Raw genomic sequence first — 57,671 nt, 5'->3', positions numbered from 1 at the left:
TTTGAGACAAGTTCACGAGTGCGTTTTCGGAGTTTTAGCGATGGAGAGCGAACCTGTAGATCCGAGGCTGTAATCGGAAGGTAGAAAGCAGGCGAAAATCTCGACTTGACAGTAATCTGGCAGGGGTTTAAACCCCTGCCTCAAAGCTAAATTTGTCTGAAGACAATTTAACAAATTATTAGGAAAACAACCAATTACCAATTACCAATTATTACTGTATCTTACTAACTCAGAACTTAGGTAATTGGCACCGATTGGGCGACTGCGGCAAATAAGGTGCGCCATGTACACCCTACTTTAATTCCGCGAATCGGCGGCTTAACATCCAATAAGGTTCAGTTAAAACTATTTAGTCCTCGGAGATCCCCCTAAATCCCCCTTAAGAAGGGGGACGCAAGAGTAATTTCTTGTCCCCCCCTTTTTAAGGGGGGCTAGGGGGGATCGAGCTTAACTGAGCCGTATTGGCTTAACATCAGGTTTTTAACCCTAATTGCCTCCTATTTGTAACCTCTATTTTTCTCCGACCAAATGCGGGTTGGTAGTCCCCAAACATAGACAAATCCTTCGGCAGCTTTGTGATCGAATTCGTCCTCTGCGCCGTAGGTTGCTAAGTCGAAACTGTACAGAGAATTGTCAGATTTGCGGCCGACAATCGTGGCATTTCCTTTGAATAGTTTGAGCCGCACGGTTCCAGTTACTCGCTTTTGCGTGTCCTGAATAAATGCGTCTAAAGCTGTTTTCAAAGGATTGTACCACAGGCCGTTGTAAATCATTTGGCTGTAGGTTTCTTCGATGCCTCGCTTGTACCGCGTCACATCTGCTGTCAGCGTCAAACTTTCTAAGTCTCGGTGCGCGTGCATCAAAACTAAAATCGCTGGTGTTTCGTAAATTTCCCGCGATTTAATCCCGACGAGGCGGTTTTCAATCATGTCAATCCGGCCGACTCCGTGGTTTCCAACTATTTCGTTGAGTTGGGAAATTAAGGCGACTGGTGATAACTCTTTGCCGTTCAAAGTGACAGGATTTCCGAACTCGAAACCGATTTCTATGTATTCGGGTGTGTCGGGAGTTTGTTCGATCGCCTTTGTCATCAAATACACCTCTTCCGGCGGTTCCGCCCAAGGATCTTCGAGGATTCCGGCTTCGATTGCCATTCCCAATAAGTTGCGATCGATACTGTAAGGCGAAGACTTTTTCACGGGCGACGGAATGCCGCATCTTTCGCCGTATGCGATCGTTTCCTCGCGGCTCATTTTCCACTCCCGCGCTGGTGCTAAGATTTTAATCTTGGGGTTGAGCGCGCCGATCGACACATCGAACCGCACCTGATCGTTTCCCTTACCTGTACAACCGTGGGCGATCGCATCTGCACCGTATTTTTGGGCAGCTTCTACTAACAATTTAGCAATCAGCGGGCGAGCCAGGGCAGTCGAAAGGGGATAACGGTTTTCATACAGTGCGTTAGCTTGAATCGCTGGAAACGCATAGTCTTTGACAAATTCTTCCGTAGCATCAATAACTAAAGATTCCGAAGCACCGGATGCTAAAGCTTTTTTGCGGATCGGTTCTAATTCGTCTCCCTGTCCCAAATCTGCGGCCAGAGTAATTACTTCTTCAACACCCCACTCGTTTTTGAGGTAAGGAATGCAGACGGAGGTATCGACTCCGCCGGAATATGCTAGGACAACTTTTTTAGCGCGACTCATTGGTATTTACATCCTGAATTTAACTGACATCTTGCACCCGCTGTGAATCAGCCTTTTAGGGGCGGGCTTTTCGGCCCAACCCCTACTCCCCACAATAAAATTAAATTTTTGTGGCACAGGCATCTTGCCTGTTCGGGAGAATAGTGTAAGATGCCGGCCCCACAATAAAATTAAATTTTTGTGGAACAGGCATCTTGCCTGTTCTGGAGAATGGTGCAAGATGTGATATTTAACCGACTTTTCATTATGCACCTAATTGAGATCGATTCTTGTCAGAAATAGTACAGATTTATATATTCTTTTTTTGCTAAACTTGGCTATTTACCGGGGGAGTTGCTGGGGAAAATCTGCTACCGTGGGATACGGTAACTGTGGCGATGGGGAAAAACCGTGTTTTTTAGTGTTGTGATTCCGACGTATAATCGTAAACCGATTTTGGCCAAATGTCTACTGGCTTTGGAAAATCAGCAGTTCGGTGAGATTGTCAGAGAGTATGAAGTAATTGTCGTGGACGACGGTTCGACGGACGGGACGCTGGAGTGGTTGGCTGCAGATGCCGACTTGTTGCCTCATGTGCGATCGATCTGTCAATCTCACCAAGGCCCCGCCGCTGCCCGCAATTTGGGTGTTGAAGATGCTAAGGGCGATACGATTATTTTTATTGACAGCGATTTGGTGGTAACAGAGCATTTTTTGCAAGCACACGCCGATGCTTTACTACAGGGTTACAAAGATACGGATGCTGTTTTTACTTACGGCAGCGTGATTAATACTTGCAATTTCGACAATCCTACCTCAGAACCTTACAAAATCACCGATTTTTCGGCGGCTTATTTTGCTACGGGAAATGTGGCGATCGCCCGCCACTGGCTGCTGGCTGCTGGACTTTTTGACAATCGCTTTCAACTGTACGGATGGGAAGATTTAGAGTTGGGAGTTAGGTTGAAAAAATTAGGTTTAAAACTCATTAAATGTCCGGCGGCGGTCGGCTATCACTGGCATCCACCTTTTAGTTTAGAGCAAATTCCGGGCATGATTGACCGCGAAATTCAGCGCGGTAGAATGGGAGTTTTATTTTATCAAAAACACCCAAGTTGGGAAGTACGGATGATGATTCAAATGACTGTTTTGCACCAAATACTGTGGGGAGTTTTATCATTAGGTGGGATGCTTAACGAGCGAACGATGACTCCTTTTTTGCAGTGGTTGATTGACCAAGGCAAGCCCCAGCTAGCTTTAGAAATTGCTCGGATTTTTCTGAATTGGTATAACGTGAAAGCCGTGTACGCCGCTTGCGGGGAATTGCAGGCAGAGAACAGGATACCATAAATCAGCCCGACAGCGCAAATAAAATATAATATATTGTAGGAGTTTTTCAGGGCCCATTGGTGTCAACTTAAGCTCATAATTAGTAAAGGTATACTCTTTGACAATTATGCCTACACTGCCCTAGCGCTGCTTCAGAAGAGGGATTTAGGGAACAGGGCCGTTTCGGGGCAACCACGGGGGGATTTCCCTACGAAAAACCCGGCTTTTGTAGGGGCGGTGCCAAGAATGGCCACCCCCACCCAGAGATGATTTCATGAACATTTCAGGCATCGGTGGAACCACGGGGGGTTTGCCCCTACAATAAAATGAAACCGCCCTGGATTTAGGGAACTCAAGACATGGATACAAACCAGAAAAAAAAAGAACTTTAGTCTTAAGTTGACACCCATGTTCCGGCCTGTTTTAATTAACCTTTCGAGTGTGGGTATCTAGTGACAAAATACAATAGAGAGCCACCTGGTAAAGGGAGGAAAAACCTGGTTATAAAAATTAAAAATTGTCCAAGTAAAAGTTTTCCCTTTAATCAAAATTGCTTGCTTGGCCTGTGATTTGAGGAATCTCTGCTGTTTTCTCACTGGGCTCCGAGAATTTGAGCCACCAACATTTTCAAAAGAGCATTGTTTTTGATATAATGACAGATAATTTAGGAGTGTGCTATATAGTCAATAGTTGTGCTGGTTCATCGGAGAGTGTTAGCTACAAGCGGTTAATGATTTTAAAAATATTCCCACATATACAACTTGAATAGTTGGAGGGTTTGCTGTGAATACAACTGACGATAAAAATCCCAGACTAGAAACAATTAGACTTCAAAACACTGTATTACAAGAAAATATTTTAATGGTGGACGACCATCCAGAAAGCTTGCGGCTTTTATCCCAGCTTTTGTCGAAGCGGGGATATAAAGTGCGGCCGACACGAGATGGCAAATTGGCTCTTAACTTTGCTCTGTCGAGTCCACCAGACTTGATTTTGCTGGACATCATGATGCCCGGTATGGATGGCTATCAAGTCTGCGAACAGCTAAAAGCTTGTCCGCAAACCAAAGATATTCCTGTGATTTTTATTAGCTGTTTCGATGAAGTTTTTGATAAAGTCAAAGCTTTTTCACTGGGGGCGGCAGACTACATTACTAAACCATTCCAAACAGAAGAGGTGGTGAGTCGCGTCGAAAATCAACTGCTTCTGAGCCGTCTTTATAAACAAATTATAGCACAAAATGCGCGATTGCAAGCAGAAATAGAAGAACGCAAGCGGATCGAAGCCGAACTCCGAGACAGCCAACGCTGGCAGTCGGCAGTAATTCAAACACATCCTAATCTTTTGTACGTTTCCGATTTGATTGAACAGCGAACTCTGTATATCAACCGCGAAATATATAGCGATATTGGCTACACCCTTGAAGAAATCCAGCAGATGGCAGGAGGATTTCTTCCTAACTTAATACACCCTGACGATTTGCCAGGATTCTCAGAACACCTGAGCAGGATTGAGGCAGCAAAAGACGGTGAAAGCTTTGAGTGTGAGTACCGAATTCAGCACAAAAATGGTGAATATCGGTGGTTTGTTAGCGTGGATACAGTGTTTGCCAGAACACCCGACGACAAACCTTGGAAAATTTTAGGAACCGCTACTGAAATTAGCGATCGCAAACAAGCAGAACTCGAACTTAAAACAGCTTTAGCTGCTTTGGAACGGCAAATTAAGCAAAGATTTTTGCTAGAAACAATTACTCTGGAAATTCGCTACAGCTTAAAGCAGGAGCAAGTTTTTCAAACAGCGACGGCCCAAATTGGTCGTATTTTTAATGCGGATTGCTGCTTGTTTCACACCTACACAGAACACCCTATTCCCAGAATTGTTAATGTCGCTGAGTACAGAAAATCCGCATTCAAATCCCTTTTAGATTTAGAAATACCCATAGATGGCAATCCTCACGTTCAGTTTTTATTGTCCCAAGATCAAGCTGTAGTTTCTGACGATGTTTTTTCCGAACCGCTGCTAGAAAACGTCCGAGATTTGTGCGGTCAAATAGGTTTGAAGTCGATGATATCCATCCGCACTTCCTACCAGGGAAAAGCCAACGGAATGATATGCTTGCACCAGTACGATCGCCCGCGCCACTGGACACCAGATGAGATCGGATTATTGAAAACTGTGGCGGCACAAATGGGAATTGCGATCGCTCAAGCAAATCTTCTCGAACAAGATAAACAACAGCGACTTAAACTTCAACAAAGCGAAGCTAGTCTAGCAGCAGCCCAGAAAATTGCCCATATCGGCAGTTGGGAATTTGATTTAGTCACAAATAAAATCACTTGGTCAGAAGAAGTATTCCGCATTTTTGGTCTTGACTCAAGTGCAACTGAACCGACATCTGCCCAACTTTTAAAGATGTGTCATCCCGACGACAGAGAATTATTTCAACAAACAGTCAGCCTGACTATCTCACAAGGAATTTCCTACAAAAGAGAGTTCCGGTTTTTGCATCCTAGCGGTCAAATTATCTACGTGGAAGGAAGGGGAGAAGCTGTTTTTAGCGATACTGGGGAAGTAATCAAACTGTTGGGAACAGTGATGGATATTAGCGATCGAAAACAAGCCGAAGCAGCTTTGCAAATTAGCGAAGAACGTTTTTATCTGGCATTTGAAGGCAGTGCGATGGGATTGTGGGATTGGAATCTGGCCACGGGAGAAGTCTATTTTAATCCTCGGTGGAAAATGATGCTGGGATATGAAGTAGAGGAGGTAGAAAATAGTTTTGCATCCTGGGAGAAACTGGTACATCCAGAGGATTTGTCTCCGGCTCAAGCAGCGCTCAATGCTCACCTGGAAGGCAAAAATCCTACTTACGAAGTGGAATTTAGGATGCTGACAAAATCCGGCGAGTGGAAGTGGATTTTAGCTCAAGCAAAGGTGATGGAACACGATGCTTCGGGAAATCCTTTACGGATGACGGGCACGCATATTGATATTAGCGATCGTAAACAAGCCGAAGTAGAGTTGCAATTTAGCGAACAGCGAGAACGAGAAAAAGCGCAACAGTTAGAAAAAACTCTGGCAGACTTAAAAAAGGCTCAATCTCAGCTTATTCAATCCGAAAAAATGTCAAGTATCGGGCAAATGGTAGCGGGAGTAGCCCATGAAATTAATAACCCGATCAGCTTCATCTACGGCAATATTATTCCCGCTGCACAGTACGCTCGCGATTTGGTAAAATTGATCGAGCTCTACCAGCAATACTATCCTGAACCAGTTCCTGAAATAGCCCAAGAATTGGCAGAAGTCGAGGTGGATTTTATAGCTGGCGATTTCCCCAAAATCATGGCTTCAATGCAAGAGGGTGCTAACCGAATTAAGCAGATAGTGCTGTCTTTGAGAAACTTTTCGCGACTTGACGAAACAGAGCGAAAAGTAATAGACATTCATGAAGGGATAGAGAGCACTTTGGTGATTTTGCAGCACCGATTGCAGTCACAGCCAAAACGTCAGGAAATTCAACTTATTAAAAATTACGGGAAACTGCCCAAAGTCGAGTGTTATCCGGCTCAATTAAACCAGGTATTTATGAATTTGCTGGTGAATGCGATCGACGCTATAGAAGAGTCATCAGCCCACTGTACTTGCAAAGTTCACCAGATTCGCATTGTTACTGAAGTCAGCGGAGAAAATCAAGTGCGTGTGCGGATTTCTGACAGCGGGTCCGGTATCTGTCCCGAAGTTCAGTCAAGGATGTTTGACCCGTTTTTTACTACCAAACCGATCGGCAGCGGCACTGGTTTGGGGTTGTCGATTAGTTACCAAATTATTAAAGACACCCACGGTGGTAAGTTGGAGTGTCATTCAGAAGTGGGCCAAGGAACAGAATTTGCGATCGAACTGCCGATTTCGCAAAAGTTGAAAGTTAAAAGTTAGGATAAGCTGTTAAAGGATGGGCGGTAAATTAACCATAATTCTTGTAAGGGCCGGTTCACCAACCATCTATAATATCAGCCAGAGATGAGCCTAAACCCACCCCGACCGTAAGACTGGGGGCAATTAACGGATATCATATTAATTGTCTATCAGAACCTATTTTACAGTGCGTCATAACCTGACATTTTCTCCAGTATTTCCTGCGAACGGTCTGTCACTTAGTGTAATCTCATCTTAAACATGATATAGTAAAGAGTTAGCCTTTTGGGGCTCCAGACGTTGCGCTGCTAAAATTAGTAGTGAATATTACAGTTGCTCTTATACAAACTCTGTCAACATACGTCTGCTGTAGCGTCTACCACATTTTTACTGAATTATGACTGACTCAATTCGCTTCCTCATGTGCGCTCCCGACCACTACGATGTAGACTACGTGATTAATCCGTGGATGGAGGGAAATGTCCATAAATCATCGCGCGATCGCGCCGTCGAACAGTGGGAAAAACTTTACCACGTCCTCAAAGAAAACGCCGTGGTAGACCTCGTACCGCCCGCAAAAGGCTGGCCGGATATGGTTTTCACCGCCAACGCAGGCTTACTTTTAGGCAATACCTTCGTCCTCAGCCGTTTCTATCACAAAGAACGCCAAGGCGAAGAACCCTATTTCAAAGCATGGTTTGAAAGCAAAGGTTTCACCGTGCACGAACTCCCGAAAGACTTGCCGTTTGAGGGCGCTGGCGATGCTTTGCTCGATCGCGAAGGACGCTGGTTGTGGGCCGGATACGGCTTCCGTTCCGAACTCGACTCGCACCCGTTACTAGCAAAATGGCTCAACATAGAAGTGCTTTCGCTGCGTTTAGTTGACGAACGTTTCTATCACCTAGACACCTGTTTTTGTCCTCTGACAGGCGGCTATTTGCTCTACTATCCAGCAGCATTTGACTCCTACTCAAACCGCTTAATTGAAATGCGAGTTGCGCCGGAAAAACGCATTGCTATTGAAGAAGCCGATGCCGCAAATTTTGCTTGCAATGCGGTCAATATTGACAAAGTTGTGGTAATGAACAAGGTTAGCGAAGCCTTAAAATCGCGCATTACTCAGGCCGGTTTTCAAGTAATTGAAACGCCGATGAGCGAATTTCTGAAAGCGGGCGGCGCATGTAAGTGTTTGACCCTGCGGGTAACGGAACCGGTGCAAGAAGATCGATCGGCAAACGTGATGGTAGAAAGCCGCACAATTCGCATGGAAGGTCACTTGCTCGATGCGGGTTTAATCAGCCGCGCTTTAGACTTAATTGTCGATCTCGGTGGCAGTTTCCAAGTGCTCAATTTCAATCTGGGAGAGCAGCGGCAAAGTACATCATCTGCCGACGTTAAAGTTTCGGCACCTTCCCACGATGTGATGGAAGAAATGATGGGAATGCTGATTGACTTGGGTGCAGTGCCGCCACCACAAGAGATTTGCGACGCTATTTTAGAACCGGTAGTGCAAGATGGTGTCGGCCCAGACGACTTTTATGTGAGTACAATTTATCCCACGGAAGTGCGGGTAAATGGTCAGTGGGTGAAAGCACAAAATCAGCGGATGGATGGAGCAGTTGCTATTACTGAAACTGCTGATGGCCCAGTGGCTAAATGCAAATTATTGCGCGACTTGAAAGTAGGAGAAAAAGTCGTTGTTGATGTGGTCGGCATCCGCACAATCCGCAAAACAGAATCGCGGGAACAGCGCAATTCTCAAGAATTCAGTTTTATGTCCGGCAGCGTTTCTAGCGAGCGCCGCGTAGAATTGGTAGTAGAACAAGTAGCGTGGGAATTGCGCCAAATTCGCGATCGGGGTGGCAAAGTTGTAGTTACGGCGGGGCCGGTGGTAATCCATACTGGCGGTGGCGAACATTTAGCGCATTTGATTCGCGAAGGTTATGTACAAGCGTTGTTAGGTGGAAATGCGATCGCAGTTCACGACATGGAACAATCGAATATGGGAACCTCTTTAGGGGTTGACATGAAACGCGGTGTTGCTGTGCGGGGTGGACACCGGCACCACTTGAAAATAATTAACACTGTGCGGCGTTACGGGAGTATTGCAAAAGCTGTTGAAGCCGGCTTGGTTACTAACGGTGTGATGTACGAGTGTGTGAAGAACAATATACCGTTTTCCCTAGCAGGTTCGATCCGCGATGATGGCCCGCTTCCCGACACGCAAATGGATTTAGTTAAGGCTCAAGAAGAATATACTGAGCTGTTACGCGGTGCGGATATGGTGTTAATGCTGTCGTCTATGCTGCACTCAATTGGTGTGGGAAATATGACGCCGGCGGGTGTGAAGATGGTCTGTGTGGACATTAATCCGGCGGTGGTGACGAAATTGAGCGATCGGGGGTCGATCGAGTCTATTGGAGTTGTTACCGATGTGGGATTGTTCCTAAGTTTGTTGGTGAATCAATTGGATAAGTTGACTAGCCGCCATCATGTAGCTCAATCTGTTTAGATTCGGCGGTTGAAACCGCGTCTATACAAACGAAGTCCGCCTGCGCGGACTGAAGAATAGAGGCTGGTAGGGTACGCATTGCGTACCTTACAGAGCCGATAATAATGCTCATTATCATCGCTCAAAATGCGCCCCAATAAATTGAGCTATCTCCCTTTCGATCGCCGTTTTCTCCTGCAGAGGATGTAATTTCTAAATTAGGGGCGGTGACGGGAGACAAATCCCCCGGTAAAGACCTAATTCGCAACTCATTTAGTAAAGCATTAATATTGTTCGGCTCAGCATCCAGAATGCTTGCCAGCGGCAGCAGATTTTGCACTGCATATTCGCCGAGTCGAGCATTAATACTCTCTGCTAAATAGCAGAGCATAATGTATCTGCTACTGCTACTGATAATATGAAATATTTTATTCAACTCATCAAAGTATTGAGTCCCCGGTATAGATGCCGCGATTTGGGTTTCACCCTTCCAGAATAAATCTACATGAATTTGACTAGCTGGCGAAACTTTAGCCTTTGCAATCCAGATGATATCGAGGATTGGTTCAGAGTCGCCCTCGTGGAAAATCAGCCGCTTTAAACCCGATATAAATTCTGGGGAATTTAGCGTATTTTGCCATTCTAGACACCAATCATTACTTTTAGCATTTAGGGCCTTTTTGACCGTCGTCGGACGTTCAATCACATCTTTTAATAAAGAAAGACTTCCTGCTGCTTTGGCAAATTTTGGGGAGATTTGCTGGTGCAGTATATGGTTGGGATCAATGTAATCTTTGCGCCAAGGTGCGTCCGGGATGAGAACTTCACAGGCGGGAGCAAGTGTGATGTTAGCAGTAAGTATCGGTGGGTTTTTAACTGTGCAGCCTTCTAATGACTGTTGAGATTCTAGACGGCCGATGACCTCGATCGCAGAGTTTTTATCTGCTGCGTTTAAAGGTGTGTTGCTGTACTCTGCTGCTAATTCTTCGAGAAAATCTAGGTAATCTTGCACAACAGGCGATCGCCCTTGTCCCAAAAGCTGATAGACTTCGGAAAATGGATGAGAAACCGCTATAGTTGTGCGGCGGTTGCCGAAAAAAGGCACGTCATCCAAAAAAGCGTATTTTGGCCGCCAAAACTTACCCTTAGACTCATCCCACAGACATTGACGGTGAGCAAAGCGCTTTTGAATTTGCTGGCGTTGTTCGCTGGAAATACTGCCTTTGATGAAAGTATCATCGAGATACTTGTAAATTGCCTTTACTGATTGTAACTGCGCGTTTATATCGTCGGATGTCGTGATTTCAACTGTCATTTTCCCAAGTTTTGATTAGTGTATCAAAGTGGTCGATAACTGTAGTGGTATCTACAGGCTGAAAACCAAGTGCAGTTATAATTTCGGGCTTCAGCAAGTCGCGCTCAGGGCGTGCAAATAAAAATTTTTGGCTAGCAACTAAGCGAACATCTTGAATGAAACAGACATCTTTAGCGCGATACAGCCTCGGTTCAGGTATCGCCGCGCCGGGATATTGGCTTAACTTTTGAGGATTTTGCTCGACAGGAACCCAAGGCTTATCTGCGAGTGTTTCAGCCAGTGTTTTGTTGGTATTCCCAATTTTGGTATATTTTAGTGCCTCCCAATTATCAACTATGTAGTTAAAAACGGCAATACAAGCATCGGTTACTGTGCCTGCACCTGAACGATTGGCGGTTTGAATTAGATTGTCAACACAAACTGAAATGTCATCTGCACTCAACGTTTTTCGCATACCCAAAGTATCGAAAAATTCGAGCCATAGTGGATAATCTTGCAAGTAAAATTCCCTATCGGGAATAGCTGCTAAATTTCCTAGAATGTGGCGGATTACTTGACTTTCGGGATGATAAATTAATTCGGCAGAGCGTAACCTGCGATCGCTACAGCGTACCAAACGCGCCTTTTTCAGCTCTTCCTGGAATGAAACAGCATTCTCTCCTGCTTTTTCTAGTTCTTTGCAAGCTTCACTCAGATGCTCTCGAATCCACGCCAGCGCGATTAATTGTTCTTCAGGGGCAAAAGAGGCATACTCAGGCAACAAGCACTCGCGAATCAGTCTAGCGCGATTCAGTACCGGAACTTGCAAAACTTGAAACATTCGCAGCCATTGCCTGTTTTTTTCTATGCGTAAAAGCCTCAACGTACCTGCAATTTCCGGCGGTTCGTATCCACCGCCCGGAAGGTAGACATTTTCATCGTTGAGGGAAACTATTTCGTGGGAAGTTGTGGGGTAAATTGGTAGTTGACGCAGCTTGTTGAGGCTATCTTGGTCGTAATTTGTTGGTTCTGAAGCTGCCAGGAAATTGAGGAGAGAGGTATAATGCTGTTGGTGGTAGGGCGGCAAACCTCGATCGCACCGCGAATATACTGTGTCTAGGATATCCGGGCCGGTGATAAAATAGACTAATTGATTTTTATGCCGATCGGCAAATTTTTCAATCGCCCCCTCAAGTTTTGCTGGTGCCTTGACAAGTGTCGCCCCAAAATACTGCACTGCTGCAATTGTTTCCGCCTCAATTTTATCGCCGCGCAACAAAGGAGTGTCAACAGTTCCCACTTTATAAAGCTTACCATGATTTCCCGGAACCAGCGGTACTTTTTTCAATTGCTCGACTGTTTCTTGCGACAAATATCTGGGACTGATATTGTAAAAATAATTATAAACTAAAGTCAACCATTCTGCATTTGGGGGATGCGGTGCATCGGGATTCCAATCAATTTCTGACGCAGTTGAACCAATGACATTAACCAATTTTTTCGCTACTTCCGCAGCAGTCATGTTAGAGATGCCATTTAGATTGTATGCAGGCAATAATTTAGTTAAATCTAGGTGCAGAAACCATTTTGGATAATTGGCAAATATTTCCCTCTGCGCCTCATCTGCAATGTAGATGGTTCCGATCGCATTATACCCAAATACTTGCAAAGTATTGTCAGCGAGAATAGCTAGCGGCAAACCGCGCAAATCTTGGCAATTATCGCTGAGACAATAACGCAGCAGATTCCCAATCCACTGCCGATTTCGCAGACTGGCTTTCGGTGCATCCAGCAACGAAACGCCTAGCGGTTTATTTTCGGTTAAATGCTTTCGCAAGTTGGCAGCAGTGAATGTTGACAAGGGCAAATCTGCATCTTTAAAAGCTGCCAAAATCGACTCGGGCAATGGCGGATCTGGAACATCGATATTATCGGCACCCAGCGGTTCTAATAAGTCGTCCCACCACTTTTTCGAGGGTATATTTTTGACTGTCGGAGGTGTCACCCATCTTGTCGGTGACATGACTGCCCCGTTAATTTGACCCTCAGTTACAGTATGTTCTACAGCCGATCGCACAACTTCTCTCTGATACAATAACTTGATTACAAAGCAGTACAGTTCTTCCAGAGCTTTGCTAGTAGTAATTTTGCTAACCGGCCAAAGTTGGTAAAATTCTTCTGGCTTAAACCGTCCGATATCTTGCACTAAATCGACAATTAAGTTAGCACAAGCGCGGGACAAAACGTGCTGCGCGAGTAGCCCGTTCCAAATAGCTCTCGGCCTGTCTTTTCCAGTTTGTCCGCTGTCGCTGCTGAGGTTGTCCCGCGAACTATTTAAGTTGAAAAAACCGTTGATGTGAACCGGCAGCCCGGTTTCCAGGGGAAGCGGCAAAAAACAGTAAACTTTGCCGGAAACAGGTTGAGGATTTCCCTCGGTACTAACAGCATTAATTCTAGCAGCAGCGCCCGCCCAAGGCAAGACTTTTTCTTGGCTTTCGTACATTGCTTTTATGACTTTTGCCAAATCGCCGCCTTCGTCTGTGCGAATTAAACTGACTATTCTCCAAGTAGACTTGATTGTGCGATAGCAGCTAATCGTTTCTATCTCGTGACGGTAAGAAACCGATACCAAACCGTCAGGATTGCGGCGGCACAATTCCAGCAGTTTGTCGGGAGTCTCTGGAATTGCATTGAGGAGTTTTTGCCGCGCTTCTCGGACTTCTTGCGGATTTTTGGTGACAATCGCCAGAATTTCTTGCCTGGTTTCTTGACTGTTTGCCGGAATTTCGTAAACTCTAATTTCCTGAACCGATTTCAAAAATAGCAAAAGTTCTTCACCGGAATGCCTCAGTTCGTCTAGCAGTTCCTTAACGTTTGATTCGGTGAAAGCTTGTTTGCGAATTTCGCTATTTCCCGCGTGTTCTGCACTTCTTAAAGGCAGGCGAAACAAAGTGCCTTGAAAATTTGTATCTCCCAATGGCAATCCTCCCGCTGCGTAGACTTGCATAAAATCGGGATATTTTTCGTACCATTTAGCGTCTGCCAAATTCCATTCGCGTCCCGGTTCTTGTCGGGAAGTGCCGGGAATCGCCGCGCCGTGAGGGTCAAAAAAGATGATGCGATCGCGCGATACGAAACTCGGATAATCTGTAACATGATATATTGCATTAAACCCGACGCCAAATCTACCCGTTTTCTGCAAATCTCGCGCTTTTTCGCTTTGTCCCAGACTGCGAATGCTGTCAAAATCTTTGTCTGCGAACACGCGATCGTTGTAGACCAACATCGCCGGCCCCATGAGCTGTATCATGCGATCGTCCGGCAAGTTTTTGACCTGATGGTTGCGCCAATCCAGAGTTATTTCTACCCGCGAGGCTTTCGCATCGTCAGCATTTTGGATCAACTCTTTGAGAATCCCGACGCCTTCGGGATAGTCTCGGATAATTCCCCTCAATCGGGCGATTAAGGGTTCGGATTGGTAGAAAGACTTGCCCTCAATTTCGCTGTCGCTGTAAGCCATAGATGTTCTGTTTGCTTTCTACCTAATACTATACAAGCTAAAGTGTAAATACCAGCAGGATGCAAGAGAGAGCATTTTACAAAAGCTATTCGTAATTTTGCAATAAAAAACCTCAGACCCGCAAGTCTGAGGACCGGAGTTCCTGAAAATCGTCACTTGTTACTATTGTCGCCAACAAACAGCACAACATACAAGAGGGGTGCAACCCAGCAAGGCAGCTTTTGGCAGACAGAAATTGCTTCCTGACTCGGAAGGCGAAAGCAATTGTTAATTCAACACCTCACGAAATCAAAACAATTCCTCTCACAATTTTCAGATATGCGTTGATAATTTTGCTTTAGGATGGCAGTCTGTCCTCGATCGCAATATAAGGCTCACCGTGAGTGCCCGTATATATTTGAGTCGGGCGGTAAATGCGGTTTGCCTCTAGCTGTTCCTTCCAGTGGGCCAACCAGCCAGCAACACGGGCGATCGCAAAAACCGGTGTAAACAAGTCGATCGGAATTCCCATTTTTCGGTAAACTAGACCCGAATAGAAATCTACATTTGCATAAATTCCTTTGTGACCCAATTTCTCCTCAACCACTTCTTCCAACTCGACAGCAATGTCGTAATAATCGTCATGACCGAAGTTCTCAAATAACTGTTCTGCTAACCCTTGGAGAATAGTTGCCCTCGGATCTTTCACCTTGTAAACTCGGTGACCGAAGCCCATAATTTTGTCCTTATTTGCAACGCACTTCTCGACAAAAGGCCGCACATTTTCTACCGAACCAATTTGCTCCAACATATCAATCACTTCTTCATTAGCTCCCCCGTGCAGCGGCCCCGCCAAAGTGCCAACTGCTGAAGCAATCACTCCGTAAGGGTCTGTCAGCGTCGAAGCTGTTACCATTGCCGAAAATGTAGAGGCATTAATTGTATGTTCAGCGTGGAGAGTCAGACAAGTGTCAAAAATGCTAGCTAACAGCGGATCGGGTTCTTGCTCGTTGAGCATATAAAGAAAGTTAGCCGAGTAGTTCAAGTCATCCCTCGGCCGCACCGGGTCATTTCCCCGTCGCATTTGCTGGAACGCTGCTACCATTGTGGGAATCTTAGCTAGCAGCCGCACTACAGCTTCTCGAATGTATGCTGGGTTAGCCAGAGCTCTGCGAGAGTAGAACAAGCCCAGAGCGGCCGCTGAAGCTTGCAGGGCGTCCATGGGATGTCCTCTTTCTGGAAAGCATTTCATCATGTCCCGGATGCGATATTTGATCCGGCGGTGATAGCGAATTTCATGCTCGAAAGCTTCGAGTTCTTCCTTTGTCGGAAGTACCCCCCAGATTAATAAATATGAAGTTTCGAGAAAGGAGCTTTTCAGTGCCAGTTCCTCGATGCTAATCCCGCGATATTCCAGCAACCCTTTTTGTCCATCGACGTAGCTAATGCTGGACAAGGTGGCGGGAACACCTTCTAAACCTGGTTTGAATTCGCCGACGACCATTGCGATACCGTTTTGTGTGAGTTCAATCTACATAAAAGTACATTACCAGAAACCAAGATAGTGTCGCAGTCTTGACAAATAATCATTTAATTGGGGTTCAGAAACCGGGTTTTTCAACAGATAGCCCGATCGCACCGCTGCGTATTGTCGCCTCTTTTTCCCGGTTTCGCCGTCCCAGAATGCGGTTTTAAGACTGCTGGCACGTCCTGTTAATGTCGCGGTTCGCTGTTTCTAGGGGAGCAAAAACTTGGGCGCAGTTAGCCAAAACATTTGGCTGCGGCCCACTGGGGAGCCGGTTTCCGGGAGGATTAAGCCGATGATACCTGCTTTTTTGAGAATCAGGGCATCTTGGGATCGAGCCCAAAGCAAAGTTTCTGCCCAGTTGCCCAAATCGGGTTGGTGGCCTACCAGGGCCAAGCTGCGGCTACCTATTTCCTGCCACTGTTTGTACCACTCCAGCCAGTTCCCGATGTCTCCTGAAGGTGCGAGGGCGGCGGATTCTTCTATTTGGGAACTCACACCGGCTGTTTGCAGGATTTGGGCGGTTTGCTGCGCCCGCAGTAGGGGACTGGTGAGAATCAAGTCAAACTGAATTTCGAGTTCGTACAGCCGTTGGGCAATTTTCCGGGTTTTACGATCGCCCTCTTTAGTCAGGGGGCGTTCTGAGTCTGTATCATATTCTTCGGGTGTGGCTGCGATACCGTGCCGGATCAGATATAAATGCACTGTGGCAGTCCTTTGTATAGTTGTGCGATGGCTACGCCCCGGCTTACGCCTACGAACTTATCGGTGAAGTTGGGCGCGATCGACATCTTTTGCCTATTCTACAACTGGATTAACCTCTGGCGCTGTCATCTGGTTTGCGCTTGTGTAGCGATCGCGCCCTTGTCGTTTCGCATCATATAATGCTCGATCGGCGAGGGCAACGAGTTCATCCGGTGAGGTTCCCAAGGAGGGAATCACAGTCGCAATTCCTATGCTAACGCTCACGATCGGGCTCACATCAGATCGATCGTGAGGGATTGCCAAATCTCGGATTGCCTGACGCATCGACTCAGCAACTGCGATCGCGCCATCCGCATCCGTATTCGGTAGGATAGCAGCGAATTCTTCCCCCCCGTAACGTGCAAACAGATCCGATGAACGTTTAACCGCAAGTGCCGCCGATGAAGCCACTTTTACTAAACAAATATCCCCAGCTTGATGTCCGTAGCAATCGTTATATCGCTTGAAATAATCTACATCCAACATAATCAACGAAAGCTGTTGTTTCCCCTGCATCAGTCGGTGCCATTCCGACTGCAATCGCTCATCAAAACAGCGGCGGTTTGCTACTTGTGTTAACCCATCTGTCGTAGCAATTAATCTTTCTTGTTCCGCCCGGTGTCTGAGCATCTCAAGAGCCTGCTTGCGTTCTGTAATATCAGCAAAAGTCGTTACTACTGCATAGGGTTGAGACTGATTCATCTGGAACAGCGGTTGCGAATTGATCGAAATCCAAGTCAGCGTTTTATCCGATTTGTGAATGCCCATCACCACATTTGATAGGGGTTTTCCCGTCCGTAGGGTAATCATTGCCGGATGCTGTTGGCAGGGGAAAGGAGAGCCATCTTCGTGAACGGTTCGCCAGTCTAAATCTATGGATGTACGCCCCATCATTTGTTCGGGGGTCAGTCCGAGAATCCTTGCGGCACTATCATTACAGGTAGTAATTTGTCCGTCTGCTAGCTGAAGTACGACGCCTTCAGTCATGCTTGTAATCACAGAACGATACCGTTCCTCGCTCTCCTGTAATTGACTCAGGAGAATGTTTTTAGCATCAAACTCTGAAGCCAGATGCAGGCTACCCCCCAAAAACCCCGCCATCAGTTGTAAGGTATGAATATCGGACTCTGTAAAGGCACAGGGTGTAGCGGAAACAACTTTTAAGACCCCAACCCGATCGTCCTGATAGAACAAGGGAACAACCACCAGTGACCGGATACCAATGCGCTGACAGACAGACTGCTCCACCCGTGTATCGGTTTGTGAATCATCGCAAAGCATGATTTGGCCGGTCGCAATACATTTTCCCGATAAACTTGTCCCTACTTTGATCCGTAATCCCACATAGGCGCTGGCGATACCGCTGGCTGCCCGATACACCAACTCATCCCCTTCCAGCATTTCAATCACGGCCCCATCGGCACCGAGCGATTTTTGAGTTCGATCGGTAATCACCGCCATCACTGCATCCAGGTTAGGATTGGGGGTGGCGATTTCCTGTTGGGTGGCAATCACCACCGCCAGACGCTCGAACTCTTGTTTTAATGCTGCTTCTGCTTGCTTGCGATCGGTGATATTTTTCATAAAGCAGTGATGCCCGCTCAATCGCTCCTGCGAGTCGTAGGCTGCCAACATCACCACCTGCTTGTAAAAGATCGAGCCATCTTTCCGGATACCCCGGGCCTCAAGCTCCACTCGGCCCTCGGCTAGCATTTTTTGATAAGCGGCCCTCATCCTGTCGCAGTCTTCGGGATGAACTGTTTTCTGCCAACTCATACCAACCATTTCTTCAGGCTGATAACCTGCTAGATTCGCGTAGGCTTGATTAACGGTGATGTACCGTCCGAAAATATCCAGCCGCGAGATGCCCTCAACGGCATTAGCAAGAGCTGTACTCAATTCTCTGAGTTCTGTTTCTGCCTGGACAAGATCCGTAATGTCTTGGGATGTACCAAACAACCGAATGACTTTTCCCTCTGCATTGAGTTGAACCTGTCCTCTGGCTTCGGTATGGCGGATAGAACCATTCGGGCGCACGATTCTGAGGCGCAATAGATAAGGCTCTGCGTGAGAGAGTGCTCGTTGAACTACCAGGTGTAGCTGTTTGGCACTTTCTGGATGGTAAAGCCGCAGGTTTTCTTCATAGGTAGGTTCGCCCAGGGCCCTGGATCGTCCCACAATCTCGAATAGTTCGGGAGACCAGGTAATTTTACCGGCAATCACGTCAAATTCCCAGCTACCGATGTGGGCAACCCGCTGGGCTTCTGACAACCGGGTTTCACTCTTTTGGAGGGCTGTTTCTACTTGCTGGCGGTCGGTAATGTCTTTTTCGTTCACCAGCAACATCGGGTTGCCTGTTACCGGGTCGTTGGTACACCGCACGTCCATCCCATGCCAGCGAATTCCCGCCAGAGTAATCACTTGAGCCTCCGTGCTAAATACTTCACCAGACTTAAGAGCTGCCATTGCTCGCTCTCCTACCTGAGAGTCAACAAAGTGACTCACAAAAGCATTATCTGTCGCAGAGCCACGGTGCAGCACCTCCCCGTAACAGCGCAACGCCGCCGGGTTTTGCAGCAGTGGCACACCTTCGAGGGTGTAGAGCGAAACCATCAGCGTGGTGTGTCGGATTGCCTCGATCGATCGTAGGGTTTCCGGTTCGATTTGAGGAGCGGTTTCGACCTTACCCTCCACCAGGATTGCCAAACGCCCGCTATCAATCCTGATGCCAGAGCACCGACAGCCGACAGAAACAGGCTCACCGGCCGGGTAAAACGTCCACTGCTCAGACAAGGTTTGGCCTTGCTCAAACTGCTCCAGATAGCTCTGCAAGCGAATTCGCGTACACTCTGACAACATATCGCTAAAGTTGTGGCTCGCGAGTTGCTGTCGTGTCGAAGCATTCCACAGGTACAAGGAGGCTTGGTTGGCCCACCGGATTTGCCAATCCTCAATATCAAATATCCAGATCGGGTTTTGCAACAAGTCAAAGGCTTTGAGGTGGACAATATCCCCGCTCAGGGAACAGGCCAAGTCTGGTTGTAGACAATTGTGATGATTGACTCTTGGCGCGCTTTCGGTATTGGGATCAGTTCGATTTGGTTCTGTTTCGAGTTCCGGCGGTTGAGTTGGCCCCAGCACCGGGTCGTGAGATTCCAAGTGCCGCATCCTCAACCCGATGTGCATTGCAACCTGTTGCAGGATCTCAAGGTCGAGAGGTTCCCACTGACGCGGACTTCGGCATTGATGAGCAATCAACAGTCCCCAAAGCTTCGGAGATTGCTGCTGTTTGCCATCTAACAAGATTGGTACAACTAAATTTGCCTGAACTTGGATGCGATCGAGCAATTCGACATCACAAGCTTGAAGATCACCAGCGTGAATATCAGAAATGCTGCTCGTTTGTCCCTGGCTGTAACGATCTACCCAGGTGGCTTCAAAGCAAGGATCATAAATCTGTTTTCCTAGGGTTGGCGGCCACTGGGCATCAACCGATTCTGCAAATACTACGCCATCTCTATGCGATAGGAAGCGATAAATAATTACACGATCGGTTTGCAGCAGCAACCTGGTTTCTTCTAGCGCACATTGCAAAATTGTCTCCAGAGCCACGAACTCGTTGATTTTAAGTGCAATTTCTGAAACTTTTTCTAGGCTTTTCTCTAACGACCAAGAGAAAGTCTGTTTTGTAGACATCTCCGTCTTCCTTGTTTTTTTAAGCTATTTTCTACTATCCTAACCCGCGGCAAATAAATATAATAATTTGTTTAAAATTGTATGAATCGCTACATGGGCTTAGGAAAAAAACCATATTCATGTGACAACCACAACTTTTTTTGACTGCTACAATTATTTTTTTCATATCATTTAGCCAATGGTTTAGGTTGTTGGGTATATATTTTGATTCTTTTCAAGGTTTTTTTTACTAATTATTATCGGAACTTTCCTGCACCAACTATAACAAATTGTGATGAATTTAGCGAGCAAACACTAAAATATCAAAAAAAATCCACCTTGCATTTTTGTTAAAAAGTAAGAAATATTGTGAATTTAGTAAACTCGCTAAAACTAAATTTGCTCCGCAACCTGGTTTTTTTGAGCAAAATACTTCGTTGCCTCCCTTGACAACAGTTAAAATACCCAGTTTATTTGGTGTGTATTTTGGGGAAATGGGGATAAAATTTATTAGGGTGAGTCCTGGAGAAGTCAACAGGGTTTTTTAACCTCCTTACTTCGTTAAAAGTGGCATCTTGCAGGATGTTCAATAAACTTTTTATGGTCGGATTCTCCTGGCCAACCCCTACTACCCACAAGAAAATACAGTTGTTGTGGAACAGGCCGGAAAGCCTGTTGATGGCAGAAGCGCACTAGGCGTGAGTTCAAACCCTCAATAAAACTTAAAAAAGCCGGTTGATGAGAGTTAGAGTGCGGGCAAGACTGATTATCAAGTTAAGATTTTGCCCGGACTGAGAAAAAAACACGGCAACACCTGGTAGCAAGCGGAGGTCAAAAAGCGATCGCATTCCCAGGCTGTTGCTGGAATCAAGACCGCACCTAAAAACTCCAGAGTTAATGATCGTAAACAGGATTGTCTTTAGGACTAATTAAATTCAGCAGTTTTTGCTTAATCTGAGCATCAAATACTTCCCATTTCAGCCTTGCATAATCGCTCTTCTCATTCCCGCCGGAAAGAAACCCCACGGGAATTTCAAAACCTCCGGCTTGACTTCTGCCGCCCCCAAAAAAGCGTCCTTGAGCATCTTGACCGAAGGCTTCTTTAATAAATTCGTCGGGGTCGAGAGTAAGTTTATTAGTTCGCAGGGAGCCAATTACTACTTCAATTTCTTCGTCTTTGTCGTGAACAATTGCGTAGACAACTGCTGTGTGTACGTTCTCCTCTGTTACTAAAAAGTCCGCCGCTTGGGGAATAGAATCCCGATCGTCATAGCGGAGGTAGCCGATGCCGGCGATCGAAAAATTGTTCTGGACGGTGCGGTGTTTGAGCGATCGCTCGATCGCGTCCATCACCCACTTAGAACGAGACGACTGTAACACCGCATTCAGCAACTGCGGGTCGTAAAACCTGCTCAAATAAGCCGCAGCTAAAAAGTCCTCCTCCTGAGCTTGTCTGAGGGCGATCGTATCCGATCGCAAACCGTGCATCAAAGCTGTAGCGCACTTGATGTGCAGACTGACGCTGGCGTCGAGAGTTAACAGTCCAGACTGTAAATACTCGGCAAAAATCGTGGCTGTAGCGCGGATTTGAGGGCGCAAATCGGTAAATTCTGCGTTCATTTCCCCCTGCAAATTGTGATGATCGATGACGGCAGCGATCGGAACTCCAGCCGCTAAAATATACTGGGTTAAGTTACAAGTCGTCCCTTGATTGTCAATGAAAGCGCAGCCCTGAAACACCGACAAATCCTTAGTCTTTACTGTTTCCACCGTCCACCGCTGCAACGGCAACCCTGTCAATTTAACTAAGGCAATATTTTCTTGGTGGCTGAGGGCGCCGGCGTAGATAATCTCGCATTGGATATCGTATTGTTCGGCGATTAATTTGTAAGTCCAAGCGCTGGAAAGTGCGTCGGGATCGGGAAAATCTTGCAGCAATATTAATTGGCGAGTGCCTTTGTGCCGATCGAACATTTGGCGGAACTGCTCGACTTTGCGATCGTGCAATTCCTCGCGGAGACGGCCGCGATTCTCTTCGGAAGCAACTTCGGCTTTGCTGCGCCGTTTCCCCGGCGCACTCACTCCGGCTACAACCTCGCTGCTAGGCTCAAGTTCACCTTCGCGGTTGCCGGATGTTCCATCGGAATTGTTAGGGAGATGGTCTTTCATCGTTGAAAATTAACAATTTAACTATTTCAGGATTTGCACGACATTCGATCTTAAACCCGGTTTCTTTGTAGATGCCTTTTTGTCAAAGCCCATACTTTTTACTAAAAACCTGATTTAAGAGCGTAAATTCTCTCTTTAATTTTTTAATTCACGCAAAGAGTGTTTGTTGCCAGGAACGAAGCAATCTCAGGACTGATAACTCCCGCAAAAAACCCCCGCGCTTGCGCTGACAGGGGTTTTAAAGGCCTATTACATATTTTTGCCATTCTTTGTGCATACCGCTCTTAACGTGTTTAGTGACTTCAAAATAAAGACCGCTGTGAGGTTTCCGAGGCGGATAGCGCAGCGGCATTCCCGCTTCTTTTGGCGTGCGGCTGCCTTTATTGACATTGCAGCGCACGCAGGCCGTAACGAGGTTTTCCCAACTGTCGCCTCCCCCGCGCGATCGGGGAATTACATGATCGAGGGTTAAATCGTCCCCCGTATAACTACAGTATTGACAAGAGTGTGCGTCCCGGTGCAAGATATTCCGGCGGGTCAGAGGAATATCCTTATAGGGAACTCGGACGTAATGCCTGAGTCGGATCACAGTTGGTAGCGGGAAGTTTGGCGCAATAAATTTCCCGTTGTGTTCTACCTGTTCTGCTTTTCCTTTCAGCAACAAAACTACCGCCCTTCGCCAATTGGTGATGTTAAGGGGTTCGTAGGAGGCGTTCAGCACCAGAACATTGCCCATTGTTGATTATTAAAGAGAATATTTTTTTCGATGTTAACACAGGTTCCACTTTAGGTGGGACGGCATCAGGAACAGCGAGGCTCAGCAAAAAAAGGTGAAAAACCACTCCTTTACCCTATACCTTGGCGCCTGCGCCCCCTAGGGCTGCATCTATTTTCGGCATTTGGTGTTTGTCAGCGAGCTTTTTCCCGGAGTTTTGGCTTAGATGAGGTCAGTGTGTGCGATCGCAAAAATTTGCCGAATAAATTTTATTTTTTTCCCTAAATGCCTAATCTTCCCGGCAACAAACAGTCTAACTTTTTAGACTATTAGTAACCTTAAATGAAAAAGCTTATTACTGCTCATGGAATTTCGGCTCTTAAAGTCAGCTTTTTGCGCGTCCATTATTGCCCTTGTTGCTCCGATTTTAGCAAGCAGTCCTGCCTTTGCCCAAACGCCTTCATTCTTCTGCGGCGCTGCTGGTGGCCGCCCCGCTACAATTGCTGTCCAACAAGGCAAAAATATTCCCGTTATTTTGTGGCTAGCTGATAACTATTTCAATGAATCAGGAGAAGATGCGATTACTCGGTGTACCAGAGTCTCAGGAATTCTCAACAACTCGCAACCGCAAGGAAGCTGGGATACTGTTGTCACAGCAGGTGCATCGACCAGCGGTCAACTAATTATTTGTGCAGCTAATCCTCAAGACGGTTCCTGTAGATTATTATATCAAGTACCCAAAGGCCAAAATCCAGAACAAGCCCGACAAGAACTCTTAAAAAGAGTTACAAATCCTAATGTAAGTGTTTCGCCTGTTAAAGTAAATTGATAGTCATAACTCATTAGCTACGGGTAGGACATGGGAATGCTGTGTCCTACTTGCAGAGAGTTGAAACTCTTGTAAAATACTTCGGTTGAGTGGTGAAAAAATTGCAGCTTTGCTTCAGCAATTCTTCTAACCCTTCAACCTGCCTCAGCCAGACAGTGCCGTTGCTTCCAGCTACAGCAATTTGCTTTCCGTCTCGACTCCAACTGACACTAACAACATTTTCCTCAAACTCAAATTGAGCAACCTGCCGCCCCGCTAAATTCCACAGCCGTACAGTCTTGTCAATTCCCACTGTAGCCAGCCGTTCTCCATCGGGACTAAAACTAATTGATTTCGCATCTAAATGCAATGTTTGAAATTCCTTAACTAATTCTTTTTCTGACAAATTCCACAGCCCAACTTTGCCATTCAATGTTACTGTAGCAAAGCGATACTGGTGTGGAGCAGGAGTGAAACTGATCCCAATTGCTTGAACAGGCAGTGTTTTTTTCAGCTTGCCCGACAAATTCCAAATCCGCACTGTTGAGTTGCCATCTAAAGTCGTTATAAAATCGCCGTTTGGGCTAAAATTTACGCTTCTCACTAAGCCGTTGTGACCAGGGAGTTTCACGACGCTAGAAGATATTGATTTTGGCAGTTTTGACAAGTTCCAAATTGCAGCATTGCTGTCTATTCCTGCGGCAGCCAACAACAGTCCATCGGGACTAAAACTGATGCTAGTAACTGAGCCTTGAATCCCTTTGAATGTAGAAATATTTTTTCCTGATAAATTCCATATTTTAACTGTGCTGTCCCTTCCTGCGGTTGCTAAAAATTTACCGTTAGGGCTAAAGTTTACCATATTAACTGACTGCTGCCGAGCTTTCCATTCAACAATTTTTTGCCCGGACAAGTTCCAAATCCGAACACTATCGTCTATTCCGGCGCTTACTAAAACTTGGTGAGTGGGGCTAAAATTGACGCTGGTAACTGCACCGATATGAGCTTGCCACTTCATCTTTATTTGTGGTGGAAGAGATGAGGATTGAATCTGCTCTTTTTCGCTAATCTTATCGAGGATTACTTGTAAGGCTAGCAGCGGTATAGTAGCCGGATATTGTTCTAGACGTGGTTGATTTTTAACCAAAGTTTTTAACTTTTTTCCCGATGCGATCGCCCTCAGTAAAGCTTCTGATAAAGCTTCTGTGCTTTCGGTTTTTTGAGATACCGCCAACAATAAAGCATCGCTGCCATTTTGTTCTATCTCAATACTTGCTTGTGCTAGTTTAAACCGCTGGTAAGCGAGAGTTGAAAAGCCGATCGCTGTCAGTAACGATGCTGCCAGTACCGCAGAACCGATGCCGATCCACTGTTTGGCTTTTTGTTTGGCAGAGTCAGCTTCACTCAAAGCTTTTTCGGCATCATAGACAGCTTTTTTTGTTTCGAGTGTAGCTGAATGCAGCAGTTGATTTTGGTCGCTCAAAATAACTTTCTGGCTGGCAGTCAAAAACTGAAAATCTTCGTTTCTCAAACTTTTTCCTGCCGCCCAAACTAATGCTGACTGCAAATCATCCCCTCGCAACAGTTGGGAATCATCTTCACAGCTAGAATTTAGCCATAGTTTGATAGCTTCCGAGTAAGGCGAGAGTTTTTCTAATTTTTCTCCAAGTAATTCTTTGTTAAATACAGCTTGATAAATAGGATTAGAAATTGTTAATTTTTCCCCGCGCTTAACGATTAATCCGCTTAATCGCAACTCCATTTGTTCGGCACTGCCATCGGGGATAATTTCAGTTTGTTCTAAAATTTGCTGATATAATCCGAGTCTCCTCACAATCCGCTGGTTTTCTTTGAAAAGCCGATCGCGAATTGTGGACAAATGTTCTGGGACATCCTGAGATTCCCAATTCTCCACTATTTTCAAGCGCACTACCTTTTCAACCCACTCTTTAGAAGTGTTAATTTTATCTTTTCCCCCCCCTTGGCCACGGGCGGCTGCATCTTCCTCCCCCCCTTGGCCACGGGCGGCTGCATCTTCCTCCCCCCCTTGGCAAGGTGGGGCTGCATCTTCCTCCCCCCCTTGGCAAGGTGGGGCTGCATCTTCCTCCCCCCCTTGGCAAGGGGGGGCTGGGGGGGGTAAATTCGGGATTAATTGTGGATTTTCCAACAATAGTTTGCACAGCTTTTGAGTCAAAAAAGGCTGCCCGCCCGTCCAATACAAAACCTCTCTCAAAACTTCATTAGGGCTGTCTGTAAGCTCTGCCAAGCCCGCTGCTAGCGGTTGAGCTTCTGTTTCGTCAAAACCAGTTAATTCGATCGCCTTGCCAATATTAAAAGGGGTATTGCTGCTGGCATTTTGCTCGCGGCACAAATCCGTCGGCGATGCTACACCTAAGAGGGCCCAAGTTAGGCGATCGAACTCTGAATTGTTGGCGCGCTTGTTGTAGCAGGATCGAATTAAGGCTAAAAAATCGTCGGCGGGAAAATCTAGGGCGAGAATGCTGTCGATTTCGTCAATAAAAATGACAATATTGCTGGAAATGTTGGGTAATAGTACGGTTTCGATGAATTCGCTCAATCTTTGAACCGGAGTTAAAAAATTGCGATCGCGCCACCAAGTCCGCACGTTGACAATATCCGACAGGTTAAAGTTATTTTCGAGAATGCGTAGCAAACCAGCATACCACTGTTCGGGAGTTACGCCGCGATTGCCAATTTCCGAAATGTCGATCGCAGCACAAGCAATTCCTTCATTTCTCAGCCGCTGAATTGTCCGCACCTGCAAGCTAGATTTGCCCATTTGCCGGGAATTCAAAACATAGCAAAATTCCCCGGCTTTCAATCCGTTATAAAGGTCGTCGTCGGCTTGCCGCTTCACATAATTGGGAGCGTTATTTGTGAGACTGCCGCCGACTTGATAGTAACTGGGCTTTGTGGTAAAATTCATACAATAAAAAAGAACTTTAGGCGGTTTAAACCGCTCAATAGTCAAACGAAGTCCCTCTCTAAGAGACTAAAGAATCGAGGGGTTATTATAATTTTGTATGATTAATTGTACCACAATAAATAAATATACTTAATTAAATCTCAGATACAAAGGGCTAAAAAAGTTGCTATATGAGCATTTTTCCTTATTCCTGACATCCGTTACATCCGTTACATCCGTTACATAATCCGTTGCCGAACTTTCTTCTACTTACAGCATGAAAACTGATTGGACTGGATATAACGACGACAAAGACAAGTTAAGATCTGAAATTTGGTCTTTGCTGATTCAGCAAGCCGCATCTATTGGCGATCCGTTTGGTCATATTCCCAACTTTGTTGGTGCACAGGTGGCTGCCGAAAGATTGGCAACTTTACCAATATGGCAACAAGCAAAAACGATTAAGTGCAATCCAGATGCGGCGCAAAATCCGGTGCGGATGCAAGCTTTGCAAGAGGGAAAACGCCTGTATATGGCAGTGCCGCGATTGACAGACGATCGCTGTTTTGTTGAGTTAACTGCTGAGGATTTGCAGAGGCAAAATATATCAATTGCCGAAAGTGCGATCGCCCGCCAAGCACTGAGTTGCGGAACATTGGTAAGTTTTGCAGAAATGGAGCCGATTGATTTAGTAATAGTCGGGTGCGTAGCAGCAGGGCCGGGCGGTGGAAGAACCGGGAAAGGTGCAGGTTTTGCCGATTTGGAATTGGCTATGTTGAAGGAATTCGGGTTAGTACAAATCGATACGCCAATTGTAACAACAGTGCATCCTTTGCAAATAGTCTCAGATTTGCGTTTGCCAATGCAAGCTCACGATTGGGCGCTGAATTGGATTGTTACTGCTGAGGAGGTAATTGAGACTAATACAAGTTATCCGCGTCCAATTGGGTTAAACTGGGATAGTATACGGCCGGAACAGTTGGAAAAAATACCAATTTTGCGAAAGTTGAGAGAGCAATTAACCAATAACAAATAGCTTTCAATCACAATCAAGGCAAAAGAGCATCTACAGCGATCGCCCCAATTTCTATCCCTTCAATAATAATCGGTATAACAGCCGATCGCCCAAAATCCAACCTTTGACTGTAATCTGGCTGCTCAACTTCAACAAGAGGTTGAGAGTACACCTCAACCAGTCCTTCAACAAGATTCACAATCCAATAAATCGCAATTCCAGCGCGGGCATAAATCCGTTTTTTGACAGTGCGATCGCGCTGAAGCGTCGTATCTGATACTTCAATAATCAGGGCAATATCTTCAGCGCCCGGATGCCGATCGAGATACTGCCGCGTATCCCCTCGAACAACCACTATATCAGGTTCGGGTTCGCTGTTGGATAGCGTTATCGGTTCTTGGGAATCAACATACCACCCCGCAGGTAAAATATTCTCTAAAGCTGTTCTGACAAGACGAGTTGTGACTCGATGCGGTGGATTTTTGGGCATTTTGAAAACCAACCAACCTTCCAGCAATTCTACAGAGTCATCATCGGTGAGAATGCCAGCTTGAATTATCGCATGATACTGCTCGATGCTCAAGCGCCAAATCAGATCGTTCGGAATTGCTGCAACAGTTTCGACGGGCGGCATAACTGTAGGGGGGAGTTGATTATTGTCTTATTTTACTGTTTTTTTAACGAACCGCAAAGGCGCGAAGCAAGACAGAAGAAGACTGTAAGTTGATGATATATCTACTTTGTGGTGAACACGCGCCATGCAATGAAAGCAGTAAAACCTAGATAACCAAATACGGCTATCCAATCTAGCCAATTATCGGATGTTATCAAAAAAATATCGTTCATGGGTATCATTCACCTGATTATTAATTACAGAAATTATACCAAATCCTCGTTAGTTATCCCCATCTCTCTCTTCTGGATACTCTGCGTCCTCTGCGTCCTCTGCGGTTAAATCATTCCTATGCAACCGGAATTGAGAAGACTGGCTTTTTAGGAAAATTATATTAAGTCTTTTTAAGAGGTGTTGTATGCTTCGTCAAGAAATCTAACAGTGCTTCCGCCTGTGGGGATGGCTGTAAACTGGCGTAAGAATAGCGATACAAACCTCTGCAAATCAGAGATAACCGCGTTGGGAAATCAAGCACTGATGGGATATCGACAATCACATCATCAACTGGTGGAATATCCCCTCGCTGACAATATACGGCATAGCTAATTCGAGGCGATTTAGCCCGACTGCTGCTGCGGCTTCCCCAGTGAAAAACGTATTGATCCCAGCACGATAGAGTACCAGCTTGTGTCGGTAAAGCCCGGATATCTTCCAAGGCAAATTTAGTAGCTTTCGTCTTGAGATTTTTGATAGCTTCAGCATACTCTGGATCGCGGTTTGCCGGAATCATGTACATACATGAATTGAGGGGATTGGCCTCAGTAATTGTCACCCAGAGAGTAAGCACTGTCGGCCTACCGTTGGAGTCTATAGTATTTTCGTACTCGGCGTCGCGGTGAGGCTCAAATCCTTTGCCACTGTCAGAAGTTTCTATGTAATAAACCCAAAAATTTGGAACTAGCTTGTAGCCGTTTCCCAAAATTCCTGTCAAGGTTGAGTTAAAGTAACCAAATGCTTGATAGAAGACATCGTAGACGAGGGCAAACATTGTCGGAAACCCGGCTTTTCGGACATTTTCTATACAGTCGCGCATCTGGTGAATAGTCGCAGCAGGTATTACGCTAGGTGTTTGGAAATAGCCTTCTTCTCGCAGTTGCAGCCTGTACTCGTCAATTTCTGCTTTTTGGATTCCCGACACTTCTGAAAAGCCTTCAAATGGTCGATCGGAAATAGTTGAATTGGGGTTGAGCTCGCGCCAGTAGTTAATATCTTCTGCTTGGGGCAGAAGTGGAATTAATTTATCTAAGTCAAGAGACTTTCTCAGAGTCACGGTTTCTTCAGTCATCGATCCTATTTTACGTTGATACTGCACAGGGAAAAGCCGGATCGCCATGATGCGATATTTGTGCTGCTCTTTCCCCCTACTGCTGATTCTACGTCATTAACGAGCTAAAATCTCCAATTAATTAACTCCCCAATTAGTTTTAAAATATTGTCGATACAGTTCGCACCTGGGCACGCACTCGTTCCCCTGCAATCTCACCAACCCCAAACTGTCTAATTTAAACGCCTGCATCGCCTTTAGTTGCACCGGAGAATCCGCCGCCACAATCTCTCTCATCCCCTGCGCCAACTCTGGATATTCTTCTAAATTCCACAACTGCCGGCGCAAATGGTCGCTGTAAATTCCCGCATCTGCGATCGCAGTTTCTTTTAATTCATCGAGTGTCAAACCCGATCGCGAAATGTGATATAATGCAACTCGCACTAAATACGGATGACCGCCCACAATTCCCATCAAATCCTCAACTTCTGCCTCCGACCAATTCAAGTTGTGGCGCGCTGCTAAATCTTGTATTTGCTGAGAGTTGAATTCGGGCAAATCTACGGGCAGTCCGACGTTAAAAGGCGATTGATTGATGTTCATCGGGATGTAAACTTCGGTGGAGTGAACTACAATTAATCGCAGTTTTTTCCAGATGTCGCGCCGCTTCGATTCTTCGTGCCACGCCCGCAGCAGTCCTAAAAAGTCTTCGGCAATGTCGGGATATTGGAAAACGCGATCGATCTCGTCTAATCCTAAAATTAAAGGACTGTCGATTTGCGGCAAAATATATTTTTCAAAGTAATCTTTGCAGTTGACTTTGCTGCCAAAAATCTCGTCCCAATAATCGTCTAATTGATTGGGTAAGTGCAACTCGCGCCCGACGTAAGCGCAAAACCACTTTAAGAATTTATCTAAGTTGGCAAATACGGCTTTATCTACTAACTGAAAAGTTAGCGGCACTGTGCAATAGCCTTGACGGGCTCCGTGATGCAAAATTCTTGCCATCAAGGAAGTTTTGCCCATTTGTCTCGGTGCTTTAATTCTAATTAACGCGCTGGGCTGCACAATAGTTTGATAACAGCGTTCTTCGATGGGCGGGCGTTCTACATAAAATTGAGAAGCGACATCGACTTGTCCTCCCGGTAATTCTGGTTCGGCGGCGGGTAGAGGTATTTCGTCGCTGCTAATTTCTAATAGCTGTTTTTGTGTTAAATCTTCCGTTTGTTCTGTAACCGGTGCGGGTTTTTCTGCTAGCAAATTCAGAACTTCTTCGATAATAATTGGAGTGTCGGCGGTGGTTTTCCATTCCCTCTGTTTGATGCGGTACAGATAGCCCCGCAAGTCGTGATTTAGAGGCGCGTTCAGGGGGAAACCGACGCGGATGGGGAGAATTATTGGTTTTTTGTCATGGCGCGAGTCTTGGAGTTCTTTTGCTTGCTGAACTTGATATGTTAGTAGTTCGCTTTGGTTTCCCGTTGGCGGTAACAGTAGCAGCAAATAATCGCATTCTTGGAGGAATAAATTAATGCGATCGAACCAATTATCTCCTAATCTAATGTTATTTTCTGCTGTGAAAACTGTATGACCGATCGCGCTTAAGGCCGTTTCTAACTGTTTTCCCAACTCGCGATCGGGTTCGGCGCTGCGATAACTGACAAATACTTTAACAATTCTGCTGCTGGTGGCTGTTTCCCCCGCTGGTGGCAAATTGTCCAGCTCGTCTAAATTTTCCGGTTCCTCAAGTTTAGCCGATCGATGGTCGCTAGCAGCCAGAGTCATCTCAAAAGCCGCGAACAACTGCCGAATTTTACTCAAATCCGCACCTTCTCTACCCTGCTTAATTTTGCTGACTGTATCGGCACCGACGCCAGATTCAGCCTCGATTTCCGTCAGAGTACCTCTAATGTTATGTCGGTCAGACCATTCTTGGAGCGCCTCGTTAAGTTTCTTTAAGCCAGAGGCAGTGAGAATGCGACCACGATCGCGTTTTGACTTGAGCACTTCGCTTGCACTGAAAGGGGAACGAATCTAGAAATTTTAACGCCTTAAGTCCCTATTTTAGGCGATTTTAAGGAAGATAGTCAGCCAGCCGGAATTTAAGGGATTTTACTTGAAGAGGTTTTTGGGGCGATCGACTCCTCAAACTCTGTCCTGATAACGGCTTCAACAGTTGAATATATTTGAGGAGAAAAAGTTTTTCTTAACTCCCCAATCTCCGCCGCTAATGACGATTTAACTTTTTAGAGTAGATACACGAAGCAAAAAAGGAGAACCCAAATGAACAAAATCTTACACAGACTGGCAATGGCCGCTTTGGGAACTGCCGCCATTTTCACAATTAATACACTCAATAATTTAACAGAAGCATCAGCCGCTGGTAAATTTGACCAACCAGAAATTTATCAAAACACAGTTTTTCCACTTGGCGTACCGGGTCAGTTCCATAAATAGGCAAATTCATTGATTGATTGATTTAATTTAATTAAGGAGAAATTATGAAGTCTACACTGTGTTCGCCGCAACCTATAGCTACAAAATCAGACTCGGTTGATGCTGAGGCGATCGATGCCTGCACTGCACTTGCGTGGGTGGAATTGGTAGCATTAGATGCCAGCGCTCTCACGGGGGATGATTGGCTGGCTTTGTGCGATGATATAGATAGCGGGGAAATCTACCGCTGCTGGTTTTTGTGGCGCGATCGCGAAGTTAGCGGTAATTGGGAAGCTTACGATCCTTTGAGCGATCGCCGATTTGTTGCTAAGGGAAAAGTTTTTCTCAAAGCCGCGATCGACTCCCTCGAAGATGCTAGAAATCGGGAAGTCGCCTAACTTGAATTCATCGAAGGCGAATAAAATTTGTGCCTACAAAATAAGAATTCTGCCAAGAGAATTCGCCAGTGTACAAAGTTTTGTCCGCCTGCGCGAGACAGGAAGAAAAAGGGGTAATAGAACCGGATTTGATATGAGTCCCGGAAACGGAATACTCTCAGAGAAAATAAAAAAAATACGGCTGGGGGCAAGAATTGACTGTATGATGCTAGGTGCTTCATCTCGAAAGCGGTTGATAACGTTTTTCCTGCCGCTTTATCGCTGCCGCCGTTCCACTTTTTCTCTTTAAACATGACTCTAAAACTGCGATGGCTGTTGCCGGCCGCCCTTAGTCTTTTCTCGATCGCCCTGCCCGCAAAAGCTGATACACTAACATCTTGGCACTTCGATGCCCGCGAAAACCAACTCAATTTAACCACAGATTCAGGAGTGCAGCCGGAAGTTAAACTAATCGCCAATCCCACCCGCTTAGTAATTGATTTACCGGGAATAGTTTTGGAATATCCCGAAACTCCTCAAAGCTACAATTCAGCTATTCAACAAATTAGAGTCGGGCAATTTGACACCGGAACTACCAGGTTAGTGATACAATTAACTCCCGGTTATAAGTTAGACCCGCAAAAAGTCCGAGTCATTAGAGAATCTGCCACGCGCTGGTCATTTCAGTTGCCAAATCCAGAGCAAATAGCGGGCAACGAGTTTTTGCAACCAACACCTATTACCCAGATAGAACAAAAACCCAGTCAAGTTCCCCTAACTGCTTCTTCAGCCACTCCGAGAAATTATGACGCTGATTTGGGGATTTCAACAGGTTCCGAAATGAGCGCAATCAAGCCTCAAATCGAAAGTGCGATCGCACAGTATAGATCCCTCAGCGCCGGAATGTTTTTTCTGGATTTAGATACAGGAAACTATTTGGATATCAAGGGCGATCGAGTATTTCCGGCCGCCAGTACCATCAAACTACCAATTCTGATTGCTTTTTATCAAGATGTAGACGCGGGCAAAGTTAGCCTAGACGAAACATTAGTTATGAAGCCCGACTTAGTTGCCAGCGGTTCTGGAACTATGCAAGACAGACCAAATGGCACTCGGTTTAGCATCAGAGAAACCGTAGATAAAATGATTACCATCAGCGACAATACAGCCACCAACATGATTATTGAACGTTTGGGGGGAATTGCTAAACTCAACGAGCGTTTTCGCAATTGGGGATTAACTGATACGAGAATTCGCAATTGGCTCGGTGATTTTCAAGGAACAAATACCACAAGTTCTGTGGATATGGTAAAGTTGCTGGCGATGCTGTCTGGCGATAAATTAGTCTCTGAATCGAGTCGCGAACAAGCTTTAGAATTACTGCGGCACACAACAACTAGAACGCTTTTGCCATCCGGTTTGGGGCCCGGTGCAGTTATTGCTGACAAAACCGGAGATATCGGGTTTGTGGTTGGCGATGCGGGAATTATTGATATGCCCAACGGTAAGCGTTATTTAGCGGCAATCTTTGTCAAACGTCCTTACAATGACCCGATTGTGAGAGATTTTGTGCGTCGAATTTCGCGGATTGTTTACAATTATTTAGACCAACCTGCGGCGAGAGTACCGGATAATTTACGTTAATCTGAGATGTTGCACCATTGTCAATCAGCCTTTTGAACGGACTCTGGGGCCCCTTCCACAAGAAAATCTACTCTTTGTGGAACAGGCATCTTGCCTGTTCTTGAGAAGCAATATCTCACGTTGATCAGACAATTCGGCGATTGAAATCGCTACTAAACAAACAAAGTCCGCGTTCGCGGACTTGAAGAGAAGATTTTTAATTACTAAGGACTATTCTTTGCGCTCAATTGCTACAGTCAAATGAGCCGCAACTGCCCCCACTGTAGCAAGTACAGCAGCAATTGGAAAGACTACTGAGCCGGCAACGCCGCCTACCAATCCAGCCATCAGCGGAATGTCTGCCAAAGTCCGCCCTTGCGAGTTTTTGATGACGAGGCGGCGGAGTTTTCCTTGCTGAATTAGTTCTTTGACTTTACCAATTAGGCTGTCGCCGCTAATCTTAAATTCTTCCACTCTGACTTTTTCCTCTGTGGCAAATTCTGAGGCAAATACATGAGTTTCAACTGTTGGGTTGGCTGAATTCCCTGCCGCTGCTGTTTCGTCTTGTAGAATTGTTACTTGTTGTTCTATTTGTGAGTTCATTTTGTGTAAGGGCGGGTGAAAACCAGCCGTTTAATTTCTATACCCTTATCTTCGGCGATCGCACTTGGGAATGACAGGCAAGGAAACCCTACAATCTGCATTCGTACTTTCCACCCCCGCCTTTTTACTCAAAAGATTATTTTTGTGGCGTTAGATCGGGGCGGATTTATCTCTTCCTAAAGGTAGAGAAGATCTTATTGAAACTGCCCGTCTCTAGATACAAGTAAGGTGCCTATGCCAGCCATTTCAAGGTGGCTGCTGTCTGTTGCATCTTTAAGTTGGACACCAAGCGAAGTAAAGTCAGGGAAAATTATTAAAATTAAAACTTTATATTTCTACAATGACTTCAAAAGTGATTGCTATCTAGGCACAATCAAGCTAGGGCTTGCAATGCCAGTTCTCAAAAGCACCCCAGAGATAGCGATCTCACTGGCGAAGTACAATAAAATCAGAAACGCAAACTGAGTAAATCAACGAACATCTGAATCAAGATATTAAGCTTGCAGGTTTAGCTCAATTGCTGGGCATGAGTCAATTTCATTTCAGCCATCTGTTGAAGCAGTTGATAGGCACATCTCCCTAACAATATTCGATCGCGCAACGGGTAAAACGGCAGAAGCAGTTGTTGAAATAAAAAGAGCGATCGATTAAGGAAGCGCGATCGCAGCTATTTGACATAAATAGTTTGAGCAGTAGAGAGAATTTCAAAGGCGGCGAATCCAGTTGGAACTGCGATCGATCGCCCGTTTACTGATTAGATCGACTCGTCTACTTAGCACTGCTTCGAGTTCTTCCTGCATTTGGGCGCGATCGAGTAAACTCCAGTCGGCCGTGGGGGCAAAAGCCACTAGGATATCGATGTCGCTGTCTGCATGAAAGTCGTCACGAAGGATCGAACCAAAGAGCGAGAGTTCGATGATTTGCCACTGTTGGCAGAATTTGGTGATTTGGTCAATTGGTAGGGCGATCGGGGTTTTCATTCAGCCTCCTCGTCATCTATGCAGATTCTAAGTGAATAACTAGAATCTCTTCCTGGTTTCTGATAAATTAATAACTCCATTGATTGAGAACCACAAACTGATTATTGAGGTCACATTCTGCCGTCTCTAAATTATCAATTGCCTTCACAATCGCCTGATAACTCATATTTTTAGAAGCCTCAGAATCTTGATAAACTGCCAAAATTCCTGAATGTTCTGGGTTCGCTTGATGCAACTGCTGAAAGTCATCACAATTGCGTGTAAGCAGCACTCTCTCATTTTCTCTGGCAGCGTCTAGCACGACTGAATCTGGATGATTCATTAAATCCAATGTATTGACTGTGGCTACATCGTGACCGGCTGCCTGAAGAAGATTGACTAAATACTTTGCTTGAGAATCTTCGTCAAGCAGCATTCGTAGGCTCAACTTGGACTCCTTTTACTTCCAATCGATAGCGTTCCTCGTCTGCTTCTAATTTTAAAAGTTCTTGATTATTCTCACAGTAATCAATCACCTCATAGATAGTAGAAAGTGGTAAATCCCAATTTTCGGCTGCTTGTTCCGGTGACATCCCATTAGCAGTCATGTCTCCCCAAATAGTCGATGCTAGTAATTTACGTCCCTTAATGTAAAGTTGTTTGCGCCAAGCATGAGGACGTGAAACTAAATATTGCCAATTGTAGATTTCTGGTGTACTTTGCAGGGATTGAACGATCGCACCTAGCAGGGCCAGGCGATCGCTGACTGATAGTTGGCTGGCTTTTTCTTTAAGCTCTTGCAAGGACATAAAAAAATACTCCAACAAAGGTTGGTATTTGAATTATAGTACATTGGAAGGCGATCGAGATTGACATAAACCTTTTGAGCATCAGGGTCAGGTAAATAACTGTTTATACTGATGACTATTTTTTAGACATCCGGTATGAGTGGCAGACGACGAATACGAATACGGCTTGGCTCGACCGAAATGGCCGATCCTTGTTCTAAATCCTCCTCGCACTCAGCAATTACCATCAGCAGCAAATCCGTTAATGCTTGGGCGCGTAACCTTTCAATCCGAACGCGAATAACTGAGGGAGAAGCTGCTTCATCAAGTGCTAGCAATGTATGAAAATCTGCATCGAGTGTAACAACCACACGTTCCTCTTCTCTGGCTTTCTGGATGATTTCGGAATCTTCGGCTTGAGACATACCAATTTCACCAACATGGATGGTGTCGATACCTGCATCACGTAATAATGCTGCCGCAGAAAGTGGTAATCCCTGGTCAAGCAACAGCTTCATAGTGATTAGGTAGCTCAATGATGCGATCGTCAAGGTAAGAGGATACAAAAATTAGGGCTTGCCGGATATCTTCATCCTCTAGTTCTGGAAACTCTTGATGTAGTTCTTCTCGATCGGGATAAGTTGCTAGCAACTCGATCACCCGACGAACAGTAAGCCGAAGATCGCGAATACATGGTTGCCCGTTCATCCGCTTTGGATTGCTTGTAATACGATCTATTTTCATTTTGACCCTCGCAACCTCAAGATTAGTTCTGACGAAACCATATCAAGTGTCCCAGTTAAGTGGAGTTGGTCTCTCTATTTTAGTCGTTCTGTTGATCCCGTCTACGCGCACAAAATCGTCAGCGTTGGCACTTTCAGCTTTGATAATTTCCCCCCAAGGGATGTATTCATAATCAGGCAACCAAGCATCTTGTCTTCGCAGGAGAAAATCCAGAAAAAGTCTCGGATCTTTTAAACTATCTTCAGTTACTTTGAGCGTGCATTCTTCAGTGCGAAATTTGTAACCAACATGAGTACCACTGGCAATATAAATATCCCATTTCTTGGGGTTCCAACCGTCGGCTATGGGCGTACCCCGCGCTTCCATTTCCTCTGCATATTCCGGTAACTCTTGGGGTAAAATCTCAAAAACCTCTTCGGTGTAATCTACACCCCACTCGAACTCTTCAATACATTTACCATTCTCAAATAGCTGATACGCAGAACTACCTGATGTATCTTCATTCTGTAAATAAAGGCATCGAGTTTTCAATAACTCAGACACCTGAGAAACCTTGCTCTTTACACACACATTGATTGGAAAAACTATACTCCACGGATGTCCTTGATACTGATATATAAGTGACATCCAGCAATCACTAGGATGATACTGCTTACCCCATACGTTTAGCTCTAAATTCCCACCAAATACTTGGGAAATCACCGGACTGCTTAATTCAATGGGAGCTTTGACTAAAAGAATGCCAACCTTATTTGCTTCCAGTTCTATAAACTGAAAACCTCGCCTTTTTGATAGTGCTACTTCTGATATCATAGAAAAACAAAGGGTCAAGTGTGAAATTAATTTGGAACCTTCACTTTTTTAGTCGAGATTGTTTCTATAATTGTGTCACAAATGCGTTACAATATATGATATAACCTAAAATACCGCAATTCGCTCACCGATGTCAAAAGTTAGGTAGATAATTTTATATACTCATGACTATTTTTACTCTGCGATCGATCAAAAAAGACTTCGGCATCAAGGAACTCTTGACAGATGCCAGCTTCAGCCTCGATGAAGGCGATAAAGTCGGACTCATCGGCACTAACGGTTCCGGGAAATCAACGCTGCTGAAAATGATTGCAGGCTTGGAGTCGATCGACTCTGGCGATCGCTGGGTCAATCCAGGGTCTACAATTGTCTATCTCCCCCAACAGCCGGATTTAGACGAAAATCACACTGTCTTAGAGCAAGTATTTGCCGACAGTGGCGAACAAATGGCTTTAGTGCGAGAATACGAGGAAATTTCCGATCAACTTTCCCACGGCAAAGGCGATACAGACAAGTTGATGGCGCGTCTGTCTGCGGTATCTGAACGCATTGATGAGGTGGATGGGTGGGACTTGGAAACCAAGGCAAAATTGATTTTGACCAAGTTGGGGATTGAGGATTTTGATGCGAAAATTGCCGACTTGTCCGGCGGCTACCGCAAGCGAATTGCCTTAGCAACGGCTTTATTGTCGGAACCCGATGTGTTGCTGATGGATGAACCGACAAACCACTTGGATGCGCTGTCTGTCGAGTGGTTGCAGAACTATTTGAACGGCTATCGCGGTGCTTTGCTACTGATTACGCACGATCGCTATTTTCTCGATCGCGTTACCAATCGCATCCTAGAGATCGATCGCGGCGACCTTTACAATTATGCTGGCAATTACGCTTATTACTTGGAGAAAAAAGCCCTAGCTGAAGAATCCGCCGCCAGCAGTGTTCGCAAACACGCGGGTGTATTGCGGCGCGAATTGGAATGGCTCAAACGCGGGCCGAAGGCGCGCAGTACCAAGCAAAAAGCTCGGATCGATCGCATTAAAGATATGCGAGCCCAGGAGTTCAAAACAGCCAACGGCAAAGTCGAAATTGCCACAGCCGGCCGCCGGATTGGTAAGAAGGTGATTGAGTTACTGAATATCTCTAAAGCTTACGGCGATCGCACTTTAATTAAAGATTTTACCTACAATTTCACACCCGAAGACCGGATTGGAATTATTGGCTGCAACGGTGCAGGAAAATCGACGCTGATGGATATCATCACCGGACGCATTCAGCCGGATTCGGGTACTGTCGAAATTGGTACAACCATTCATATCGGTTATTTTGACCAGCATTCAGAGGATTTGACGCCGAACGAAGACCAGCGAGTTATTGAATACTTGAAAAGTGTGGCGGAATTGGTGCAAACGGCGGATGGGGAAATCATTACCGCTTCTCAAATGTTGGAAAAGTTTCTGTTTCCACCGAACCAACAGTATGCACCGATTAACAAACTTTCGGGCGGGGAAAAGCGCCGGTTATTTCTGTTGAAAGTGCTGATGAGTGCGCCGAACGTCCTGATTTTGGATGAACCGACAAACGACCTAGACGTGCAGACTTTGGCGGTTTTGGAGGATTATCTCGAAGATTTTAACGGCTGCGTGATTGTGGTGTCCCACGATCGCTATTTTCTCGATCGCACGATCGACATGGTTTTCGCCTTGGAGCCTGGGGGCAATTTGCGCTTGTATCCCGGCAATTATTCGGTGTATTTAGATTACAAAAAAGCGGAAGAAGCCAAGGAACTCAAAGGGCAAAAAGAAAAAGAAAAACTTACACGCACGGCGGCTGAATCTAATAATTCAAAATCCCAAAGCTCCACTCAAAAATCTACCAAAATTTCCTTCAATGATAAGCGGGAATACGAACAATTAGAAAGTCAAATTCCGCAGATGGAAGCTGAGAAACAAGAGATTGAGAAGAGGTTGTCTAACAATGCTCCGAGCGGATTTGCGGAGGTAAAGAAGTTATCGGATCGTTTAGCTCAGTTGACGCAGCAGATCGATCATGCGACTGAGCGCTGGTTGGAATTGGCGGAACGGGTGGGTTAATTTGGGTTGTCCGAGTGTTGTGTTTAGCTCCTGCTAACAATGGCAGGAGCTAGAGGAATGATGGCGGAAAAAATCCCATGCTGAAACGAATATATATTGACAAATTTCAAGAGTTTTTTATTTTCATATTGCAAATAGTCTTGCAAAAAAATATTAGGAATAATTCTTATTTAGCCGACGGTTTGGCAACCTTGGAGAATTTATTACCTAAGTGTGATGAAGCTATGTAGATTAAAGTTATAAAATAAGTTACCTGTTACTAATGTCAAGCAAACTGACCAACAAACTTAAGACGGGTAAAACTCTGAAATCCTTGTCAAAGCTGCAATGAGATCGGAAACAGCGACAAAAAACCCGCTTTTTTTGCGATCGCCTCAAGTAAAGCTGTGTGTCAAAAACTGCGAAGCCCCGGAGGGTGGGGTTGACAAAAGCAGTAGAATGTGCAGTAAAAGTCAGGGTAAGCAAATAAGACTGGCAGCACAAAACAGGGGCGAAAAAGCCCAAAACAGGTAAAACAAAAGCCGATCGGGCAAAGTAAGTTGGCCGAGGACTAAAAATATGGTGATGGGTGAGATACAATTGACCTGTTCTGAGCCAAGAATTGGTCAACATCACAAGTATCCTGTAGAAGTCTGATAGTTGAGAATCTCAGGGTTGTCGAGGAGCGGGAGCAAACAGAAAACTATGCCTCAAAAAGTAATCGCCGAACAGATGTCTTTGGAATCAGCGTCAGAGCCGATCGCCGTGAGGGCGACGGTGGAAACAGTGCCAGCCGAAGCAGTGGCAGTAGAGTCCTACGCAGATCGGTTGATGGACGAACTGTTTGAAGGAGTCGATCGAGCATTCGACGGCAGCGGCGGACTGCCATCGGAACCAGTGCAGCCTGAATTCGTGGCCCTCAAGTCGATCTCGGTACCTCAAATAGTTTTGTCGCAGTTGGCACCCCCCCAGTCGCAGCGGGGCGAAAAAGACGTAGAAGCGATCGCCCGCCAAGTCGCCCTAGAAACAACCAAAAAACAGCAGTCCAAACAATCATTCGACAGAATCCTGCTGGGAGCAGCATGTGGGTCGCTGCTGCTAGTCATGGGGTTATGGCTCGCAAGCAGGTCGGGACTCGTGCGCTTGCCCGCCGCCCCCGCACCACAGAGGCCGGTAGCAAGTGGCAAAACAGCACCTGACACCCCGTTTGTCGAATACGTGCAGCGCTCGCTAGAAGCGATCGAACAAAAAAAAGCACCCCAAGCTAACCCCCAACTTGCAGGAGTTCCCGCAGCCCCCACCCCAGGGACGCTGCCGAGCATTCAAATTTCCGGCGCGCCGCCCGCAACCGCAGGCCTTTCGACCGCAGTCAACCGCATCGCTGATGCCCTAGAACAAGCCGGTGCACAGCCGGGAGCACCAGCACCCCAAATCGTAGTGATCCCTCCCCCCGCTCAGGTGACTGTAGCTCCGCCTGCTCAGGTGGCTGCTGCTCCGGCTGCTCCGGCTGCTCCGGCTGCTCCTCAAACCGCGGCAGTTTCCCCCTCGCCTGCTGCTCCAGCCTCCGGTCGTGCGCTCGCCGCTGCGGGAAATCGAGATCCCCTCGCCGCTTCCCCTTCCCCCTCGGAGTCTCCCCAGCCAAAGATTTTGGCTCGCGAAACCGAACCGGCACCAGCGCCTGCAGCCCAGCAATCCGCGCCCGCACCGGAGCAATCCGCACCGGCCGTCAGCAGCGCCCCGACTTCCGCGCACACGTTGGTAGGGATTTTGGAGTTGGGCGATCGATCGGCTGCTTTGTTTGAAGTAGATGGCGTAGCCCGCAGAATTTATGTGGGCGAAAGCATTGGCGCTAGCGGTTGGACGCTGGCAGAAATCAAAAATCAAGAAGCCGTTATCCGCAAGGGAGGAGATGTGCGATCGGTTTTTGTCGGCCAAAAGTTCTAATCAGTCATCAGTTATGAGTCATTAGTTATCAGTCATTAGTTATGAGTTAGGTCATCGGTAATCAGTAATGGGCAGCGATCGGGCTGTATATCACGAGCAGTGAAAACAGTTATAATATAGGAACCGCCAAGACGTTCTTAATTGCTGAAACCATTGCTCTTATTGCTTCTTCCTTCTATCCGTTAAATCGCTTCCCCAATTCGTTGCCGAACTTTCTTCTGCTATAACTAACAACTCAGGCTCGATAATCGATCTCCTGTGACTAAGAACCAATGACTAATAACTAATGACCAATGACTAATGACTCATAACTGATGACTGAGGACATATAAAAAATGGGCTTATTTGATGATTTCAGCCGCTTTCTAGAAACCCGATTAGAAGAATTTTTGCGTAGCAATCCCCATCTGGAATTGCAGGCAATAGAAGAACAACTGAAGGAACAAGAAGAAGACACTCTGCGGCTGATTCTCGATATCCAAAAACAAGAGAAAAAACTGCAAGCCGAAATTCTCTCCGCCGCCCAAGAAATTCAGCGCTGGAACGATCGCATCAACAAAGCTAAAGCTGCTCAAAGGCTGGATTTAGCTCAAGCAGCCCAAGAGCGGCAAGCAGCTTTGCTGCGTCAGGGAAATCAGCGCTGGGGTCAAATGCAAGGCTGCAAAGAACGGATTGAAAAAGCAAAAGAACTGTACCGCCAAATTCAAGTACGGCGAAAAGAAGTCCGAGCAAAAGCGGCCGAAGCTGCAACTCGCACTACCACTAAAACAGAGCAGAATTGGGATACAAAGGGTTGGAATCAGAGTTCTAATTATAACAGTTTTACGGCTGCAGATCCTTTAGAAGAAAAGTTTCAACGCTGGGAAGCAGACGAAGAACTCGATCGAATGAAGCGGAATATAGGCAGATAGGGCGTTGCTGATTTACGGTATGAAAGGCTCAATATGCAAGTCATATAAACCAGTAGCCACAAAGCTTCCCGATTTCCCACTGATTTTTTTCATACCCTGATTAAGCAACGCCGATTTTGAAATAATATCCGTGAAGATTAGAGTAAAAAAGACAAATTCTGCATCAAAAAACAGTTTTTCAAGTTAAATCGCTGTGGTTATTCACAACGGTTGCTCTGCTTGAGAAGGTGGCTCTTCAGGCAGCGGAATAAACTCTGTCTCTTGAGGAACCTGAGCAAACCGTCCCTCTCTCCAATCGAGTTTAGCTTGCTCAATGCGCGAGTGCCGACTCGAAACAAAATTCCACCACTTATGCCGCTCACCAACAGGTTCACCGCCAATCACAATACAACGAGCCTTGCCTGAAGCAGAAATCTTTACTTCAGTGCCGGAATTTAGAACCGCTAACCGATGTTGTTCCAGAGGCACTCCATCGATCGCAAGCCCCTCTGTTACGCTGTAAACCGCCTGTTCGCTGTAATTGCCCGGTAAGGTAAATTCTCTTCCAGCAGTCACTTGCACGTCCAGATAAATCATGGGTGAAAATATTTGAACTGGGGAAGTGCGATCGTATGCCTCACCGGCAATTAGGGTGAACGAAACTCCTGCATCCTCCCAAACAGGCAGTTCAGTTGCCGGATGATGCCGAAACCAGGGGTCGGTTTCTTCGTATTCATCGGGAAGGGCTATCCAGGTTTGGATGCCATGCAGGATGGCTTCTTTGCTGCGATCGTCATCGGGCGTGCGTTCGGAGTGGACAATTCCTCGCCCTGCTGTCATCCAGTTCACCGCACCGGGACGGATTTCTTGAACGCTGCCCACACTATCACGATGCAGCAAAACACCTTCAAACAGGTAGGTGACGGTTGCTAAGTTGATGTGCGGATGCGGTCTGACATCCACGCCCCGGCCGGGTGGAAACACCGCAGGGCCCAGATGGTCAAAAAAGATGAACGGGCCTACCAGTGCTAAAACGTCTGAGGGAAGCAAGCGACGGGCTTGGAATCCACCCAAATCTTGAATGTGTGGCTCAATGAGATGCTGGATGCTATCCGTCATAATGTTTATGAAGTTGGGAACGCTAATCGTCTATCTCAAAAGTGCATTATACAAAAAGCTATCCCTAGAGAGTTGTATAGCGTGACTTGTTTAAACTTCCCCAACGGAAAGCCGTTGTAGAGTGTCGAGTTCTCAACGAGCTTTCTGCTTACGAGACGATGGAGAGTTCATCACTGACTTGAATCCTACCTTTGACCAGGGAGCGAATCAGACGATCGAGTGAGCCACGTTCTTCTTCACTGATGGACTCATCGAGGATGGCGGCCATCATGCCGTAGCGGTCAGCCTTGGTAACGCAGTGAGTATCGGTGACAGTGGCAATTAATTCGTTGATAGCGCCGGGGAGAAGATTAACTGGATACATGGGATTGTTTTGAACTCGACACCTTAATCATCTCGTGGTTTCTTCTAAGAGCAAGTGATGGTGCTGGTTTTTTTCCGTGATAATACTGAAAATATTGGGTGAACCAAGTCCGTGTTACCAGTGATCGAAGTCACAACATTGAAACCTATGCAGCGGTGGAACAATTAGAACCCACATCTTGCACCCTTCTCAAGAACAGGCTCTCCGGCCTGTTCCACAAAGAGTGAATTTTCTTGTGGAACAGGCCGTCCAGCCTGTTCCTAAAATGCTTATCGAGAATGGTGCAAGATGTCAGTTAGAACCAACCTTCGGCCCTTCAAGTGTCACAGTGATAATTTTCGTTTTTCACGAGTCTGAACCTCTTGCTGTGCAAATGTTTCAGACCTTCATAGGAAGAACTACCTCTTCTTCAATCACTTGTCAACAAGTAACGACTGTTGACTTATTATCCAAAATCAAAATAAGTAGACAGACAAAAAAATTAGTCCGCCTACTTAATCGCTAACTAGAAATCACTCCCACTCGATCGTTCCCGGTGGCTTAGAAGTAATATCGTAAACTACCCGGTTCACCCCCTTAACCTCATTCACAATCCGATTCGAGATCAGTTCCAACAAATCGTAAGGAACCCGCGCCCAGTCAGCCGTCATCCCGTCTTCACTCTTAATAAATCGCAAGACGATCGGGTAAGCATAAGTGCGCTGATCGCCCATCACGCCTACACTGCGAATCGGTAGCAAAACTGCAAAAGCTTGCCAAAGTTCACCGTACAATCCGTGCCGGTTAATTTCTTGGCGAACAATGAAGTCAGCATCCCGCAAAATATTTAGTCTCTCGGAGGTAACTTCTCCGATAATCCGAATCGCCAATCCCGGGCCAGGGAAAGGTTGTCGGTTTACGATTTCTTCGGGAAGCCCGATCGACCGGCCGACTTTTCGCACCTCATCCTTAAACAGTTTTCGCAGCGGTTCAATCAGCTTAAATCGCAAATCTTTCGGCAAACCGCCGACGTTGTGGTGGCTTTTAATTTTAACAGCAACTCGCTCGCCACTTTTCGGATCTGCATTAGTGTCAGCCGACTCAATCACATCAGGATAAAGAGTACCTTGGGCGAGGTAGTCGAAGGGGCCCAGACGCTTCGATTCTTCTTCAAATACGTTGATAAATTCGTGACCTATCCGCTTGCGTTTTACTTCAGGATCGGTTATCCCTTCAAGTTGAGCTAAAAAGCGTTCGCGAGCATTAACATACTCAACGTCAATGTGGAATTGCTCTTTAAATAATTTTACCAACCGTTCTGGTTCATACTTCCGCATAAACCCTTGATCGATAAACATACAGGTAAGTTTGTCGCCGATCGCCTTATGCAGCAAGAAAGCCAAAGTAGAAGAATCTACACCGCCCGATAGAGCCAGCAAAACTCGTTTGTCTCCCACTTGTGCGCGAATTTCGCGAATCGATTCCTCCACAAAAGTAGCAGTCGTCCAAGTCGGTTCGCACTCGCAAATGTGGTAAACAAAATTGCGAATTAAAGCTATTCCCCCGATCGAGTGAACTACTTCGGGGTGAAACTGAACCCCGTACAAATTTTTCTCGTGGTGAGCCACAGCAGCACACGGAGTATTGTCAGTGTGAGCGAGGATCTCAAAACCCGTCGGCAGTTGAGTACAGGAGTCTCCGTGGCTCATCCACATCGTGCTGCCTTCTTCGACATTTGTCAGCAAATCTGTAGGATCGTCAATAAATAGCGATGCCTTGCCGTATTCGGCTAACTTAGCCCGTTCAACTGTGCCTCCGAGCTGCTTTACCATCAACTGCATCCCGTAACACACTCCCAACACCGGTATTCCCAAATTCCAAATTTCTGGGTCGCAGTGGGGTGCTTTTTCATCGTATACAGAACTCGGGCCTCCTGAAAGAATAATTCCTTTAGGATTGATAGCTTTTAACTGTTCTGCCGTAGTCCGGTAAGAAATAACTTCTGAATATACTTGAGTTTCGCGAATTCGACGAGCAATCAGTTCGGAATATTGCGAACCGAAGTCGAGAATCACGATGATCTGGCGATCAATCTGCTGCATTAAAGAGTTTGTGAGAACGGATTCAGTTTCTATTTTAGTAGTCACGGTTATTGCGTAATTGCTAATTGCTAATTGGGCAGAAAGTAGGGGAGGTATTTGTCGCGCTCTCAGTACAATTCTAAGGAAGGCTAGGAACCATTGGTCGCTAGGAATAAATCTTATTGATACTAGATTGCCGTCAGCGATGTTAGTCGATTAATCGGGTACAGGGCCATAGATTTACTTCGATCCTTACCCTAATTAATTGAATTCTTGCTTCAGAAATAACTTCCCGAAGCAACCTAGTATAATTAAGGTCTAGGGACAAAGAATTATTACTTGTTAAATATTATCCCTGAGCGATGTTTTAAACAGAATTCAGGGATATTCACACTAGATTAACAAATTTGGGTCAAAAATGTATCTCCTATGTCACTTTTAACAATAATTTTGCGATCGCGCCCGAACATGACCGAGCCCACGGGGATGTGCAAGTTAGTGTGAGTAAAAATGCAATCCGATGAGCGCAAGTCTATTTGTCGGGCGATGTCGCCGTAAATTCGATCGACCCAATTGCTCCCAAACTCGCCGTCCAAAGCCCGCAGTTGCCCCAGAGCATCTTCGGCTGTCGCTGCGGCAAAAATTGCGGAACACGCATCGGCAGGCATTCGGGCCTTAGCACAGTAAGCTGTGAGAATTTCCCTGCGCCCGTCAGCGAGGTGGTGGTGAGTGTGAAAAATTCCCGCCGCCAATTTCATCAGTTTCCCGTGATAGCCAAACAGCAAAATTGACTGCACGCCCTGATATCCGGCCTCTACCAGCAGCGGGCCGAGCCAGTTAGCGGTTTTGACGAGCCTATCAGGATTAATCCCCAGTTGTCGCGCCAAATCCAAGCCGTTTTCGCCGATGCAGAAAACCAAACAGTCAAACAGTTCGGCTTTTTGTTGCAGTTGTTCGCGGTAAACTTCCAACTGTCCAGGGGCACTCAGCGGCTGAGAAATGCCAGTTGTACCCAGCAGCGAAAGTCCTTCTACCACGCCGAAAGCTTCGTTAGAAGTGCGGGTGGCTAGTTGCCGCCCAGACGGCAGAATCAGGGTGACAGTAATTTTTTCTCCCCGTGCGAGTTCTCGGCTCAGATTCGATCGCAGCAGCCGCATTGCGTAATCATAGATCGCCGCCCCTCCACCGACTGTGTGACGCCCTATACCTTCACCGCCGAGAATCACAATCTGCTCTCCCTCTCCCCGATTCTCTCCCTCTCTCTCCCTCTGTCCCTCTTCCCAATTCCCCAATTCCACCATTGCCCAAACGGGGGTATTGCGAGTCAGATCGAGATTGTCCCCCGGATCGGAGCGAGTCACGCCCAAAGCGGTACCAGTTTTGAGTACAGACGCCTGTTCGATCGGAATTTCTGCTGTTATTTGCGGTTCCAGTAAATTTACTGATACGCTATCTAGAGACTGAATACCTGCGCGTAAGCACCGCAAAGCTGCAAGTGCCGCCGCACAGGCAAATACTGGCAATGTATACCCCGATAAAGGTTGAGTTTTGGTCACGCTCAAATGCAGAAATACGTAAATTTGCGGGCGATCGACATCACGCCTTAGCACTGATACCCCTTAAACGTTTAAGTTTAATTCTAGGGTTTGCTATTATCTGCAGTTCGCGTAATTTTTGTCAACTATAATTTTGTCTTACCAGTTGGCGATCCTCGTAGAGGATCGCCAACAACCCACTCCGAAGGCTTACGGGCCGGTGCGGGCGATTTTCACAAAAAACCCGGAATCTCGATCGCGAGCGCTGGCACTGAACAAACGGATTCCAGGAATTAGGTACAAATCGTTAGCACCTATACTCGGCAAGTCGATCATCTTTCATTCTATAGATTTAGCTAGCCGTAAAGATTTGAGAACCGAGTGAGCTCGCGCGAAATTTGCTTTTGCCTTTGGGGAACTTGTTTGAGGCGGAATTCGAGCAATTTTTGGTATGCAAAATGCTGCGCTCGCTTCCTGGTTAAGCCCTAAAACCTACTTTTTTACAATTAGCAGATTTATCAGAAAATTGGGTTTAAAACCCCGTCCTTCTAGGACGGCTTTAATTTCTTAAATCCATTCCTAAAAATCCGTAAATTTCTTGTATTTGTGCTAGACTTGAACAGTCAAGGTTAAACTCCTTTGCCATGGTGAAACGGAGACACACTTTTAGGCATAAATTGTTGGACCGAGAGCAGCGAAAACTCTTAAAACAGCTAGAGGATCGACGCATTCTCTTTACCAGAAAAAAAATAATTTAGTTCATTTGTTAAGTAGGGTAGGGCATACCCGAACTCTAGGTTCGTATCCTAGTACGCTTTTGGAGATAGACCCTCTGGGGTTGCTGTGAATTAGGCTCGTCAATTGGTGTAATTGCACGGTTGAAAAGTTTAAAGATTGCCGAAAGGACATAGCGCTTAAAGGTCAGTCGATGAATTAAGAATCCCTACGCCTTTAGGCTAGGGAGTGTCAAATCTCCCAAGCGGTTGATGTCCTAGCGATCGCCAGTCATTTATATTGATATGAATTACCCGGACGTGCCAGTCCTACTTTCGAGCTAGCCTCTTGAAGGTGGGGCTGGTTTTATCTAACCCTGTTACTTCAATTCTCCAATCTACAATCTAAAATCTAAAATCTCAAATTGATTGACTATGGTTGAACCAGTTGCAGAGTTAAATGAACCTCTATCTCTTCAGACTGCAGAAATAGTAGACCCGAAAATATTTCAGCTCGTTCTCTATCCAAAAACAGCTCTCAAATTTTCCAAAAAAGACGTTCGATCGACTCTGAAAGCCTCAACTCTAGATGGCGTTTTTGCCGCTGTCTTCGAGTCGGCGACCACAGGCGTGCTGCTGAGCAATTTCTTGTTGCAACTCGGCGCCAGCAGCGTGGAAATAGGTATATTCTCGGCTATTCCGATGGTGGTAAATCTCCTGCAACCATTAGGAGCCTACATCGCTGATCAGACAACCAGTCGCCACTGGTACAACCTATTTGTATTCGGCGTGTCGCGGCTGCTGTGGCTGGTGCTCGCGGTGGCAATTGTTTGGGGTTCCCAGCACGCAGACCTCGACCAACTGCTGCAATGGACACTGGTAACAGTCGTAGCAGCTAGCGTGCTGGCAGCTTTTGCCAATTCTAGCTGGTTCAGTTGGATGGCTGCTGTGGTTCCTCAGCGCTTGCGGGGACGCTATTTTGGCTTTCGCAACAGTGCTGTCAGCCTCATAACTTTGCTGGGAGTGCCGTTGATGGGATTGGGAGTTTCAACTTGGGACGGCGGTCCTATTTTGGGCTACGGTATTGTTTTATTGATGGGTGTTTTGGCGGGAATGATCAGTTTGGGGTGTCAATGCTTCATGGTTGATGTGAATCCCCAGGTATACAAAAAAGATGCACAGAGCGATCGACTTACCGAAAAAAAAGCAAAGCACTTAACAGATTTTGTGCCTGCTGTGCTGAAAGATTATAATTTTTTAATGTTTATTCTTTACTTCAGTGTGTGGACATTTGCTATTAATCTCAGCGCGCCTTTTTTTAATATCTACTTACTGAAAGATTTAAGCTTGGATGTGAGTTTGGTAACGATTTACACCAGCTTAAGTTCCGGGGCAAATCTACTGCTGCTGATGTTTTGGGGTAAGTTGGCCGATCGCTGGGGAAATCGCCCGCTGCTAATTGCTGTTGGGCTGGTGGTGGCCGTAACCCCTTTGCTGTGGTTGGGTACGGGCAATTACCCGTTTGCCCTATGGGTGTGGCTGCCGCTGCTGCACTTGCTGGGGGGAACGACTTTAGGCGCGATCGGGCTGTGTACTAACAATATTCAAATGGAGCTCGCGTCGATCGAGCAACCTTCGACTTATTTTGCGATCGCCGCAGCGGTTGCGGGAGTAGCTGGGGCTTTGGGAACTACCGTCGGCGGCTTTGTTGCCGAACTTCCGGGCATGAGTTTGGGAGCAGTGTTTGCCCTCTCGGCTACTGTGCGACTGATTGCTCTTGTGCCTTTGGTTTTGGTGCGAGAACCTCGTAGCCAGTCGCTGCGGTCGATCGTCCCCACTTTGGGACGTTTCAATTTAAACCGGGGCTAGGAAATTTTCTCACAAATTTGCCGATCGAGAAAACAGAAAAACCCACAGATTGTTACAAACTTCAAGCACATCGCAGAAAACTTGAGAGTGGCTGAAACAAATTTTAATCCAAAACATAGTCCAAACCTGCTATGTGTTCTCCCAATACGTCACCATTATCTTGCAGCCAACTGACCAATTGATAAGATATAGCTGTTTTACAAGCTGACAAGGCAGAGCGTAAATGTGTTTAAAGGTTTGTTAGCTAGGGCCTCGGATCACTACTCCTGTTAGGAAAATCGAGCATTTTCCCAGAACCAAAGCTACTATTTCACTCTGTAAAATTTTTACGTTTTAGGAGAATCGAGCATTTTCCCAGAACCAAACCTACGATCTTACGCTCAGCCCTTTTTGTATTAAGAAATATAAATATTATTCACATTTTAATACAATCAACTCAACTAGGTGGTGGTTTGAGACTACTATCCTGACAATCGAAATAACTAAAGATTGCCCACCCACATAACAATTTCGAGCCAAAAACTAGCAGGGCTCGCCTGACGCCATACAAAAAGGGGAATTGGCAATTCTCTTGTAACCGATTACCAATGACAGATCGCTCTCAAATTTCCGATTCAAAGAGAGACAAGTAAAAATGAAACGTCTAATCGTTTGCTGTGATGGCACTTGGCAACAACTAAATAGTAGTTACCCAAGTAATGTGATTAAGCTTGCCCAGGCAGTGAAATCCAGTGGCAGTGACGGGGTTCCGCAAATCGTGTTTTATGACGAAGGAGTTGGAGCGGATAGTAACAAGATTTTGGGCGGAGTCACTGGACTGGGAATCGATAGAAATATACAAGATGCCTATCGTTTTCTTTCTCTCAACTATGATAGTGGTGACGAAATCTATTTATTCGGGTTCAGTCGCGGTGCTTACACAGTCAGGAGTCTAGCGGGGATGATTCATTGCTCCGGTCTCCTAGACCGCCCTCATATTACCAGGGCATCAGAAGCTTACGAGCTTTACCGTAACCGAGACGTTAAACCAAAGGATAAGATAGCAGCCAATTACCGCAAAGATTACGGCAAAGATAACGGCAAGCGCGTCCCGATTACCTTGCTTGGTTGTTTCGACACCGTTGGAGCCCTGGGTATTCCTGTTCTACCCGCCTTCAAAAAGTATGACGAACAGCTCAAGAAAAGGTACAGATTCCACGATACCACTTTAAATAAGTCGATTCAGAATGCGTTGCACGCCGTCGCGATCGACGAAATTCGCGAAATCTTTGATGTTACCCTGATGAAGAAAGATCCTGATGCCCACCATCAGCGGCTTATTCAAGTTTGGTTTCCCGGCTCGCATATCTGCGTCGGCGGTGGATCGGAAGAATACAGCGGTTTATCAGATACTGCCTTGCAGTGGATGTTGGATTCAACCCGTAACCTGGGATTGGGGCTGGAATTCGATCCAAGTGTCATTCCCACAGGTATCAATCCCAATTATGAGATTGATTTTAAAAACAATCCTGGGTTTTTCAAATTGGCAGGAATCAAGTTCCGCGAAGTGGGCGATGCTATTGAGGAGCTTCATGAAAGCGCGATCGAGCGATTGAAAAAACGCCAAGACTATCGACCTAAGAATCTGCAAAAAATTCTCTCCAAAGTAATTGAAAATATAGAAAAGTGATCGAACTTTATCAACCTCTCACAACCGAGAATAAGAAGACGATCTAATCTACAACACTCGAAAGGAAAAGCAATCATGAAAAGAGATACATCTAGAGATGGATTCAGCAACAAAGCTTTAGCATATACGTTGACTCATTTCAAACCAATTTGGGATTTAGTTCAAAGTTACGAGCCTCTGAAACGTAAACTAAACAAATTTTTTCTCAATAGCATCATTTACAAACTTCCGACTCGCCCGCTTCCCTATAGCTTAATGGGCTTAGATCCCAAAATTCCAGGGACAGATATTGCCAAGAAAACTGATACCTACATCTCTTGGGATTCACTTACAGACAAGACTTATACTGGGCGACATTTACCTCCCGACCCAGAATTTAACAAAGAAGGAAACTTACCACCACTGGACAAAGTAAAGACCTTATTCCAAAAAAGAGACGGAAAAACCATTTATTCGGAAAAATCGACTCTGCTCTTTCCCTATTGGGTGCAGTGGTTTACAGATAGTTTTCTGCGGATCGATCAGCAAAACCGCTTCAAAAATACCTCCAACCATCAGATTGATATGTGTAATGTTTACGGGTTGACCCGCAAACAAACAAATATGCTCAGAGCTTTCAAAGACGGTAAATTTAAAACCCAAAAACTCAAGCGCAAAGATGGCGTAGAAGAAGAGTATCCACTCTTTTATTATGCCGATCCTGAGCAGGGTATTATCGATCCTCAATTTGAAGGTCTTCATGCACCCCTTAATGATGAGAAAAGACAACCCCCCGAAAAGAAAGGCAAGCTATTTGCAATGGGAGTTGAACGGGCAAACGTCCAAATTGGCTATGTCATGCTCAACACTTTATGTATCAGGGAGCATAATCGAATTTGTGATGTTTTGTCCAAAAGCTATCCGCAATGGGACGATGAGAGGCTCTTCCAAACCGCGAGAAATATTCTCATGGTGATTGTTCTCAATATCATTATGGAAGAGTACATTTTCCACATTACGCCCTATAATTTTAGGTTCTTTGCCGATCCTGAAGCTTTTACCAAGGAAAGTTGGTATCGAGAAAATTGGATGGCGATTGAGTTTAGTTTTGTCTATCGCTGGCATAGTGCGGTTCCTGAAACCTTTACCTATGACGGGAAAGAAAAATCCATGTACGATTCCCTCTGGAATAATCAGATGTTAATCGATAAAGGGTTGGGTGCATTGATGGAAGAAACTTGTTCCCAACCAGGCACTAGAATTGGTTTGTTTAACACACCTGATTTTAAGATCGCAGGAACACCTTATACATTTATTGATGCTACGGAACTAGCATCTGTTAAACTCGGACGGCAGGCACAGTTAGCCAGTTATAACGATTACCGCGAAATGTGTGGTTATCCCAGGGTGACTGATTTCAATCAAATTACGGGTGACGAATATGCTCAACAGAAATTAAAAGAGTTGTACGGTCATGTTGATAAGATTGAACTATTTGTCGGATTGTACGCTGAAGATGTCCGAGAAAATTCAGCAATTCCGCCTTTAGTAGCACGGATAATTGGCATTGATGCTTTCTCCCAAGCTTTAACTAATCCTTTGTTATCGCCTAAAGTCTTCAATAAGGAAACTTTTTCTGAGGTTGGTTGGGAAATTATCCAAAATACCAAAACAGTCTCTGATTTAGTGAATCGTAATGTTCCTCCAAGCGATCCCAAGTACAAAGTCTCCTTCGATCTTTAAGTTGTAGCTGACAACTAAGACTCAAATTAGTTGGGGGCGCAAAGACACCTGCGCCCTCAAAAATGAGGAAGAAAAAGCAATACGGTTTAGTTAAAACTGTTTATTCCCCGGAGATCCCCCTAAATCCCCCTTAATAAGGGGGACGCAAGAGTAAGTTCTTGTCCCCCCCTTATTAAGGGGGGCTAGGGGGGATCAGGCTTAACTGAACCGTATTGGAAGAAAAAGGCGATATTTTCGCAAGCGATCGGCTACGGCAATTCGGGAGCAATTGCACCAGCAGTTATAGTGTTTAACAGATGCAACGGTTTGTGTAGAGCCTTTTTTAGCGATTAACCGAAGGTTATGTTATGAAGAAGAAGTTATTTACCGAATATCCCGAACAAGACGAACGCAAATATTACGATCTTTTGGTTGAGCAGGCCAAGCTTCGGATGGATAATCTTTACGGCAATAAGGAGCGGGCGCTGCGAGATACTCACGCCAAAACTCATGCTTGCGTTAAAGGAACTCTGGAAATTTTTGACTTTGATGAGGAAGCGATTAAACGGGAATTGGGCAAACGCGCTTCGTTAACTTCTTCGCAACTAAATGGGATTTCCCTTAAGCAAGGTTTGCTAGCAAAACCCAAAGAATATCCTGTTTGGTTGCGATTTGCTAACGGGGCTACCAAAGTATACCCTGATTACCAAAAAGATTCGCGCTCAATCTCACTGAAAGTGATGGGGGTGGAAGGGGAACGACTGGCGCAAAGCCACGAGTCAAAAACCCAGGACATCATTGTTCACAATTCAGAGATATTTGTGAGCCAAACCATCAAAGACTACTACGGCTTTTTTTCTGCTCTGGTTGAATCACCAGAGACATTGAAAAAGTGGCTAATCCGACATCCCAGACACTTTTTAGCTGTGTCAACGCTTACGGGTAGCCGGACTCCGAAGAGTTTGCTAACAGCCAAATATTGGAGCGGTTCACCCTCTGCTTTGGGTCTAAATCCCGATTTCGATCCCTCTAAGCCTGGTGTAGTTCCTGTCGAATATCCGGCTGTAATTAAGTATGGGTTTACTCCGGTTTCATGCGAACCACCGCACGAGATAATTCCAGAACAATCTCGACCGGGAATTCCTAAAATTCCCTTTGTCGATCGCGCTAAAGCCTTGGGTTTAGATCCCAATCAACCAGACAATTATTACCGGGATGATCTCATTCAAGCCTTGGCGAAACCTGACGCTCAATACTGTTGGGATTTTGGCATTCAGTTCCAAACCAGCCTAAAAATGCCGATCGACGATGGCATCAATGTCTGGAAGGAAAAGGAATCACCCTTCTTGAGAGTAGGTCGTCTCACCGTCAAGCATCAGATTATTGATTATGAAAAACAATCTGATTTCAACGAAAACCTGAGATATTCTCCCTGGAACGGCTTAGCAGTTCATCGTCCAGTAGGTGCGATCAATCGGATACGCGGTGTTGTTTACCCCGTTGTAGCGAATTATCGCCTTCAAAAGCGAGGTCTTGTCCACCAAGAACCCACAGGAGAAGAAACTTTTTAAGGGAATAATTTGGGGCTGGGAAATCATTTAAGCCATCAGGCAGGTGTCGTCTGAGCAAATGGCAACTAATATCAAATCCGGTAGCATCGTCCTGTATTCATCTCTGTATTCTCTCCCTCTGCGTTCTCTGCGCCCTCTGCGGTTAAATCATTCCGATGCAACCGGAAACGATATAAAAGAAGTTAACAAGCGAAACCTTCAAAAAATCCCATCCCTTTTTAGGGGGTGGGAGTGTTAAAAATGATGAATTCTTAGTCCTCAGTCCTTAGTCCTCATTATTCAGTAGCAATTAATCAATAACTGGGTTCGTACCCAATTATTAATTATTCTGCTAGCAACCAACTGATGACTAATGACCAACGACTGATGACTAATAAATTAAGCTTGCCGTGAGTAGTATTCCACCACTAGCAGTTCGTTAATCTGTAGAGCAATCCACTCGCGTTCGATAACGCCATTAACTTTGCCAACCAGTTTTTGCTTATCAAATTCCAAGTGATTCGGCAAGTGAGCCAAGCCTGGGTCTTTGAGATTAGCTTCTACCATTGTGCGAGAGCGCTCTCTATTTTTCACAGCAACCACATCACCAGGCTTGCACTGATAGCTGGCGATATTGACTTCACGGTCATTGACAGTTATGTGACCGTGATTTACCAATTGTCTAGCGGACGGAATGGTTGGAGCCATTCCCATCCGAAACACAGTATTGTCCAAGCGCATTTCCAAAAATTGCAGTAACACTTGACCTGTGGAGCCCGTGACACGGCGGGCTTTGCGGACGTAACGGAGCAATTGGCGTTCCGTCACACCGTAATTGAAACGGAGTTTTTGCTTTTCTTGCAAGCGAACCGCATACTCAGAGAGCTTTTTGCGGTTTTGACCGTGCTGTCCAGGCGGATAATCTCGTCTGGGGGTTTTGCGGGTTAGACCCGGCAACTCTTTCAGGCGACGGACGATTCTCAATCGGGGGCCTCGATATCGAGACATTTATTTTCCTCTCTAATATCTGTATGCAATATTTATGCAGACTCTATATTATATGTTGGTAACGGTCAAAATTCCAACAAAGATCGATAAAAAAACGATCGACCGGAGGGCGATCCATAATGTGCGGTAAATTCTGAAGGAAAAGCCGATCGCTCGATCACCCCAATCAGCCAAAAAAACTCACTACTCGATCTGCCATGCACAACCGCAATTTCTCCCGTACTTCTTCCCCAAAGCCAGCACCGACAGGCTCAAACCCTACCGCGCGCTGGATATTAGCTCTCGGCACGCAGCTAGCAGCACTCGGTTTGTTGGCAACAGCACTGCCAATCTCACCAGCATCAGCCATCACTATTAGAATCCCTCGCTCTAGGAATCCCTATCGCGTCTGCGCCCTGGAACTAATCGAAGCCGGAGTGGGAGCAGAGGTCGCCGCCGCCGCTTGTGCTGACGCGCTCCGCCCCCGCGACATATCTAAATGCGCTCTCCAAATCAACCGCAAAACCAATATTCCTGGTGTCGAAGCGCTCTCTAGCTGTAGGCGGGTGAGGCGTCCCAACGAATTGGCTACTTGCGTAGTGAATATTAACGGCAAAAGTCGAACTCAACCAGCAGCTCCCCTGTTAGTGCTCGATGGATGCCGCCGCAGTTTATTGCCACAACAGTTTGCTGAATGCGTAGTCGGTTTGAGCGGCCGGCTCGATTTTCCTACTGACCGGTTAATCGCCACTTGTCTTGACCCCAGCGGCAGCGTGAGCCAGTTGGACGGGCGTCCTGCACCTACCCCTCCTGTGGAGCTAATTCCACCGCCTGCGCCCCTCAATTAATCACTGTTAACTGTTGACTGTTAACGGTTGACTGTTGACTGTTGACTGTTGACTAATGTCCGATCGATTAACAATAATATCCTGGTCGGGGCGGGTTTTTGAGATTGTCCATTATTGGCAGGTATTGTTGGCTCACGGGCCCCTACAAAAATCGCGGTCGCTCGACCGGACATGATATGACTAATGACTACTTTTTCCTAATCAAATGTCAGAAATTTTTGCTCAAATTACAGTCGAAGAATTAGGTCGCCAATTAGCAGCAACCAATGCTGAGAAATTGCAGCTT

At 45.9% G+C, this 57,671-nt stretch carries 45 protein-coding genes (2 of these 45 cut by a window edge); 21 read left to right on the top strand and 24 right to left on the bottom strand.

Going from position 1 to position 57,671, the window contains the following annotated elements; genetic code table 11:
- Positions 1-73, top strand: partial view of a polynucleotide kinase-phosphatase gene (locus QUB11_RS00560; RefSeq protein WP_333389397.1) — the final stretch only. It extends 2,570 nt beyond the left edge of the window; the window shows 73 of its 2,643 coding nt (coding positions 2,571-2,643); the start codon falls outside the window, past its left edge; it ends in the stop codon at positions 71-73.
- Between the two features lie 424 nt (positions 74-497).
- Here the strand turns inward: QUB11_RS00560 and QUB11_RS00555 are convergent, their stop codons facing one another.
- Positions 498-1,706, bottom strand: a complete 1,209-nt coding sequence (locus QUB11_RS00555; RefSeq protein ID WP_333198789.1) for an argininosuccinate synthase — start codon at positions 1,704-1,706, stop codon at positions 498-500.
- A 390-nt stretch (positions 1,707-2,096) separates the two neighbouring features.
- On the opposite strand from QUB11_RS00555, the gene QUB11_RS00550 reads away from it, so the two are divergent.
- From QUB11_RS00550 to argZ, 3 genes are all read left to right on the top strand, one after another.
- On the top strand, positions 2,097-3,035 hold the full coding sequence (locus QUB11_RS00550) for a glycosyltransferase (RefSeq protein WP_333389395.1): 939 nt from the start codon (positions 2,097-2,099) through the stop codon (positions 3,033-3,035).
- A 762-nt stretch (positions 3,036-3,797) separates the two neighbouring features.
- Positions 3,798-6,950 (top strand): PAS domain-containing protein, encoded by a 3,153-nt coding sequence (locus QUB11_RS00545; RefSeq protein ID WP_333389393.1) that lies wholly within the window; start codon positions 3,798-3,800, stop codon positions 6,948-6,950.
- Positions 6,951-7,326: 376 nt separating this feature from the next.
- Positions 7,327-9,441, top strand: a complete 2,115-nt coding sequence (gene argZ, locus QUB11_RS00540) for a bifunctional arginine dihydrolase/ornithine cyclodeaminase (RefSeq protein ID WP_333389391.1) — start codon at positions 7,327-7,329, stop codon at positions 9,439-9,441.
- 121 nt (positions 9,442-9,562) lie between these two features.
- Here argZ and QUB11_RS00535 read toward each other — a convergent pair whose 3' ends face one another.
- The 7 genes from QUB11_RS00535 to QUB11_RS00505 form a co-directional block, all read right to left on the bottom strand.
- Positions 9,563-10,735 (bottom strand): hypothetical protein, encoded by a 1,173-nt coding sequence (locus tag QUB11_RS00535; RefSeq protein WP_333389389.1) that lies wholly within the window; start codon positions 10,733-10,735, stop codon positions 9,563-9,565.
- Positions 10,725-14,234, bottom strand: coding sequence for a sacsin N-terminal ATP-binding-like domain-containing protein (locus QUB11_RS00530; RefSeq protein ID WP_333389387.1), 3,510 nt, complete (start codon positions 14,232-14,234; stop codon positions 10,725-10,727). The genes QUB11_RS00535 and QUB11_RS00530 overlap by 11 nt, the downstream gene beginning before the upstream one ends.
- Before the next feature lie 337 nt (positions 14,235-14,571).
- Positions 14,572-15,717 (bottom strand): citrate synthase, encoded by a 1,146-nt coding sequence (locus tag QUB11_RS00525; protein ID WP_333198779.1) that lies wholly within the window; start codon positions 15,715-15,717, stop codon positions 14,572-14,574.
- A 231-nt stretch (positions 15,718-15,948) separates the two neighbouring features.
- Positions 15,949-16,443, bottom strand: a complete 495-nt coding sequence (sixA, locus tag QUB11_RS00520) for a phosphohistidine phosphatase SixA (RefSeq protein WP_333198777.1) — start codon at positions 16,441-16,443, stop codon at positions 15,949-15,951.
- A 93-nt stretch (positions 16,444-16,536) separates the two neighbouring features.
- Positions 16,537-20,178, bottom strand: a complete 3,642-nt coding sequence (locus QUB11_RS00515; protein ID WP_333198775.1) for a diguanylate cyclase domain-containing protein — start codon at positions 20,176-20,178, stop codon at positions 16,537-16,539.
- 873 nt (positions 20,179-21,051) lie between these two features.
- Positions 21,052-22,326, bottom strand: a complete 1,275-nt coding sequence (locus QUB11_RS00510; protein ID WP_333198771.1) for a bifunctional oligoribonuclease/PAP phosphatase NrnA — start codon at positions 22,324-22,326, stop codon at positions 21,052-21,054.
- 238 nt (positions 22,327-22,564) lie between these two features.
- Positions 22,565-23,062 (bottom strand): HNH endonuclease, encoded by a 498-nt coding sequence (locus tag QUB11_RS00505; protein ID WP_190659271.1) that lies wholly within the window; start codon positions 23,060-23,062, stop codon positions 22,565-22,567.
- A gap of 343 nt (positions 23,063-23,405) precedes the next feature.
- Here QUB11_RS00505 and QUB11_RS00500 point away from each other — a divergent pair, with 343 nt between their 5' ends.
- Entirely contained in the window at positions 23,406-23,870 is a 465-nt protein-coding gene (locus QUB11_RS00500; RefSeq protein ID WP_333198768.1) for a COP23 domain-containing protein, read from the top strand.
- A 46-nt stretch (positions 23,871-23,916) separates the two neighbouring features.
- On the opposite strand, the gene QUB11_RS00495 is transcribed toward QUB11_RS00500, so the two are convergent.
- The gene (locus tag QUB11_RS00495; protein WP_333198766.1) at positions 23,917-26,796 is read right to left on the bottom strand and encodes an AAA-like domain-containing protein; all 2,880 of its coding nucleotides are present in this window, start codon (positions 26,794-26,796) and stop codon (positions 23,917-23,919) included.
- 256 nt (positions 26,797-27,052) lie between these two features.
- Here QUB11_RS00495 and QUB11_RS00490 point away from each other — a divergent pair, with 256 nt between their 5' ends.
- A complete protein-coding gene (locus tag QUB11_RS00490; RefSeq protein ID WP_333198764.1) occupies positions 27,053-27,811 on the top strand; it encodes a 5-formyltetrahydrofolate cyclo-ligase in 759 nt (252 codons plus the stop codon).
- Positions 27,812-27,824: 13 nt separating this feature from the next.
- On the opposite strand, the gene QUB11_RS00485 is transcribed toward QUB11_RS00490, so the two are convergent.
- The 3 genes from QUB11_RS00485 to QUB11_RS00475 form a co-directional block, all read right to left on the bottom strand.
- Positions 27,825-28,424 (bottom strand): Uma2 family endonuclease, encoded by a 600-nt coding sequence (locus tag QUB11_RS00485; protein ID WP_333198762.1) that lies wholly within the window; start codon positions 28,422-28,424, stop codon positions 27,825-27,827.
- 373 nt (positions 28,425-28,797) lie between these two features.
- The gene (locus tag QUB11_RS00480; RefSeq protein ID WP_333198760.1) at positions 28,798-29,748 is read right to left on the bottom strand and encodes a phytanoyl-CoA dioxygenase family protein; all 951 of its coding nucleotides are present in this window, start codon (positions 29,746-29,748) and stop codon (positions 28,798-28,800) included.
- Positions 29,749-29,865: 117 nt separating this feature from the next.
- Entirely contained in the window at positions 29,866-31,731 is a 1,866-nt protein-coding gene (locus tag QUB11_RS00475; protein WP_333198758.1) for an AAA-like domain-containing protein, read from the bottom strand.
- A gap of 276 nt (positions 31,732-32,007) precedes the next feature.
- Here QUB11_RS00475 and QUB11_RS00470 point away from each other — a divergent pair, with 276 nt between their 5' ends.
- The 3 genes from QUB11_RS00470 to QUB11_RS00460 all read left to right on the top strand — a co-directional run bounded on the left by QUB11_RS00470 (position 32,008) and on the right by QUB11_RS00460 (position 34,181).
- A complete protein-coding gene (locus QUB11_RS00470; protein WP_333153126.1) occupies positions 32,008-32,181 on the top strand; it encodes a hypothetical protein in 174 nt (57 codons plus the stop codon).
- Between the two features lie 44 nt (positions 32,182-32,225).
- Positions 32,226-32,558 carry a hypothetical protein gene (locus tag QUB11_RS00465; RefSeq protein ID WP_006633666.1) on the top strand — a complete coding sequence of 111 codons (333 nt, stop codon included), beginning with the start codon at positions 32,226-32,228 and terminating at the stop codon, positions 32,556-32,558.
- Positions 32,559-32,849: 291 nt separating this feature from the next.
- Positions 32,850-34,181, top strand: coding sequence for a serine hydrolase (locus tag QUB11_RS00460; RefSeq protein ID WP_333198756.1), 1,332 nt, complete (start codon positions 32,850-32,852; stop codon positions 34,179-34,181).
- Between the two features lie 210 nt (positions 34,182-34,391).
- On the opposite strand, the gene QUB11_RS00455 is transcribed toward QUB11_RS00460, so the two are convergent.
- Entirely contained in the window at positions 34,392-34,763 is a 372-nt protein-coding gene (locus QUB11_RS00455) for a DUF4342 domain-containing protein (RefSeq protein ID WP_333198755.1), read from the bottom strand.
- A gap of 469 nt (positions 34,764-35,232) precedes the next feature.
- Here QUB11_RS00455 and QUB11_RS00450 point away from each other — a divergent pair, with 469 nt between their 5' ends.
- Positions 35,233-35,346 (top strand): helix-turn-helix transcriptional regulator, encoded by a 114-nt coding sequence (locus QUB11_RS00450; RefSeq protein WP_333199000.1) that lies wholly within the window; start codon positions 35,233-35,235, stop codon positions 35,344-35,346.
- A gap of 121 nt (positions 35,347-35,467) precedes the next feature.
- Here QUB11_RS00450 and QUB11_RS00445 read toward each other — a convergent pair whose 3' ends face one another.
- The 6 genes from QUB11_RS00445 to QUB11_RS00420 form a co-directional block, all read right to left on the bottom strand.
- Entirely contained in the window at positions 35,468-35,743 is a 276-nt protein-coding gene (locus tag QUB11_RS00445; protein ID WP_333198753.1) for a nucleotidyltransferase family protein, read from the bottom strand.
- 67 nt (positions 35,744-35,810) lie between these two features.
- Positions 35,811-36,158, bottom strand: a complete 348-nt coding sequence (locus tag QUB11_RS00440) for a DUF5615 family PIN-like protein (RefSeq protein ID WP_333256389.1) — start codon at positions 36,156-36,158, stop codon at positions 35,811-35,813.
- The gene (locus tag QUB11_RS00435) at positions 36,148-36,531 is read right to left on the bottom strand and encodes a hypothetical protein (RefSeq protein ID WP_333198749.1); all 384 of its coding nucleotides are present in this window, start codon (positions 36,529-36,531) and stop codon (positions 36,148-36,150) included. Before QUB11_RS00435 ends, QUB11_RS00440 begins: the two co-directional genes overlap by 11 nt.
- Before the next feature lie 122 nt (positions 36,532-36,653).
- The gene (locus QUB11_RS00430) at positions 36,654-37,028 is read right to left on the bottom strand and encodes a DUF5615 family PIN-like protein (RefSeq protein WP_333198747.1); all 375 of its coding nucleotides are present in this window, start codon (positions 37,026-37,028) and stop codon (positions 36,654-36,656) included.
- Positions 37,012-37,254, bottom strand: a complete 243-nt coding sequence (locus tag QUB11_RS00425; protein ID WP_333198745.1) for a DUF433 domain-containing protein — start codon at positions 37,252-37,254, stop codon at positions 37,012-37,014. The genes QUB11_RS00430 and QUB11_RS00425 overlap by 17 nt, the downstream gene beginning before the upstream one ends.
- Positions 37,255-37,296: 42 nt before the next feature.
- Entirely contained in the window at positions 37,297-38,067 is a 771-nt protein-coding gene (locus QUB11_RS00420; protein WP_333198743.1) for a hypothetical protein, read from the bottom strand.
- Positions 38,068-38,231: 164 nt separating this feature from the next.
- Between QUB11_RS00420 and QUB11_RS00415 the strand changes: the two genes are divergently transcribed.
- From QUB11_RS00415 to QUB11_RS00400, 4 genes are all read left to right on the top strand, one after another.
- Positions 38,232-40,157 carry an ABC-F family ATP-binding cassette domain-containing protein gene (locus QUB11_RS00415; RefSeq protein WP_333198741.1) on the top strand — a complete coding sequence of 642 codons (1,926 nt, stop codon included), beginning with the start codon at positions 38,232-38,234 and terminating at the stop codon, positions 40,155-40,157.
- 77 nt (positions 40,158-40,234) lie between these two features.
- On the top strand, positions 40,235-40,387 hold the full coding sequence (locus tag QUB11_RS00410; protein WP_333198739.1) for a hypothetical protein: 153 nt from the start codon (positions 40,235-40,237) through the stop codon (positions 40,385-40,387).
- 454 nt (positions 40,388-40,841) lie between these two features.
- Complete coding sequence (locus QUB11_RS00405) at positions 40,842-42,080, top strand: hypothetical protein (protein ID WP_333198737.1); 1,239 nt, start codon at positions 40,842-40,844, stop codon at positions 42,078-42,080.
- A gap of 335 nt (positions 42,081-42,415) precedes the next feature.
- On the top strand, positions 42,416-42,991 hold the full coding sequence (locus QUB11_RS00400; RefSeq protein WP_333153115.1) for a TIGR04376 family protein: 576 nt from the start codon (positions 42,416-42,418) through the stop codon (positions 42,989-42,991).
- 201 nt (positions 42,992-43,192) lie between these two features.
- On the opposite strand, the gene QUB11_RS00395 is transcribed toward QUB11_RS00400, so the two are convergent.
- The 4 genes from QUB11_RS00395 to cbiD all read right to left on the bottom strand — a co-directional run bounded on the left by QUB11_RS00395 (position 43,193) and on the right by cbiD (position 48,069).
- The gene (locus QUB11_RS00395; RefSeq protein ID WP_333198735.1) at positions 43,193-44,089 is read right to left on the bottom strand and encodes a pirin family protein; all 897 of its coding nucleotides are present in this window, start codon (positions 44,087-44,089) and stop codon (positions 43,193-43,195) included.
- Between the two features lie 148 nt (positions 44,090-44,237).
- Positions 44,238-44,453: a hypothetical protein gene (locus QUB11_RS00390; RefSeq protein WP_333198733.1), complete on the bottom strand. Its 216-nt coding sequence runs from the start codon at positions 44,451-44,453 to the stop codon at positions 44,238-44,240.
- Positions 44,454-44,965: 512 nt separating this feature from the next.
- On the bottom strand, positions 44,966-46,579 hold the full coding sequence (guaA, locus tag QUB11_RS00385) for a glutamine-hydrolyzing GMP synthase (RefSeq protein ID WP_445300749.1): 1,614 nt from the start codon (positions 46,577-46,579) through the stop codon (positions 44,966-44,968).
- Positions 46,580-46,911: 332 nt separating this feature from the next.
- The gene (cbiD, locus tag QUB11_RS00380; RefSeq protein ID WP_333198995.1) at positions 46,912-48,069 is read right to left on the bottom strand and encodes a cobalt-precorrin-5B (C(1))-methyltransferase CbiD; all 1,158 of its coding nucleotides are present in this window, start codon (positions 48,067-48,069) and stop codon (positions 46,912-46,914) included.
- Positions 48,070-48,187: 118 nt separating this feature from the next.
- Between cbiD and QUB11_RS00375 the strand changes: the two genes are divergently transcribed.
- From QUB11_RS00375 to QUB11_RS00355, 5 genes are all read left to right on the top strand, one after another.
- Positions 48,188-48,433: a hypothetical protein gene (locus QUB11_RS00375; protein WP_333198731.1), complete on the top strand. Its 246-nt coding sequence runs from the start codon at positions 48,188-48,190 to the stop codon at positions 48,431-48,433.
- A 763-nt stretch (positions 48,434-49,196) separates the two neighbouring features.
- Positions 49,197-50,630, top strand: coding sequence for an MFS transporter (locus QUB11_RS00370; RefSeq protein WP_333198729.1), 1,434 nt, complete (start codon positions 49,197-49,199; stop codon positions 50,628-50,630).
- A gap of 634 nt (positions 50,631-51,264) precedes the next feature.
- Positions 51,265-52,299 carry a DUF2235 domain-containing protein gene (locus QUB11_RS00365; protein WP_333198727.1) on the top strand — a complete coding sequence of 345 codons (1,035 nt, stop codon included), beginning with the start codon at positions 51,265-51,267 and terminating at the stop codon, positions 52,297-52,299.
- 75 nt (positions 52,300-52,374) lie between these two features.
- Positions 52,375-54,021: a peroxidase family protein gene (locus QUB11_RS00360; protein WP_333198725.1), complete on the top strand. Its 1,647-nt coding sequence runs from the start codon at positions 52,375-52,377 to the stop codon at positions 54,019-54,021.
- Positions 54,022-54,368: 347 nt separating this feature from the next.
- Entirely contained in the window at positions 54,369-55,571 is a 1,203-nt protein-coding gene (locus QUB11_RS00355) for a catalase (protein WP_333198723.1), read from the top strand.
- 378 nt (positions 55,572-55,949) lie between these two features.
- On the opposite strand, the gene rpsD is transcribed toward QUB11_RS00355, so the two are convergent.
- The gene (gene rpsD / locus QUB11_RS00350; RefSeq protein ID WP_172190738.1) at positions 55,950-56,558 is read right to left on the bottom strand and encodes a 30S ribosomal protein S4; all 609 of its coding nucleotides are present in this window, start codon (positions 56,556-56,558) and stop codon (positions 55,950-55,952) included.
- A 197-nt stretch (positions 56,559-56,755) separates the two neighbouring features.
- Here rpsD and QUB11_RS00345 point away from each other — a divergent pair, with 197 nt between their 5' ends.
- Both QUB11_RS00345 and QUB11_RS00340 read left to right on the top strand, forming a co-directional pair.
- Positions 56,756-57,385 (top strand): hypothetical protein, encoded by a 630-nt coding sequence (locus QUB11_RS00345; protein WP_333198721.1) that lies wholly within the window; start codon positions 56,756-56,758, stop codon positions 57,383-57,385.
- A gap of 205 nt (positions 57,386-57,590) precedes the next feature.
- On the top strand, positions 57,591-57,671 hold the start of the coding sequence (locus tag QUB11_RS00340) for a rhodanese-like domain-containing protein (protein WP_333198719.1). It continues 267 nt past the right edge of the window; 81 of the gene's 348 nt are visible here — the first part of the coding sequence; its start codon is at positions 57,591-57,593; its stop codon lies off the right edge, out of view.

The organism is Microcoleus sp. B6-A1, from assembly GCF_036705085.1.
Lineage (GTDB): Bacteria > Cyanobacteriota > Cyanobacteriia > Cyanobacteriales > Microcoleaceae > Microcoleus.
Note: the sequence above shows the minus strand (reverse complement) of the source record. Positions and strands in the feature narration are given on the sequence as shown.

What these genes read in the sequence shown, in the direction of transcription:
- QUB11_RS00505 (WP_190659271.1), bottom strand. Translation starts at nt 23,062, where the DNA reads ATGGGCAATGTTCTGGTGCTGAACGCCTCCTACGAACCCCTTAACATC.
- argZ (WP_333389391.1), top strand. Translation starts at nt 7,327, where the DNA reads ATGACTGACTCAATTCGCTTCCTCATGTGCGCTCCCGACCACTACGAT.
- QUB11_RS00425 (WP_333198745.1), bottom strand. Translation starts at nt 37,254, where the DNA reads ATGAAAATAGATCGTATTACAAGCAATCCAAAGCGGATGAACGGGCAA.
- QUB11_RS00415 (WP_333198741.1), top strand. Translation starts at nt 38,232, where the DNA reads ATGACTATTTTTACTCTGCGATCGATCAAAAAAGACTTCGGCATCAAG.
- QUB11_RS00515 (WP_333198775.1), bottom strand. Translation starts at nt 20,178, where the DNA reads ATGTCTACAAAACAGACTTTCTCTTGGTCGTTAGAGAAAAGCCTAGAA.
- QUB11_RS00445 (WP_333198753.1), bottom strand. Translation starts at nt 35,743, where the DNA reads ATGAAAACCCCGATCGCCCTACCAATTGACCAAATCACCAAATTCTGC.
- QUB11_RS00485 (WP_333198762.1), bottom strand. Translation starts at nt 28,424, where the DNA reads ATGCCGCCCGTCGAAACTGTTGCAGCAATTCCGAACGATCTGATTTGG.
- QUB11_RS00495 (WP_333198766.1), bottom strand. Translation starts at nt 26,796, where the DNA reads ATGAATTTTACCACAAAGCCCAGTTACTATCAAGTCGGCGGCAGTCTC.
- QUB11_RS00370 (WP_333198729.1), top strand. Translation starts at nt 49,197, where the DNA reads ATGGTTGAACCAGTTGCAGAGTTAAATGAACCTCTATCTCTTCAGACT.
- QUB11_RS00345 (WP_333198721.1), top strand. Translation starts at nt 56,756, where the DNA reads ATGCACAACCGCAATTTCTCCCGTACTTCTTCCCCAAAGCCAGCACCG.
- QUB11_RS00490 (WP_333198764.1), top strand. Translation starts at nt 27,053, where the DNA reads ATGAAAACTGATTGGACTGGATATAACGACGACAAAGACAAGTTAAGA.
- QUB11_RS00410 (WP_333198739.1), top strand. Translation starts at nt 40,235, where the DNA reads ATGCTGAAACGAATATATATTGACAAATTTCAAGAGTTTTTTATTTTC.
- QUB11_RS00470 (WP_333153126.1), top strand. Translation starts at nt 32,008, where the DNA reads ATGAACAAAATCTTACACAGACTGGCAATGGCCGCTTTGGGAACTGCC.
- QUB11_RS00510 (WP_333198771.1), bottom strand. Translation starts at nt 22,326, where the DNA reads ATGAAAGACCATCTCCCTAACAATTCCGATGGAACATCCGGCAACCGC.
- QUB11_RS00390 (WP_333198733.1), bottom strand. Translation starts at nt 44,453, where the DNA reads ATGTATCCAGTTAATCTTCTCCCCGGCGCTATCAACGAATTAATTGCC.
- QUB11_RS00430 (WP_333198747.1), bottom strand. Translation starts at nt 37,028, where the DNA reads ATGAAGCTGTTGCTTGACCAGGGATTACCACTTTCTGCGGCAGCATTA.
- rpsD (WP_172190738.1), bottom strand. Translation starts at nt 56,558, where the DNA reads ATGTCTCGATATCGAGGCCCCCGATTGAGAATCGTCCGTCGCCTGAAA.
- QUB11_RS00535 (WP_333389389.1), bottom strand. Translation starts at nt 10,735, where the DNA reads ATGACAGTTGAAATCACGACATCCGACGATATAAACGCGCAGTTACAA.
- QUB11_RS00420 (WP_333198743.1), bottom strand. Translation starts at nt 38,067, where the DNA reads ATGATATCAGAAGTAGCACTATCAAAAAGGCGAGGTTTTCAGTTTATA.
- QUB11_RS00360 (WP_333198725.1), top strand. Translation starts at nt 52,375, where the DNA reads ATGAAAAGAGATACATCTAGAGATGGATTCAGCAACAAAGCTTTAGCA.
- QUB11_RS00405 (WP_333198737.1), top strand. Translation starts at nt 40,842, where the DNA reads ATGCCTCAAAAAGTAATCGCCGAACAGATGTCTTTGGAATCAGCGTCA.
- QUB11_RS00400 (WP_333153115.1), top strand. Translation starts at nt 42,416, where the DNA reads ATGGGCTTATTTGATGATTTCAGCCGCTTTCTAGAAACCCGATTAGAA.
- QUB11_RS00395 (WP_333198735.1), bottom strand. Translation starts at nt 44,089, where the DNA reads ATGACGGATAGCATCCAGCATCTCATTGAGCCACACATTCAAGATTTG.
- QUB11_RS00460 (WP_333198756.1), top strand. Translation starts at nt 32,850, where the DNA reads ATGACTCTAAAACTGCGATGGCTGTTGCCGGCCGCCCTTAGTCTTTTC.
- QUB11_RS00455 (WP_333198755.1), bottom strand. Translation starts at nt 34,763, where the DNA reads ATGAACTCACAAATAGAACAACAAGTAACAATTCTACAAGACGAAACA.
- QUB11_RS00440 (WP_333256389.1), bottom strand. Translation starts at nt 36,158, where the DNA reads ATGCTGCTTGACGAAGATTCTCAAGCAAAGTATTTAGTCAATCTTCTT.
- QUB11_RS00530 (WP_333389387.1), bottom strand. Translation starts at nt 14,234, where the DNA reads ATGGCTTACAGCGACAGCGAAATTGAGGGCAAGTCTTTCTACCAATCC.
- QUB11_RS00365 (WP_333198727.1), top strand. Translation starts at nt 51,265, where the DNA reads ATGAAACGTCTAATCGTTTGCTGTGATGGCACTTGGCAACAACTAAAT.
- QUB11_RS00435 (WP_333198749.1), bottom strand. Translation starts at nt 36,531, where the DNA reads ATGTCCTTGCAAGAGCTTAAAGAAAAAGCCAGCCAACTATCAGTCAGC.
- QUB11_RS00355 (WP_333198723.1), top strand. Translation starts at nt 54,369, where the DNA reads ATGAAGAAGAAGTTATTTACCGAATATCCCGAACAAGACGAACGCAAA.
- QUB11_RS00465 (WP_006633666.1), top strand. Translation starts at nt 32,226, where the DNA reads ATGAAGTCTACACTGTGTTCGCCGCAACCTATAGCTACAAAATCAGAC.
- QUB11_RS00480 (WP_333198760.1), bottom strand. Translation starts at nt 29,748, where the DNA reads ATGACTGAAGAAACCGTGACTCTGAGAAAGTCTCTTGACTTAGATAAA.
- QUB11_RS00555 (WP_333198789.1), bottom strand. Translation starts at nt 1,706, where the DNA reads ATGAGTCGCGCTAAAAAAGTTGTCCTAGCATATTCCGGCGGAGTCGAT.
- QUB11_RS00500 (WP_333198768.1), top strand. Translation starts at nt 23,406, where the DNA reads ATGGAATTTCGGCTCTTAAAGTCAGCTTTTTGCGCGTCCATTATTGCC.
- QUB11_RS00525 (WP_333198779.1), bottom strand. Translation starts at nt 15,717, where the DNA reads ATGGTCGTCGGCGAATTCAAACCAGGTTTAGAAGGTGTTCCCGCCACC.